General features: G+C 51.9%; 58 protein-coding genes, 1 rRNA gene and 4 pseudogenes (2 of these 63 only partly in view). 21 read left to right on the plus strand and 42 right to left on the minus strand.

Annotated elements, in window-relative coordinates:
• The 9 genes from ACHHV8_RS33830 to ACHHV8_RS33870 form a co-directional block, all read right to left on the minus strand.
• Positions 1-88, minus strand: a 16S ribosomal RNA gene (locus tag ACHHV8_RS33830) (it extends 1455 nt beyond the left edge of the window).
• Between the two features lie 392 nt (positions 89-480).
• Positions 481-1347, minus strand: a complete 867-nt coding sequence (locus ACHHV8_RS33835; RefSeq protein ID WP_395163850.1) for an inositol monophosphatase family protein — start codon at positions 1345-1347, stop codon at positions 481-483.
• Between the two features lie 145 nt (positions 1348-1492).
• Complete coding sequence (locus tag ACHHV8_RS33840) at positions 1493-2521, minus strand: glycosyltransferase (RefSeq protein ID WP_395163851.1); 1029 nt, start codon at positions 2519-2521, stop codon at positions 1493-1495.
• Positions 2494-2709, minus strand: coding sequence for a hypothetical protein (locus ACHHV8_RS33845; RefSeq protein WP_395163852.1), 216 nt, complete (start codon positions 2707-2709; stop codon positions 2494-2496). Before ACHHV8_RS33845 ends, ACHHV8_RS33840 begins: the two co-directional genes overlap by 28 nt.
• A gap of 321 nt (positions 2710-3030) precedes the next feature.
• Positions 3031-3801 (minus strand): enoyl-ACP reductase FabI, encoded by a 771-nt coding sequence (gene fabI, locus ACHHV8_RS33850; RefSeq protein ID WP_395163853.1) that lies wholly within the window; start codon positions 3799-3801, stop codon positions 3031-3033.
• A 109-nt stretch (positions 3802-3910) separates the two neighbouring features.
• Entirely contained in the window at positions 3911-4891 is a 981-nt protein-coding gene (gene uvsE, locus ACHHV8_RS33855) for a UV DNA damage repair endonuclease UvsE (RefSeq protein ID WP_395163854.1), read from the minus strand.
• Positions 4892-5043: 152 nt separating this feature from the next.
• Positions 5044-5361 carry a hypothetical protein gene (locus ACHHV8_RS33860; protein WP_395163855.1) on the minus strand — a complete coding sequence of 106 codons (318 nt, stop codon included), beginning with the start codon at positions 5359-5361 and terminating at the stop codon, positions 5044-5046.
• Between the two features lie 117 nt (positions 5362-5478).
• Positions 5479-6648 carry a D-alanine--D-alanine ligase gene (locus ACHHV8_RS33865; protein WP_395163856.1) on the minus strand — a complete coding sequence of 390 codons (1170 nt, stop codon included), beginning with the start codon at positions 6646-6648 and terminating at the stop codon, positions 5479-5481.
• Between the two features lie 145 nt (positions 6649-6793).
• Positions 6794-7819, minus strand: coding sequence for an amidase domain-containing protein (locus ACHHV8_RS33870; protein ID WP_395163857.1), 1026 nt, complete (start codon positions 7817-7819; stop codon positions 6794-6796).
• Between the two features lie 253 nt (positions 7820-8072).
• Between ACHHV8_RS33870 and acnA the strand changes: the two genes are divergently transcribed.
• Positions 8073-10778, plus strand: coding sequence for an aconitate hydratase AcnA (acnA, locus tag ACHHV8_RS33875; RefSeq protein WP_395163858.1), 2706 nt, complete (start codon positions 8073-8075; stop codon positions 10776-10778).
• A 229-nt stretch (positions 10779-11007) separates the two neighbouring features.
• Here acnA and ACHHV8_RS33880 read toward each other — a convergent pair whose 3' ends face one another.
• Positions 11008-11751, minus strand: coding sequence for an IclR family transcriptional regulator (locus tag ACHHV8_RS33880; RefSeq protein WP_395163859.1), 744 nt, complete (start codon positions 11749-11751; stop codon positions 11008-11010).
• 316 nt (positions 11752-12067) lie between these two features.
• Here ACHHV8_RS33880 and ACHHV8_RS33885 point away from each other — a divergent pair.
• Positions 12068-13115, plus strand: a pseudogene (locus tag ACHHV8_RS33885) (alpha/beta hydrolase).
• A gap of 134 nt (positions 13116-13249) precedes the next feature.
• Here the strand turns inward: ACHHV8_RS33885 and folE are convergent.
• The 9 genes and pseudogenes from folE to ACHHV8_RS33930 form a co-directional block, all read right to left on the minus strand.
• Positions 13250-13839, minus strand: a pseudogene (gene folE, locus ACHHV8_RS33890) (GTP cyclohydrolase I FolE).
• Positions 13840-14065: 226 nt separating this feature from the next.
• Entirely contained in the window at positions 14066-14278 is a 213-nt protein-coding gene (locus ACHHV8_RS33895; protein ID WP_395163860.1) for a YneF family protein, read from the minus strand.
• A 110-nt stretch (positions 14279-14388) separates the two neighbouring features.
• Positions 14389-15423: an HD-GYP domain-containing protein gene (locus tag ACHHV8_RS33900; protein WP_395163861.1), complete on the minus strand. Its 1035-nt coding sequence runs from the start codon at positions 15421-15423 to the stop codon at positions 14389-14391.
• Positions 15424-15504: 81 nt separating this feature from the next.
• Entirely contained in the window at positions 15505-16035 is a 531-nt protein-coding gene (locus tag ACHHV8_RS33905) for a methylated-DNA--[protein]-cysteine S-methyltransferase (RefSeq protein WP_395163862.1), read from the minus strand.
• Positions 16017-17183 (minus strand): tRNA epoxyqueuosine(34) reductase QueG, encoded by a 1167-nt coding sequence (gene queG / locus ACHHV8_RS33910; protein ID WP_395163863.1) that lies wholly within the window; start codon positions 17181-17183, stop codon positions 16017-16019. The genes ACHHV8_RS33905 and queG overlap by 19 nt, the downstream gene beginning before the upstream one ends.
• 77 nt (positions 17184-17260) lie before the next feature.
• Positions 17261-17857: a signal peptidase I gene (gene lepB, locus ACHHV8_RS33915; RefSeq protein ID WP_395163864.1), complete on the minus strand. Its 597-nt coding sequence runs from the start codon at positions 17855-17857 to the stop codon at positions 17261-17263.
• Positions 17858-17859: 2 nt separating this feature from the next.
• Positions 17860-18420 (minus strand): DUF402 domain-containing protein, encoded by a 561-nt coding sequence (locus ACHHV8_RS33920; RefSeq protein WP_395163865.1) that lies wholly within the window; start codon positions 18418-18420, stop codon positions 17860-17862.
• A 246-nt stretch (positions 18421-18666) separates the two neighbouring features.
• Positions 18667-19089, minus strand: coding sequence for a GNAT family N-acetyltransferase (locus tag ACHHV8_RS33925; RefSeq protein WP_395163866.1), 423 nt, complete (start codon positions 19087-19089; stop codon positions 18667-18669).
• A gap of 632 nt (positions 19090-19721) precedes the next feature.
• Complete coding sequence (locus tag ACHHV8_RS33930) at positions 19722-20186, minus strand: hypothetical protein (RefSeq protein ID WP_395163867.1); 465 nt, start codon at positions 20184-20186, stop codon at positions 19722-19724.
• 177 nt (positions 20187-20363) lie between these two features.
• On the opposite strand from ACHHV8_RS33930, the gene ACHHV8_RS33935 reads away from it, so the two are divergent.
• The 4 genes from ACHHV8_RS33935 (at position 20364) to ACHHV8_RS33950 (ending at position 23304) form a co-directional block, all read left to right on the plus strand.
• Positions 20364-20534 carry a hypothetical protein gene (locus tag ACHHV8_RS33935; RefSeq protein WP_395163868.1) on the plus strand — a complete coding sequence of 57 codons (171 nt, stop codon included), beginning with the start codon at positions 20364-20366 and terminating at the stop codon, positions 20532-20534.
• Between the two features lie 189 nt (positions 20535-20723).
• Complete coding sequence (locus ACHHV8_RS33940) at positions 20724-21335, plus strand: superoxide dismutase (protein WP_395163869.1); 612 nt, start codon at positions 20724-20726, stop codon at positions 21333-21335.
• A 139-nt stretch (positions 21336-21474) separates the two neighbouring features.
• Complete coding sequence (locus ACHHV8_RS33945; RefSeq protein ID WP_395163870.1) at positions 21475-22590, plus strand: HD-GYP domain-containing protein; 1116 nt, start codon at positions 21475-21477, stop codon at positions 22588-22590.
• 24 nt (positions 22591-22614) lie between these two features.
• On the plus strand, positions 22615-23304 hold the full coding sequence (locus tag ACHHV8_RS33950; RefSeq protein WP_395163871.1) for a Crp/Fnr family transcriptional regulator: 690 nt from the start codon (positions 22615-22617) through the stop codon (positions 23302-23304).
• Between the two features lie 133 nt (positions 23305-23437).
• Here the strand turns inward: ACHHV8_RS33950 and mutY are convergent.
• A pseudogene (mutY, locus tag ACHHV8_RS33955) lies at positions 23438-24581 on the minus strand (A/G-specific adenine glycosylase).
• A 68-nt stretch (positions 24582-24649) separates the two neighbouring features.
• Here mutY and ACHHV8_RS33960 point away from each other — a divergent pair.
• Positions 24650-25513 (plus strand): AraC family transcriptional regulator, encoded by an 864-nt coding sequence (locus ACHHV8_RS33960; RefSeq protein ID WP_395163872.1) that lies wholly within the window; start codon positions 24650-24652, stop codon positions 25511-25513.
• A 141-nt stretch (positions 25514-25654) separates the two neighbouring features.
• Positions 25655-26035 carry a c-type cytochrome gene (locus ACHHV8_RS33965; protein ID WP_395163873.1) on the plus strand — a complete coding sequence of 127 codons (381 nt, stop codon included), beginning with the start codon at positions 25655-25657 and terminating at the stop codon, positions 26033-26035.
• Positions 26036-26405: 370 nt separating this feature from the next.
• On the opposite strand, the gene acpS is transcribed toward ACHHV8_RS33965, so the two are convergent.
• From acpS to ACHHV8_RS33990, 5 genes are all read right to left on the minus strand, one after another.
• Positions 26406-26801, minus strand: a complete 396-nt coding sequence (acpS, locus tag ACHHV8_RS33970; protein WP_395163874.1) for a holo-ACP synthase — start codon at positions 26799-26801, stop codon at positions 26406-26408.
• 62 nt (positions 26802-26863) lie between these two features.
• Positions 26864-27673, minus strand: coding sequence for an ammonia-dependent NAD(+) synthetase (gene nadE, locus ACHHV8_RS33975; protein ID WP_395163875.1), 810 nt, complete (start codon positions 27671-27673; stop codon positions 26864-26866).
• Positions 27674-27930: 257 nt separating this feature from the next.
• On the minus strand, positions 27931-28365 hold the full coding sequence (locus tag ACHHV8_RS33980) for a BrxA/BrxB family bacilliredoxin (RefSeq protein WP_395163876.1): 435 nt from the start codon (positions 28363-28365) through the stop codon (positions 27931-27933).
• 107 nt (positions 28366-28472) lie between these two features.
• Positions 28473-28739, minus strand: a complete 267-nt coding sequence (locus tag ACHHV8_RS33985; protein ID WP_395163877.1) for a DUF3905 domain-containing protein — start codon at positions 28737-28739, stop codon at positions 28473-28475.
• 186 nt (positions 28740-28925) lie between these two features.
• Entirely contained in the window at positions 28926-29057 is a 132-nt protein-coding gene (locus ACHHV8_RS33990) for a hypothetical protein (RefSeq protein ID WP_395163878.1), read from the minus strand.
• Positions 29058-29255: 198 nt separating this feature from the next.
• On the opposite strand from ACHHV8_RS33990, the gene ACHHV8_RS33995 reads away from it, so the two are divergent.
• The 5 genes from ACHHV8_RS33995 to ACHHV8_RS34015 all read left to right on the plus strand — a co-directional run bounded on the left by ACHHV8_RS33995 (position 29256) and on the right by ACHHV8_RS34015 (position 33575).
• Positions 29256-29573: a LysM peptidoglycan-binding domain-containing protein gene (locus tag ACHHV8_RS33995; protein WP_395163879.1), complete on the plus strand. Its 318-nt coding sequence runs from the start codon at positions 29256-29258 to the stop codon at positions 29571-29573.
• Positions 29574-29877: 304 nt separating this feature from the next.
• Complete coding sequence (locus ACHHV8_RS34000) at positions 29878-30411, plus strand: DedA family protein (protein WP_395163880.1); 534 nt, start codon at positions 29878-29880, stop codon at positions 30409-30411.
• Between the two features lie 189 nt (positions 30412-30600).
• On the plus strand, positions 30601-30924 hold the full coding sequence (locus ACHHV8_RS34005; RefSeq protein ID WP_395163881.1) for an ArsR/SmtB family transcription factor: 324 nt from the start codon (positions 30601-30603) through the stop codon (positions 30922-30924).
• 93 nt (positions 30925-31017) lie between these two features.
• On the plus strand, positions 31018-32019 hold the full coding sequence (locus ACHHV8_RS34010; RefSeq protein ID WP_395163882.1) for an NADP-dependent oxidoreductase: 1002 nt from the start codon (positions 31018-31020) through the stop codon (positions 32017-32019).
• Positions 32020-32297: 278 nt separating this feature from the next.
• Complete coding sequence (locus ACHHV8_RS34015) at positions 32298-33575, plus strand: BaiN/RdsA family NAD(P)/FAD-dependent oxidoreductase (protein ID WP_395163883.1); 1278 nt, start codon at positions 32298-32300, stop codon at positions 33573-33575.
• Positions 33576-33837: 262 nt separating this feature from the next.
• Here the strand turns inward: ACHHV8_RS34015 and ACHHV8_RS34020 are convergent, their stop codons facing one another.
• Together ACHHV8_RS34020 and ACHHV8_RS34025 are read right to left on the minus strand one after the other, a co-directional pair.
• Positions 33838-34716 carry a cation diffusion facilitator family transporter gene (locus tag ACHHV8_RS34020; RefSeq protein ID WP_395163884.1) on the minus strand — a complete coding sequence of 293 codons (879 nt, stop codon included), beginning with the start codon at positions 34714-34716 and terminating at the stop codon, positions 33838-33840.
• 293 nt (positions 34717-35009) lie between these two features.
• Entirely contained in the window at positions 35010-35435 is a 426-nt protein-coding gene (locus ACHHV8_RS34025; protein ID WP_395163885.1) for a hypothetical protein, read from the minus strand.
• Between the two features lie 158 nt (positions 35436-35593).
• On the opposite strand from ACHHV8_RS34025, the gene ACHHV8_RS34030 reads away from it, so the two are divergent.
• The gene (locus tag ACHHV8_RS34030) at positions 35594-36001 is read left to right on the plus strand and encodes a DUF4870 domain-containing protein (RefSeq protein WP_395163886.1); all 408 of its coding nucleotides are present in this window, start codon (positions 35594-35596) and stop codon (positions 35999-36001) included.
• Positions 36002-36070: 69 nt separating this feature from the next.
• Here ACHHV8_RS34030 and ACHHV8_RS34035 read toward each other — a convergent pair whose 3' ends face one another.
• The gene (locus ACHHV8_RS34035; protein ID WP_395163887.1) at positions 36071-36580 is read right to left on the minus strand and encodes an NUDIX hydrolase; all 510 of its coding nucleotides are present in this window, start codon (positions 36578-36580) and stop codon (positions 36071-36073) included.
• Between the two features lie 308 nt (positions 36581-36888).
• Here ACHHV8_RS34035 and ACHHV8_RS34040 point away from each other — a divergent pair, with 308 nt between their 5' ends.
• The 3 genes from ACHHV8_RS34040 to ACHHV8_RS34050 all read left to right on the plus strand — a co-directional run bounded on the left by ACHHV8_RS34040 (position 36889) and on the right by ACHHV8_RS34050 (position 40209).
• The gene (locus ACHHV8_RS34040) at positions 36889-37857 is read left to right on the plus strand and encodes an aldolase catalytic domain-containing protein (RefSeq protein ID WP_395164301.1); all 969 of its coding nucleotides are present in this window, start codon (positions 36889-36891) and stop codon (positions 37855-37857) included.
• Between the two features lie 144 nt (positions 37858-38001).
• A complete protein-coding gene (locus ACHHV8_RS34045) occupies positions 38002-39300 on the plus strand; it encodes a helix-turn-helix domain-containing protein (protein ID WP_395163888.1) in 1299 nt (432 codons plus the stop codon).
• A 189-nt stretch (positions 39301-39489) separates the two neighbouring features.
• Positions 39490-40209 carry a type 1 glutamine amidotransferase gene (locus ACHHV8_RS34050; protein WP_395163889.1) on the plus strand — a complete coding sequence of 240 codons (720 nt, stop codon included), beginning with the start codon at positions 39490-39492 and terminating at the stop codon, positions 40207-40209.
• 246 nt (positions 40210-40455) lie between these two features.
• Here ACHHV8_RS34050 and ACHHV8_RS34055 read toward each other — a convergent pair whose 3' ends face one another.
• Positions 40456-41352, minus strand: a complete 897-nt coding sequence (locus ACHHV8_RS34055) for a helix-turn-helix domain-containing protein (RefSeq protein WP_395163890.1) — start codon at positions 41350-41352, stop codon at positions 40456-40458.
• A gap of 136 nt (positions 41353-41488) precedes the next feature.
• On the opposite strand from ACHHV8_RS34055, the gene melA reads away from it, so the two are divergent.
• Positions 41489-42871, plus strand: coding sequence for an alpha-glucosidase/alpha-galactosidase (melA, locus tag ACHHV8_RS34060; protein WP_395163891.1), 1383 nt, complete (start codon positions 41489-41491; stop codon positions 42869-42871).
• A 98-nt stretch (positions 42872-42969) separates the two neighbouring features.
• Here the strand turns inward: melA and ACHHV8_RS34065 are convergent, their stop codons facing one another.
• Positions 42970-43515 (minus strand): peroxiredoxin family protein, encoded by a 546-nt coding sequence (locus ACHHV8_RS34065; protein ID WP_395163892.1) that lies wholly within the window; start codon positions 43513-43515, stop codon positions 42970-42972.
• Positions 43516-43708: 193 nt separating this feature from the next.
• Positions 43709-43969, minus strand: coding sequence for a hypothetical protein (locus tag ACHHV8_RS34070; protein WP_395163893.1), 261 nt, complete (start codon positions 43967-43969; stop codon positions 43709-43711).
• 244 nt (positions 43970-44213) lie between these two features.
• Between ACHHV8_RS34070 and ACHHV8_RS34075 the strand changes: the two genes are divergently transcribed.
• The gene (locus ACHHV8_RS34075) at positions 44214-45263 is read left to right on the plus strand and encodes a C40 family peptidase (RefSeq protein WP_395163894.1); all 1050 of its coding nucleotides are present in this window, start codon (positions 44214-44216) and stop codon (positions 45261-45263) included.
• 65 nt (positions 45264-45328) lie between these two features.
• Here ACHHV8_RS34075 and ACHHV8_RS34080 read toward each other — a convergent pair whose 3' ends face one another.
• The 11 genes and pseudogenes from ACHHV8_RS34080 to coxB all read right to left on the minus strand — a co-directional run bounded on the left by ACHHV8_RS34080 (position 45329) and on the right by coxB (position 53704).
• A complete protein-coding gene (locus tag ACHHV8_RS34080; protein WP_395163895.1) occupies positions 45329-46303 on the minus strand; it encodes a sensor histidine kinase in 975 nt (324 codons plus the stop codon).
• 17 nt (positions 46304-46320) lie between these two features.
• Positions 46321-46674 (minus strand): hypothetical protein, encoded by a 354-nt coding sequence (locus ACHHV8_RS34085; RefSeq protein ID WP_395163896.1) that lies wholly within the window; start codon positions 46672-46674, stop codon positions 46321-46323.
• Positions 46674-47345, minus strand: coding sequence for a response regulator transcription factor (locus ACHHV8_RS34090; protein ID WP_395163897.1), 672 nt, complete (start codon positions 47343-47345; stop codon positions 46674-46676). Before ACHHV8_RS34090 ends, ACHHV8_RS34085 begins: the two co-directional genes overlap by 1 nt.
• A 171-nt stretch (positions 47346-47516) precedes the next feature.
• Positions 47517-47924, minus strand: a complete 408-nt coding sequence (locus tag ACHHV8_RS34095) for a VOC family protein (protein WP_395163898.1) — start codon at positions 47922-47924, stop codon at positions 47517-47519.
• Positions 47925-48062: 138 nt separating this feature from the next.
• Positions 48063-48284, minus strand: coding sequence for a hypothetical protein (locus ACHHV8_RS34100; protein ID WP_395163899.1), 222 nt, complete (start codon positions 48282-48284; stop codon positions 48063-48065).
• A 112-nt stretch (positions 48285-48396) separates the two neighbouring features.
• Positions 48397-48852: a DUF420 domain-containing protein gene (locus ACHHV8_RS34105; RefSeq protein ID WP_395163900.1), complete on the minus strand. Its 456-nt coding sequence runs from the start codon at positions 48850-48852 to the stop codon at positions 48397-48399.
• 27 nt (positions 48853-48879) lie between these two features.
• Complete coding sequence (locus tag ACHHV8_RS34110; RefSeq protein WP_395163901.1) at positions 48880-49770, minus strand: cytochrome c oxidase assembly protein; 891 nt, start codon at positions 49768-49770, stop codon at positions 48880-48882.
• Positions 49771-49886: 116 nt separating this feature from the next.
• Positions 49887-50202: pseudogene (locus ACHHV8_RS34115) on the minus strand (cytochrome C oxidase subunit IV family protein).
• The gene (locus ACHHV8_RS34120) at positions 50203-50823 is read right to left on the minus strand and encodes a cytochrome (ubi)quinol oxidase subunit III (protein ID WP_395163902.1); all 621 of its coding nucleotides are present in this window, start codon (positions 50821-50823) and stop codon (positions 50203-50205) included.
• Positions 50820-52631 (minus strand): cytochrome c oxidase subunit I, encoded by a 1812-nt coding sequence (gene ctaD, locus ACHHV8_RS34125; RefSeq protein WP_395164302.1) that lies wholly within the window; start codon positions 52629-52631, stop codon positions 50820-50822. The genes ACHHV8_RS34120 and ctaD overlap by 4 nt, the downstream gene beginning before the upstream one ends.
• 71 nt (positions 52632-52702) lie before the next feature.
• The gene (coxB, locus tag ACHHV8_RS34130; RefSeq protein ID WP_395163903.1) at positions 52703-53704 is read right to left on the minus strand and encodes a cytochrome c oxidase subunit II; all 1002 of its coding nucleotides are present in this window, start codon (positions 53702-53704) and stop codon (positions 52703-52705) included.
• Between the two features lie 305 nt (positions 53705-54009).
• On the opposite strand from coxB, the gene ACHHV8_RS34135 reads away from it, so the two are divergent.
• Complete coding sequence (locus ACHHV8_RS34135; protein ID WP_395163904.1) at positions 54010-54699, plus strand: YhcN/YlaJ family sporulation lipoprotein; 690 nt, start codon at positions 54010-54012, stop codon at positions 54697-54699.
• Between the two features lie 241 nt (positions 54700-54940).
• A protein-coding gene (locus ACHHV8_RS34140) for a DEAD/DEAH box helicase (RefSeq protein ID WP_395163905.1) crosses the window boundary here: on the plus strand, positions 54941-56060 show its 5' portion. 728 nt of this gene lie beyond the right edge of the window; only the first 1120 of its 1848 coding nucleotides appear in the window; the start codon lies at positions 54941-54943; the stop codon falls past the right edge of the window.

Raw genomic sequence — 56060 nt, forward strand, 5'->3', positions numbered from 1 at the left:
CTTCACCCGAAGGTGAAATCCGCTCGACTTGCATGTATTAGGCACGCCGCCAGCGTTCGTCCTGAGCCAGGATCAAACTCTCCATTAAAGTTGTATAACTTGTAACAGAGCTTGTCTTAAGCTCAAAATTTCTTGCTAGCGAGAATTTACATTCTCTTTATTTCACTCACTCGTTGTTCAGTTTTCAAAGGGCAATCTCTTCGTCGTTTTGAGTCATGTCTCAAAAGCGACTTTTTAAATATATCACACTTCCACACTCGATTGCAAGTACTTTTTTTGAATATCTGCTTTTTTTCTTGAAAAGCAGCTTCTTTCGTACTCTCTCGACCAGCCTCTTCTTGGCCGGAAGACCAATATAGCATGTCCAAAAAATAAATGCAAGCATTGATTTTATTTTTGTTTCCCCCGCTAAAAATAAAAAAAGCCCTGGATCATGGCATCGTTAAATGACCGTGACCAGGGCAGTATGAGGTCTAAATGTTAAATCACCGTACCGACCGCATCGGCGGCTGCCAGCTCACGCTGCAGCTCCCCGTGAATATGTCCATTGGTGGCCAACAGATTTCGCACCCCTAAGGTATAAGGGTTTCCGTTTGTATCTGTCACCGTACCTCCGGACTCCATAATTAGTAACGCTCCCGCCGCGATATCCCATGAGTTCAGGCCGATCTCCCAGAAGCCGCTTAATCTCCCGGCCGCAACATAAGCCATATGCAGAGCAGCAGAACCTCCCATGCGGAGATTGCGGACGCTAGGGGCCAAGGCTTGAATCCCCCTCAGGTTAGCAGGCAAAGCCTCATAGCGGTCAGCCGGGAACCCCGTGGCAACCAGACTTTCGGAAAGCTTTTGCTCTGACGAAACCTGCATTCGTTTCCCTTTTACATAAGCCCCCTTGCCCTTCTCAGCCACGAACAATTCATTGCTGATAGGGTTGTATATCACGCCTACGATCACTTCCCCTTTGTGAGCCAGTGCAATAGATACACTGAAGAAAGGGAAACCGTGAACAAAATTAGTCGTGCCGTCCAGCGGATCGACAATCCATAAATACTCTGCGTCCCCCATCGCTTCCAAGGCTTGCTTGGACGCAAGCGGGCCGGGCTCCACTCCTTCCTCGCCGAGGATAGAATGGTATGGAAAATGAGTCAGAATCAAGTTGCGTATCATCTTCTCAGCGCCCTTGTCCACTTCGGTTACAAGATCGTGAGAGGAATATTTCGTATCTAAGCTGTTGAAATCCCCGAGCTTACTTTGTATCCATTCCCCCGCCTTGGAGGCGGTATTGATCGCTACAGCAGTATAGCTCTTACTTCCTACGGTAAAGGATGGATTGCTATTTGCAGACATCTCAATCAGTCCTTTTCTTGTCCTCTTATAAAAACAGGGTTTAAATTTACACTCAGTATATTGAATATACGCTGCAAAAGCTACTGCGTTTCATCCAAAAAAGAGGACGGGATGTGACAAAAGCGTTACAGCTGATTTTTGCCGATTAATAATCGTACGGTTTGGACTCTACAAATTCTCTTCGACCATGCCTCGTCATAACTTTGTTGATAATGTAATCGAAAAACTCTTGCCTCTTAACATGCAGATGGCCTGCCGTATACGCGGATATCGTCTCCATGCTGCGCCCGGACATACGTCTCTGTTTCGTTATATCATTCAGCAGATCACATATAAGCATTGCCAGCCTGTTATCATCTTCGGGCTGCATCAGCTGTTCGGGAGCCAACAATTCCGTGATCCCTCCGACCTTGGAGCCGAATACAGGCAGCCCTCTGCTCATTGCTTTCATTAAAGCAGACGGAGAGCTTTCACGGCGGCTCGGTTGTACATATACATCCAGGCCATCCAGCCATTGATCCATAGAGGAGCCGGAAGGAACCGCTTCGTTAAAGGACACACAATCGTTTATTCCCAAATCCTCTGCCATCCTTCTCCACCGGGATGAATCCCCGCTCCCGATAATATCAAGCTGCACCTTTTTGATCGTCAGCTGCCGTACTTTATTTAACGCGTATAATGCGGTATCGATTCCTTTGGCCGGACCTAGCATACCTCCGTAAAGACCGATGCGGTAAACTTCCCTATCGAAGCAGGTAGAGATACGGTCAAGCCTCGCCATATCAACCTCGGCGCTAAGCATTGGAATATGAACAGGAGAGCAAGAGACCACCCGCCCCATGCAAGGATAACAGCTTTGTAAAAACCGGTTCGTCGCATACATAGCCGCAGGCGCGTGCCGGACAGCCTTCTGCATCCGATGCTTCACGATGGGGGAAAGGAGCTTGCCGAACGAATTGTCGCAATATTCCTCCGCCGTTCCGATAACCTCCACCGCCCATGGCTTATTCAACTCTCTAGCCGCTTGAATGGCAAGCAAGCCGGTCTCGCTCGGCAGACGGGCAATCAGCACATCGCGGTGCTGCAAGGTTTGCTTCAAAATACGCAGAGCTTCATAGCGAAAATGGAAGATGGACAGCGTTCCGTTCAAAGGAGGCAGAGGCTGAGATACCATCCGCCGATCCCGAATTTGAAGGGCTGAATCCGTCTCAACCGATGGTACGGGGGGACTGGAGAGCATAGGATCATCTGATCAAAGGCATCCAAGTAATGTCTGGCGATAAGGTTGAATTCTTCATTGTCGGGACTGCCGGCAGCCGGATCTTTGTCCAAAATGAAGTCCGAAGCAAGTACTAATTTCACGCGGAACGGCTCCTCCTCAGGTCGTCTATAGAAGACAGATACAAGTAGACGGTTGCTCGATCCATCAGAGAGAGGTTCTCCAACTTTTCAACATCATGGCGGTAGATGACAGGAAATATGCAGCAATTCTATTGACGGCAACACAATAACCAAATAATACCATAGGTTTTTTTATCTCGTAAATACAAAATATGGGACTTTCTTACTATAGGTTCATCAATTTTCTATTAAATAAGTCCTTAAAATAAAGAATAGTAGATGAAACTAAAAAAACGCCTGCATCTCCTTCAAGATACAGACGTTGGGCGATCTTTAACTCTATTAAACTCCTACGATGTGATAGCCGTTATCCACGTAAATAACCTCGCCGGTAATGCCGCGGGACAAGGAGCTCATCAGGAACATGGCGGTATCGCCTACTTCGCTGACTTCCGTTGTACGGCGCAGCGGGGCTTTCTCCTCGACGGTTTTGAGAATGGAGTTGAAATCCTTGATCCCCTTCGCCGCCAAAGTGCGGATCGGTCCTGCCGAGATAGCATTCACCCGGATGTTGAACTGCCCCAAATCCCCTGCCAAGTAACGTACGTTGGCTTCCAGTGCCGCCTTCGCCACACCCATGACATTATAATTCTTCATCACTCGCTCGGCACCCAAATAGGTCATTGTCATGATGCTGCCGCCTTCGGTCATGAGGGGATACATTCTTTGAGCTACTGCAACCAGAGAGTATGCGCTAATATCTTGAGCCAGGGCATGTCCCGCACGGGATGTATTCACGAACAGACCCTCCAGCTCTTCGGTTTTGGCAAAAGCGATACTATGTACAAGACCGTGAAGCACGCCGAAGTGCTCTCTAACTGCGTCGGCAAGGCTATCAATCTCTTCGTCTACCGTGACATTGCAAGGTAGAATTACGGAGTTGGGGATCGTATCCGCCAGCTTGCGGACGCGTTCCTCTACCCGCTCACTCTCGAATGTAAAGGCAAGGCGCGCGCCTTGAGCGGCAAGTGATTGAGCGATTGCCCAAGCGATGCTGCGTTCGTTGGCAACACCCATAACGAGTATATTTTTACCTGTAAGCAGTTGACTCATAGAATATACGTTCCCCTCTCCAAGCTTAAAATGAGGCCTGCAAATTACGCAATCTCCCTAATCAAAGTACCCCATTTTTCCGAATATTTCAAGAACAATGTCAAGAGAGTCAGAGCTCGAAGGAGGCTTGCGTCAGACGGGCGACTCCTGAAAGCCTGCAAATATCTTCCATCAGCTGAAACAGCGCCTCGTCCTTCATCTTCGCCTCGATCATAACATCCAGGTTCGGCGTATAGGAGGCGATCGATCGTAAGAAGTCGTATAGTGTCGATGCGTCAATAAAGTCGGCATGACTTCGTATATCTTTGTCGTTCTTGGGGCTCGAAACATGAATTTTGGGAGGGAGCGCCTCCGCCGAAGCCTGCTTCGTTTGTCCGTTCCATGTATGCAAAATGCGGGGCCACAGCTCCGCTGCCGATTCACCGTTATGGTTCACCTGGTGATGATGAATATCGAGCACCATCGGTGCGCCCACTTTCTCGCAGGCTTCGAGCGTTTCGAGAGCGGTGAACGTTTTGTCGTCATTCTCAAGCGTCATTCTAAGGCGGATCGGATCGGGCAGCTCCATAAAATGCTCGATAAACCGTTTCATAGCCGTTGCTTTATTTCCATACGTGCCGCCGATATGAATGTTGTTTTTGCCGGACAGGTCAAGCCCCATCGCTTCCAGCATAGCCGTATGATTGCTTAGATCCTGCTGGGAGTTACGCAGCACCTCCGCACGCGGTGTACTGAGCACTGTAAAATGATCCGGATGAAAGCTGAGCCGCATACCGTTTTCTTTGGCATAGGCGCCAAGCTCGGCAAAATCATCTTTCAGCACTGAAAGCGGGTCCCAGCCCTGCAGCATTTCATGGCTCCATAAGGGAATGAGCTTGGAAGAGCAGCGGTACAGCTCTATATCATGAGCCTTATTATGCTTAAGCAGCCGGAGCGTATTGTGAAGGTTCTCCGCAGCGATACGCTCCAGTTTGCGGATGGCGGCCGCCCGATCCTCCAGCTTGGCAAAATTCGTAGCCGTCATTGTTTTGGACGGTGAGGCATTGTGAACCCGCATGGACATAGCAACATAACCAAGACGTACAATCATCGTGATTACACCCCAAGCTCTAATGTAATAGTTAGAGGCTAGGTTGCCCACATTGGATCTCAGCTATCAAGATATTGAACAACCTGCAAAGAAAAAGCATCCTCCCGCTGCAAGCGAAAAGATGCTCTGCCTCATCTATGTAGTTAAGGCTATTAAGAATGAACGCCAAAAAACATTTCGTGCGCCAGCGCCGTCTGAACCCGCGCCTCCTCGTCGGTTAGCTTGCGGACCAGTTCCATCTCGACCTGCGTGACTTCTTCGCCCTGAAAATTAATTTCGGCGATGGACGCTGCGATTTTGACAATCGCAATAGCCTGGTTATCCGGCGAATATGCAATAACCATCTGACCGGTCGGAAATACGCGGAACCCGCTTTTCATCATTTTGCCCCGGCCGTACTCCAAAAGCTCATAAAGCTCCTGCTCGGATTTGAATTTGCACACAGAATTAAATTCCGTTTGAAATCCCATGCCTGCCCCTCCTTTCAGACCGCTCTTCATATTATAGCTTCTAATCCTATTCCGTTAGTCATAAGCATACGTGATGCAGACGCCGGAAGCAAGGAAACGGCTGAAAAGCTCCGCCTTCTATTCGATATCAAAAGAATACTGCAGCCGCTGCTTATCGGCGTGCCGCTGAAGGGCCAATGCGATCAGGTCATCCAGCAGTTCAGCGTATGATTTCCCCGTCTCCTTCCAAAGAAGCGGGTACATACTGTAAGGCGTAAAGCCCGGCATAGTATTAATCTCATTAATAAAAATCTGATTGTCTTCTTTTCTGAGGAAGAAATCAACGCGGGACAAGCCCGAACCGTCCACCGCCAGAAAAGCCCGGACCGCCAGCTCCCGGATCTGTTCGGAAATTTCTGCAGGAATATCTGCAGGAATCATCATAGACGATTTACCGTCGACATATTTGGCTTTGTAGTCGTAGAATTCATTGGAAGATACGATTTCACCCACGACGGAAGCCTGCGGATCATCGTTCCCCAGCACTGCCACCTCGACTTCGCGGGCGTTAATATTCTCTTCGACAATGACCTTGCGATCATATTGAAACGCAACCTGGATCGCCTTAAGCAGCTCGTCGCGGTTCGCGGCTTTGCTGATGCCAACGCTCGATCCCAAGTTAGCCGGTTTAACGAAGCAAGGGAATCCGATCGCAATTTCGATTTCCATTAAGAAGAACGCCTGATCCTTCTCCCACTGGGTTCTTGTAAAATGACGGAATACACATTGGGGCAGCCCCTCTTGTGCAAACACCTTTTTCATCATGACTTTGTCCATGCCGACAGACGATGCCAGCACTCCCGCGCCGACGTAAGGAATATTGGCCATTTCCAGCAGGCCTTGAATGGTCCCGTCTTCGCCGAACGTGCCATGCAGAAGCGGCAGGACTACATCCAACCGAGCCTCGGAGGCTCCCGACGCAGCATCGACGGCCGCAATATTGGCCTGGGAATTGGCTGGAGCCGCCGCTTCTTGCACAGCTTGTGCCGAGCTGAAAAAAGGCTTGAGCGCAAAAGCGGCCGCCTGCGAGGTTTCATCGCTGCCGAATGTAAGTTCTCCCGCATGCTTGACAGGACCCGTCAGCTGGGAGCCGGCTCTCCACTCGCCCTGCTTCGTTATGTAAAAAGGATGGATTTCATATTTATTCATATCTATGGCGCCAATGACAGCTAGTGCGGTTTGCAGAGAAACTTCATGCTCTCCCGATCTGCCGCCGTAAATTAAGCCGATGCGAATTTTGTCGTTCATAGTAACCTCCGAAATCGATGTTGTGGTGATTTTAATGAAGAAAATGATGAAATAGCTGCGCAGGCGCGCCTATCCTGATAAATGCTCGAGTTCAAGCATAAACTGGCTGTATTCGAAGAATACTTGCTTGGTAGGGCTGCAGCCGTCACATAAAATCGGCGATATGCAAAAAACGGTAACGCGTCTTCTCGGTCCATGCCACGGAGTCTCTATAGCTCCAATAGCGGTGATGACTCGGCGTTGTATGCGCGTCAACCAGCGGCATCCCGTTCCCGTCTTTGGCGGTAACGATAGTGCTGTGCTGAAAGCGTCCGTCGCCGTCCCAGTCGTAGCTGATGACATCCCCCAGCTCCAGCTGGTCTGCGCTCTGCACCTCTTCAGCCCGAAGACCGGTGCGGCTCGCCGTCAAAAACCATTGCAGCGCCTGGGCCACCGCCCAGCTGAAGCTCCAATGCTCCTGGCCGTTAAAGCGTCCCTTGTACCACCAGCCCGAAGCTCTTTTCCCAGTATAGTTCATTGGCGCCCCGCCTGCAAAGAGGCATTGCGATATAAAGTTGCTGCAATCCACATCGAATTCGATATAAGCGGGATTCGCCTTATCCCACCATAATTCGGCGTAATCCACCGCTTTCTGTCGGTCGTAATGCTGCTTTCTTCCGCTCGTCTCTAAATAAGGAAGCATCGTGTGGTTCAAGTAGGGCATCGACGGCGCCCGCATCAGCACATGTTCGGCATAGTGATCGTCGACTTCCAGCAGACCGCCCGCAGGAATGCCCTGCTTCAGCGGCAGCGCCTGTTCTATGCCTAGCGGTTCCACACGCGAGATATACCATTTGCCGTCTACCGCATCGAGCGTGATGCGCTCTTTCTCGACCCGGCGCTCTTCGTATTCCGTTCCGCCGACGATGCCGACCGTGCTCCGTCTGAGCTTCAGGTCGGCCTTTACCCGTGCCGGGTGCTCAGCAGCGCTTAATATGGAAAGGCGCGTTTCATTTTTCACCGTAAAAAAGCCGCGGTCTTGATCCGTATGGGAGGTGCGGGCCAGTCTTTTCACCTGATCTTGCAAAAAAGAGGTATCAGTAACAAGCGTCAGCAGCGGTTCGACAGAGTAATCCATATCCATCTGATTTTTGTGATGAACATAATCGTAGAGCGTTCTTTTCCATGACATGGCGGCTACCTCCACAGTCGGTTTCAGATTTTCGAAATCGGCAATATACGGGCATTTACCGGACTTACAATCATTCCAAATATATGTAGCGTTGCTGGTAAAAATGATTGAATTTGACCTTTACGAAGCATCCTTGAGCATGTATACTTAAGTTATCACAAATATGAAATCGCGTTTCAACAGGTGAAACAACATAGATTTCAAAGTTGAATTTTCATTTTGCTGATTTTATTTATGAAGGAGGAACACAGAAATGGCTAAAAAAGACCATTACTCGGTCCGTAAAGCTTTGGATGTAAACGGTAAAACGTTCCATTACTACAGCTTGCCAGGACTCGAAGAGCAAGGCCACGGAACCATCTCGAATTTGCCTTTCTCCATTAAAGTGCTGCTCGAGGCGGCTGTTCGTCAGTTCGACGGCAGAGCGATTACTGCAGATCACGTTAAACAACTGACCCATTGGGCTCAAGAGCGTGACGACAAGGAGATTCCTTTCATCCCCGCGCGTATCGTGCTGCAAGACTTCACCGGCGTACCGGTTGTTGTTGACTTGGCCGCAATGAGAGACACAATGAAAAAATCCGGCGGAGACCCTAAACGGATCAACCCGCTCGTTCCTGTAGATTTGGTTATTGACCACTCGGTTATGGTTGATGCTTTCGGTACTAAAGATGCACTGGAAACAAACATCAACATCGAATTCGAGCGTAACGAGGAGCGCTACCGTTTCCTTCGCTGGGCACAAACCGCATTCGATAACTTCCGCGCGGTTCCTCCATCAACAGGTATCGTTCACCAAGTAAACCTGGAGTACCTGGCCAGCGTAGCTGCAACGAAAGTTGTCGACGGCGAAACGGAAGTTTATCCGGATTCCCTCGTAGGTACGGACTCCCACACCACAATGATCAACGGTCTTGGTATCGTAGGCTGGGGCGTTGGCGGTATCGAGGCGGAAGCGGGCATGCTCGGTCAACCTCTGTACTTCGTTACACCTGAAGTTATCGGCTTCAAGCTGACAGGCACTTTGCCGGAAGGCGCAACGGCTACAGACTTGGCTCTTACCGTCACTCAAATGCTTCGCAAAAAAGGCGTTGTCGGTAAATTCGTCGAGTTCTACGGCCCTGGTTTGAGCAACATTTCCCTGGCTGACCGCGCAACGGTTGCGAACATGGCTCCTGAGTATGGCGCAACAGTCGGTTTCTTCCCAGTTGACTCCGAGTCCTTGAACTACTTGAGAGGCACTGGCCGCGAAGAAGATCAAATCGCATTGGTAGAAGCTTACTATAAAGCACAAGGCATGTTCCGTACGGACGATACACCGGATCCGGCATTCACCGACAAAATCGAGCTTGACCTTTCTTCCGTTGTTCCTAGCTTGGCAGGTCCTAAGCGTCCTCAAGACCGCGTAGAGCTGACAGCTATGAAGGAAGAGTTCAACTCCATTATCCGTACTCCGATCGATAAAGGCGGATACGGCTTGAGCGACGATAAAATCGCTGAAATGGTTGAAGTGAAGCATGCGAACGGCGAAGTGAGCAAAATGGGTACAGGCGCTGTCGTTATCGCAGCGATCACAAGCTGTACGAACACTTCCAACCCAAGCGTTATGCTGGGTGCAGGCTTGGTGGCGAAAAAAGCGGTGGCACGCGGCTTGAGAAAGCCTGCTTATGTAAAAAGCAGCTTGACTCCAGGTTCCCTCGTTGTTACCGAGTACCTGAAAAACGCAAACCTTCTGGAATCCCTCGAAGCTCTCGGCTTCCACGTAGCGGGCTACGGTTGTGCAACCTGTATCGGTAACTCCGGTCCGCTTCCTGACGAAGTCAGCCAAGCTATCGCTGACAACGACATGACGGTTGCGGCTGTACTGTCGGGTAACCGTAACTTTGAAGGCCGCGTTCACGCGCAGGTTAAAGCTAACTACCTGGCATCTCCTCCACTGGTTGTCGCTTACGCTTTGGCAGGAACCGTGAATATCGACCTGGCGAAAGATCCGATCGGTTACGATCAAGCGAATCAGCCGGTTTATCTGAAAGATATTTGGCCTTCCAAAGAAGAGATTCAAGAAGCAATCAGCACAGCAATGGGACCGGAAATTTACCGCGCCAAATATTCGAACGTATTCCGCGCCAACGAGCGTTGGAACGCGATCGACGTACCGGAAGGCGAGCTGTACGAGTGGGATGAGAAATCTACTTACATCGCGAACCCTCCGTTCTTCGAAAACCTGGGCGCAGGCATTTCCGATATCGCCGATATCCATGCCTCCAAAACATTGGCTCTGCTGGGCGATTCCGTTACGACGGACGACATCTCGCCAGCCGGTAACATTAAAGCCGACAGCCCTGCAGGTAAATTCCTGATCGAGCACGGCGTGAAGAAAGAAGATTTCAACTCCTACGGCTCCCGCCGCGGAAACCACGACGTTATGATGCGCGGTACGTTCGCGAACATCCGTATTCGTAACCAAGTGGCGCCAGGCACAGAGGGCGGCGTAACGACTTACCTGCCAACCGGCGAAGTGGAATCGATCTACGATGCTTCGATGAAATATCAAGCTCAAGGTACGAACCTGGTTGTTATTGCAGGTAAAGAATACGGTACAGGCAGCTCCCGTGACTGGGCGGCTAAAGGTACGTTCCTGTTGGGCGTAAAAGCCGTTATTGCCGAAAGCTTCGAACGGATTCACCGTTCCAACCTTGTAGGTATGGGCGTCCTGCCGCTTCAATTCGTTGAAGGCCAAAGCTGGAAAACACTCGGTATCACAGGTACCGAAACGTTTGACATCACAGGCTTGAGCAACGATGTACAGCCAGGCCAACGCGTCAACGTAACAGCTACACGCGAAGACGGAACCAGCTTCTCCTTCGAAGCCGCTGTTCGTCTGGACAGCATGGTGGACGTGGATTACTACCGTAACGGCGGTATTCTGCAAACCGTATTGCGTCAAATCATGGCTTAAGTTTAAGCCGTTAAAAAGAAAGCTCCTGCAACCCGGATAGCCTCCGGTGCTGCAAGGAGCTTTTGCTTATAGTGCAGGCCCCTCTCCTGTTGTTCTGAGGAGAGGGGCCTGCGATACGCGCCGCCGGATCCTTCGCGGCAGCGCAAAATAGAAGCCTGTCCATCCACTGTAACAAGCGGATGGACAGGCTTCTTGCTGTTAAACCGGACAGCCGCTGCGGCCCGTCCGGTTACTTGATCATCTTGCCCATGCGCCGGGCGGCTTCCATCAGCACCGGCGCATGCTCCATCATCTTCTCCAACGTGAGACGGTTGGAGGGGCCGCTTACCGCGAGCGCCGCTACCAGCCGATGCGCGCGGTTCAAGATCGGCACCGCCACGGCAGCGGCGCCGGGCTCGCGCTCCTCGACGCTTGTCGCGAAGCCAAGCGCTCTCGCCTCAGCGAGCTTCTGCAGGAACGCGCTGCGGTTCAGACCGGACGGCCAGCCCGGGCCCTCCATCAGCGCCTCCTGCACCTCCGGCTCGGCGAAGGCCACCAGGATCTTGCTTGAGGCGCCGACATACAGCGGCAGCCTCGCGCCGATCGGAGCCACGCGGCGGATCGCCTGGTTGCTCTGTACAGCTTGGACGCGTACGCGCTCCATCCGATCGCGTACGTACAGGCTGATCGTTTCGTCCAGCTGGTCGCGCAGCCGCTCCATATCCGGCAGCAGAATGAGCGCCGGATCATCGCTGTGGTTCAAGTTTGCAGACAGCTCCCAAATACGGAAGCCCAGCCGGTATTTGTCCGAAGCGGGATCACGCAGCACAAAGCCCTTCCCCTCCAGCGAGGCGAGCAGTCTATGCACGGTACTCTTGTGCAGCGAGACACGGGCGGCAATTTCCGTCAAGCTCAAATCCTCGGCCTCTGTAAAGCAAAGCAATATATCCAAAGCGCGTTCCACCGCGCGTACGGTCAGCTTCCCATCTTCCATCCGGCTACTCCCCTGACATATACAGTTTCACTTGATGAAACCTAGTTACATATAGTATAACCCAAGTCCATGAAAACTTAAAGTCCCATCTTTCAAATTCAGCTCCCATATCCGCCCAAGTATTACACGCATATTACAGTAAGCTTACAATTTCCGGGAACGATTGACGCCGTGTCCTTATGCGAATTACTATAATAATAAGACTAAACGATCGGCAGTAAATGGACTCTCTCCATTTCCATCGATGTATCGTTAATCATAACGAACCGTCTGCGCACATTATCCAAAGTCATCTTAGTTATTAGGAGGGATTCCGATGGAAACCAACCCGATTACCTCTTCCGTCCCTATGAACCCGACCGATCTTGAAACCGCTATCAATCAGCCGGCCATTGCTGTCAAGCGCCGGTTTCGCGGACTATGGATCTCCTTATTATCGCTGCTGCTGCTGTTCCTCAGTCTCGTCTTGGCTTTCCATGCGTACGTGGCGTGGAAGCTGGCACGGCCCAGCATCGATCCGCTTCATTCCAATCCTTCGATCGCCTTCGGCGCAGCTTATCAGGATATCGAATTTCCCAGCTTGAATAACAAGACGACCTTATCCGGCTGGTACATCCCTGCTGAGCATCCTGTCGCTTCGAACAATAAAACAGTCGTTTTCTCGCACGGCTACGGCGGCAACCGCGAAGAGATCTGGGTCCCCTTGTACGATTTGGCTGCCGAGCTGCATAAGCAGAACTATAACGTCCTCATGTTCGATTACGGCTTTGTACAGCCCAAAGAAATTGTGACAGGCGGCATCCGGGAGTCTCAAGAGCTGCTAGGCGCCGTGAAATACGCCAAGCAGCAGGGCGCACAGCAGGTCTACGTCTGGGGCTTCTCGATGGGAGCAGGAACCGCGCTGCAGGCCGCGCTGCAAACCCAGGACATAGACGGCATGATTCTGGACAGCACCTTCATTCTGGAGCCCGACACGCTTTACCATAACATGAAGCAGGAAGCGAATTTGCCGAAGTTCCCTTCGGAGCCGCTGGTTCGATCTCTTCTTCCCGCTGCTGAACGGAGTCAGCCTCAACCAAATTCCTTATACGAAGGTGAAGGAAACCAAATACACGATTCCGATCTTCTTTATCCATGGCAAGCAGGATTCGAAGGCGCCTTATGAAATGGTTCAGAGCATTTTCAGAAACCAGCCCAACAACTCGGATGCCCAGCTCTGGCTTCTGCCTAACGATACTCACGAGCTGATTTACCGGGCGCATCCTAAGCAGTATTTATCCTTGGCTATGGGCTTTTTGAACCATATCCCGGCCCGCTCAAGCGTGCCTACGAACCAAGGGCACTTGGAGCTGAAAGCTTCCTAAGCCCATATGAGCTGCACTGCCGCCTAAACTAAACGCCTTGAACGCAAAAAAATCCCCATTCTCACAAAGCAGCCGGATCAATTGTCCAGCCACCCAGGTGAGATGGGGATTTTATCTTCTTCACTCTGCCTCAATTAATCCTTAATTAAGGACAAGAATTCCGCCCGTGATGCCGCATCCTTACGGAACAAGCCCCGACCGCGGAGGTGACCGTTTTGCTGCCCGGTTTCTTCACGCCGCGGGCGCACATGCACAAGTGCTCACCCTCTACGACGACCATGCAGCCGTGAGGCGTCAGCTCGGTTTCAATAATATCGGCAATTTCCGATGTAATGCGTTCCTGAACTTGAAGCCTGCGCGTAACCGCTTCGACCAGACGCGCAAATTTGCTCAGACCCGCGATCTTGCCGCTCGGCACGTAACCGATATGAATTTTGCCGAAAAACGGCGCCATATGGTGTTCGCACTGGCTGTAATAAACGATGTCTTTAACAATAACGAGCTCTTCGTGCTTCTCATCAAAAGCGACACCGAGAATATCCTTGTAATCGGCTTCGTAGCCTGCAAAAATCTCCTCATACATACGCGTCACTCTTGCTGGCGTATCGAGCAGACCTTCACGGTCGACATCTTCGCCGATTAACCGCAGAATCGAGCGGATATGGCCTTCAATGGCTTCCCGGTTTTCGACGACACGGTTGTTTTTATATTCTTTTGCCGGCATTGTATTCTTCCCTCCTATGGGCTTCGCTCAAGACTTTCGCCTGCAAGCGGAAGCATAGCTTGGACTTCATTGAAGGTGAAGTCTGCTGCAAAAATGACTGCCTGTTTCCTCGTAACGACAAAAAGCCCGCTGTCCTCAAGGGATGGCCCGGAGCTTCAAAAAAAACCGGGCTACAGCAAGCATTTCCCTCCTATTCAAGAGCCTCGAAGGAAGCCCCGGCTCTCGCCTAAGGACGGAACTTTTGTTTCTTCATCATTTGCTGCGCCCGCTGCATTTGCTGCTTATTCAAATTATAGCCCATCTTCTTGGCCATTTCCTGAAGCATCTCAGGATTGTTCTGCATATTCTCCAGCTGCTTTCGCAAGTAATATACGCCTACGAAAAAGCCTCCTACCCCGCCAATCAATAAAGTGACAATAGGAATAATGTAGCTCCACATGGTAATTATCCACCTCATCCGGAAGTTATCAATGTACATCATAGCAAATCCCCGGCTTGCATACAAATAAATCTTCTTTTGCGATTGTATCGAGTCCGGCGGCCCTCGCTCTAAAGCATGACACTATCGATAAAAACCGTTGTCTGCTTGGCCAGATCAACTTCTTTAATCTCGAGTGCATGGTCGTTTAAATCCGATTTAACAACGCGTACAACCGGTCTTCCCGGCAGGCCCCGATGCTGCCCTACCACAACGCCGGTTTCCTTCGTGGACAGCTTCACGGAAGCCCCTGTCGGGTACACCGAAATCGTCCGTAAAAAATGAATGACAATCTCTCTATCGAGCTGCGTGCCGGCCAGCGCGGTCATATGCTCGCAGGCCTCATGCGGAAGCATCCGGCGGCCCAAAGACAGATCGTAGAGCAGGTTGTCATAAGTGTTCGCGACAGCCACAATCTTGGCATACACATGAATCTGATCTCCGGGCATACGCCTCGGCATTCCCTCCCCATCGATCCTCTCGTGATGCTGAAAGGCGACATGGGCGATCAGCAGGCTGAACTCCCGTTTGTTTTTCAGCATTTCAAACCCGCGCCATGTATGATGCACACGCCGGTCCTCGGCGTCATCATTCGTGATGCGCTCCATTTTTCCGACATCGTGCAGCAGCGCTCCGATAGCCAGCTCCCGCAGCTGATTCATCGGCAGCTCCATCTGGATGCCTATCATTACGGACATCATGCATACGTTCAGAGCATGCACGTACATCGCGTTATCCTGGGTCCGGATATCCGACAGCTGGACGAGCACCTCTTTATTTTTGAACAGCTCTTCCAGCAAATTATCAATACTGCCGTTAATATGGCGCGTATTGAAATCTTTGCCCGAGCGAATCGATTCGAACGTTTCGCCCATCCGCTGCATGACGGCACGCTTCGCTTCATCGGACGCTACGTCGACAATCTCGACATCTTCAAACAGCGGATCTTTAATGTAAACCATTGTTACCCCGATCCGTTTCAGCGTAGTAATCATATAAACGGTCAGCTGTACCCCTTCGGATAGAAGGACGGTTCCATTCGCCGCAAATATCGTTCTGCCCAAAAATTGTCCAGGCTCCACATTGTCCACATGCATATATTTCATCTGATTGGTCTCCTAAGCGTTTCGTAGGCCTCTACTTCATTTTTCGGCAGGAGAGCCTTGTATCTTAAGCTTTCTTTGCGATTAGTTGCTTTTCAACGCTGCTCCTTCATGCCGGAGCAGGTAGGTTTTGATATGCAGACCGCCGCCATAGCCTACCATCGTCCCATCGGCGCCGATCACCCGGTGGCACGGCACGATAATCGGGACCGGATTGCGGTTATTCGCTCCACCGATGGCCCGGACCGCTTTCACCGAATCAATCATCCGGCCTATATCTTTATAAGAACATACGCTGCCATACGGAATATCCCGCAGCGCCTGCCAGACCTTCAGCTGAAACGGAGTGCCCTGCATATCCAACTGCAGGTCGAACCCGGTTCGCTCCCCGCGGAAATAAGCCTGCAGCTGGTTTGCCTCCTCCTCCAGCACGGCCGGGTCCGCGGCCCATACCGACTCCCCGTACCACCTATCGGACCAGCGCTGCAATCTCGAAGCCGTCTCCTCCGTGAACCGGCCGAACTCGATATGACATAGTCCTCTGCCGGCGTCAGCCAATACCAGCGTTCCGATAGGAGATTCCATCTCCCTGTATTTTATGATCCGGATGGACATAGGCTTTTCTCCAACTCCTTCATGACGATAGGATCCTGCTCGCGCTCCTTCGCATTCTGCAGCGCCAAGACCGCCTCTTCCCCGCCGATTTGGCCCAGAGACCAGGCCGCTGCGGACCGGATCTCCGGTCGCTCATCGCGAAGGAGCAGGTCGCTCAAGACCGAAACGGCCGATGTATCCTTGAAATGCCCCAGTGCCAGAATCGCGTTGCGCTGTATCGGCTTTCTGCCGCGCCATGCGGCCGAGCTTGTCCCGAACCGCTCCTTGAACTCGCGGTTCGTCATGTGCAGCAGCGGAAGCAGCAGCGGCTTCGCCTGCTCAGGATCAGGCTGCAGCTCCGGATGCTGGGTCCAATGCTTTCCTTTATTTTTCGGGCATACGATCTGACAGGTATCGCAGCCGTACAACCGGTTGCCGATCTTTTTCTTCATTTCATCATCTTCGATATGGCCCTTGGTCTGCGTGATGAAGGAAATACAGCGCTGGGCATTCAGCTGTCCCGGACCTACGAGCGCCCCGGTCGGACAAGCGTCGATACATAAAGTGCAGTCTCCGCAGCTTTCCGTGACCGGTTGATCCGACGGCAGCGGCAGGTTCGTGATCATCTCTCCCAAATAGACCCAGGAGCCGAACTCCGGGGTAATAATGGAGCAGTTTTTGCCTGTCCAGCCGATGCCCGCCCTCTCGGCAACCGCCCGGTTCACCAGCGCGCCTGTATCTACCATGCTCTCCAGAAGAGCGTCCGGCACCCGTTCGCGAATCCACGTCTCCAGCCGCTGCAGACGATTGCGCAGCACCTGATGATAATCCAAGCCCCAGGCGGAACGGGATAGCATGCCCCGGTATGCGCCTTTTTCCGAACGGGGGGCATCGGTAAGCTTCGACGGGTAAGCTACCGCAATGGAAATAATCGACCGCGGCTCGGCATGACTGAGCGACGGGTCGGTACGCTTGTCCAGATCCTTTTCCTCAAAACCCGATTCGAACCCCTTCTCCCGATGCCGGATAAGGATATCCTTCAATTCAACGAAAGGGTCTGCGGAGGAAATCCTTATTTTATCGATACCCAGCGATTCGGCCGCGGCCTGCATATCCAGCTTCAGCTGCTGCCAATCCATCGTGTCCATCTGTGCCTTTGTCTCTGACATGCAGGTCACCTCCTTGGGCCCGTCCTTCGGGACGATGCCGCCGAATAGTACTGTAGAGCTTTCCGGCAGGAGAAGCTCTACAAAGTTCTTATTTTATGAAACGGCCATACGATCCATTCCGCGCGCCCTTCCACTTTGGATAAAGGCACCGCACCGAACGTGCGGCTGTCCAGGCTCGCATAACGGTGACGGTTGTCTCCCATGATGAATACCTCGCCCGGCTTCACCTTGTAAGGCTCAATGCGTCCGTCTTCAATCAAGGAATCCGTGTAATCCTCCTGAACCGCTTCCCCGTTAATATACAGCTTCCCTTTCCGGATATGCACCTCGTCCCCGGCTATGGCCACAACCCGCTTGACCAAAAACGGATGATCCGAGTCCTCGCTTTCAGGGTCTTTCACCACGATGACATCCCCGCGCTCGGGCGTGCCGAAATACCGGATCGTTTTATTGATAAAAAGCCACTCCCCATCCTCCAAGGTCGGCTTCATCGAAGCTCCTTTCACCATGGAGAGATGGAAGACGAACTGATGCACAAGCACAACAATGCAAAGCGCAACAACAAGCGATTTCATCCATTCCCATACTTCCCTCAGGAAGCTGGTCGAATGCTCCTCGGCCGGGCCTTCTCCCATACGCTCACTATCCGGCTCTCTCGGCACAGAAGAACTCATGGCTATGCCTCCGTCCCTTCGCCTCTCGACTGAACCCAATGCCGGTAGTAGTCCAATACCCACTCATCGCAAAAGGGCGCCTTCCCCTCCGATATTCTATCCTGGAGATCCTTAAGCCCCTGCGCGACTTTCTTTTCCACGATCTCCGAATAGCGGTAGCTGATTTTGTGGCGCTCATACTCCTCCTGGTTCACAACGTGAACGGACCCCCCGGGCATACGGATGACATCAAGATCGTAATCGATATAAGTTATGACATTGCCGTTTACATAGGGAGGCGAGGCTACATTACAATAGTAACGCACGCCGGTTTCCTCAAGCAGCGCCACGACGTTAAACCATTGGTTCGGTATAAAAAAGGAAACGCCGGGAATTCGGCTTACCCACTGCTTCCCATCCGCTTCAATAATTTTGGTTTGACAGTTGATGAGCACAAGCATCGATTCCGCTTTGTGCGGCTCATATAAAAGGGATTCCGGCACCAGTCCGTTCTCCAGCCACATCCGGTGCAAATGCCCGTCATGCTTGAAGCTCTTTATAATATAGGAAGTAAATGTCGCCATGCCGTCCAAACCCTTCTATTTTAACGTACGCCGAACGATTGATGCAGCTCTAACCTGCTCGGATGGTTATTAGGGATGTGAGAAACGTTCCCTATCTTCAGTATAGTCTCGTTTTCTTCTTAGCATAAACTTATGTCAAGCGGCTTTCAAGAGCCGTAACGCAAAAAAGCACAGCCTCGACTTATGCTCGCGGGCTATGCTTGGCCAAAGGAACTGGTTATTACCTTCTCCGCACTTAGACGGCAGTTAACCGTTCACGATGCTTAACCGGTGGGTTGTCCGGGAGAAATCCGCAGCTTTGTAGCCAGCCGACTCATAGACCGGTAAAACCATCTCGTTATGAACATCCACCGTAATAAGAATGCGCCGAACCTTTCTTTGTACAAAACGCTGTCTCATCGCTTCAATCAGCTTCGTGCCAATGCCTCGGCGCTGGAATTCCTGACTGACAGCAATGCGATAATAATAGCCGTCCTGGTTATCGATCGTGCCGATGATCACGCCTACCAGCTGATCATTCGCTATGGCAACCAGCACCAATTCGCTATCCCAGGAAAGTTGTCTTGCAAAAGCTTCCATCGTCTCTTCGTAGCAAGCTTCAGTTAACACATGTTTGAACAACTCGGTACAGGCAACGTAATCGGACAGTTGAAAGGAACGAACGAGCATATTAAACTCTCCCCGCATCTTGGTTTAGATAATATAAAATACGACAAAAGTCGCAAATTTCCTGCTAAATATTCGAAAAAACCTTAAAAATCTTAATAAATATTTAAATCTCTCGTGTAAGCGCTGTATATTAAGCGTTTACATAAACTTTTTCTAGTTTTCCTCCCTATCATTACCATTTTCGTCCAAACGCATCTAATAAGCTTTTTCCTCTCGGCCGCTGTTTTTTATACCCATTCTTTGTTTTTATCATGTAAAATGGTAACAAATGGGCGACGCGTCCGTATAACCTAATACGACTATTTCCGACAGGAGTGAACCGATATGTCCAGCACCTCATCCTCTGAACCGGCTTCCGGTAAATCGAAGGCGCTTGTCGGCCTTTTTCTTGCAACGGCGTTGGCTGCCGCTCCCGGGTGTTCCCCCAGCTCACCCAAGCCGATGGTACAAAATAACGTGCCGCCGCAAAACAACGCGGTAGCGTCTGCACAAAACCAGACAACACCGTTGACCCAGGCGCCGGCGGCAGCGGATTATTGCCAAGACGTAAATAATGACGACTACTGTGATGACGATAACACCGTTATCAACAGACCCCAATCGCACTCCTATTTCTATAACGGGGCTACCTATTACCACAGAAACAGCGGAATTTCTTCCTCCGCGCCTTCGCAAACAGCGCCGCGTTCAAGCAGTACGACGACGATTGTGACGCCTCCGGCAGTCAGCGGCGGCACCTCCGGAGCCGTCTCTGGAAACGGCACGGCTGCCGGCGGATCAACGAGCTCAAGCCCGGCCAATACGCCAACGACAAGCTCGAGGACGGGGACTTTTACGACCAACGGAGGCAGCGGAACGGGCGGTGAAAAGGATTCATCAGCCGCTTCGGCAGGCGGATCCGCGAGCAAGAGCACCGCCAGTACGGGAGCTTCGTCGGCCGCTAAATCAAGCTCCTCGACCGACCATGCCGCCAGCACTTCCAAAAGCTCCACCACTTCAAGCTCCGGCAGCAGTTCGTCCAAAAGCGGCTCCGCCTCAAGCTCCTCCTCTTCCAAAAGCAGCGGGATCTCCTCGGGAAGCTCGTCGCACGGAGGCATCGGGAGCTCCAGCTCCAGTTCCAGCAGCTAATTCAAACCGCCCGAAAGCGGGTAATAGCTTTTAATAGGCGAGGCAGCGGCTTTTTCATGAAGTCTATTTCCATACAAGCATAATCTCGCGGCTGGGGAGACATGATATAGCTGCAAATCATCCCCTGTTGAGAGGAGGTCCGCCTAATGCAGGACATACGCCGGATTCACGAGCTTAACGACGTAGCGACGTCATCCTGGACGGAAGAGGAGCTTCATTACCATCAGCGAGTCATGAGCGACTTATCCCCCTGGCTGAACGCGCAAGGCACGGCCATGCTCGGCCAAATCATCCACGAGATCGAAGAGCGCGGGTAAAATCACACTTTTTATACATACGTGTTGATTTTATATCAAATATAAGGGATAATAAGTTTAACCGCTGCCAGGCTGAAATGCACAGGGAGCGGCACGCTGGCGCGATCTACGTTGGAATCGCCGTACCAGGTTCTATGCCAACGCTCTTCGTACCGGACACTACATATCATTTGGGAGGTTTTTACGAAAATGGCACATCAATTACCAGCTCTTCCTTACGCTAACAACGCACTTGAACCGCACATCGACGAAACAACGATGATGATCCACCATGATCGTCACCACAACACATACGTAACAAACCTGAACGCTGCTTTGGAAGCTCATCCTGAGCTGCAATCCAAAAGCATCGAAGAGTTGATCTCCAACATCGATGCTCTGCCTGAAGGTATTCGTACTGCTGTTCGCAACAACGGCGGCGGCCATGCTAACCACTCCCTGTTCTGGGAAGTGATCGGACCTAACGGCGGCGGCGCACCAAGCGGCAAGCTGGCTGATGCTATCAACAACGAGCTTGGCGGCTTCGACAAGTTCAAAGAAGATTTCGCTAAAGCGGGCGCAACTCGCTTCGGCAGCGGCTGGGCTTGGCTCTCCGTAACTCCGCAAGGCAAATTGGTTGTAAGCAGCACGCCTAACCAAGACAGCCCTATCATGGAAGGCAACACGCCGATCCTGGGTATGGACGTTTGGGAGCATGCTTACTACTTGAAATATCAAAACAAACGCCCTGACTACATCGCTGCGTTCTGGAACGTTGTGAACTGGGCTGAAGTTGGCAAACGCTACGAAGCGGCTCTGTAATAAGGCCGTTCTACCCGGGGGAGAGAACATCCTTGTTCTCTTCCCTTATTTTTTGTTCGGTTATACATTTCACAGAATTTTACGTTCCGATATGAAATAATATACACAATGTCTATGAACATAAAGGTGGTATAAGCCCATGCGACTACTTCCTATATCGATGGTTCAGCCCGGCATGCGACTTGGCAAAGCGATCATGTCCGAGGAGGGTCAGACTCTGCTTGCCGTTGAAGCCGAGCTCTCCCGCTCCTCCATCCGCAAATTGATTCACATGGGGTACCAGCAGCTCTATATCGTAGACAAACGAACGGAAGATATCCAGATTAAGGACGCGCTTCGCGAAGAAACGCGCGCGGCGGTGAGACTTCACCTGCTTCGGGCTTACCAGCGCCTGCATCAAACGGGCGATTGGACAAGCGGCGACAGGAAATCTTTGTCCTATGCGGCAATGCAGTCGATGAGGATGATCTATGAAGATCTGCGGCAGATGCATCAGGAGAGCGAGGATATCTCCCTGATGCTGATGAACCGAAGCAGCTTCTCCATCCTTGAGCACCTGTGCCAGAACGCTTTGAATGTATGCGTCTACGCCACGCGCATAGGCATGATTGAGAACCTGGACGAGGAACAGCTGTTTGCTCTCGGTCTCGGCGCCATGCTTCATGACATAGGCAACACCCAGGTTCCCCCCAAGTTTCTGCTTAAAACGACCCCGCTTACACCGCTGGAGTATGAGCAAATTCAAAAGCATACGGAATACGGCTTCCGCATCATTAAAGAGATGCCCGGCATCCCGCTGCTGTCGGCGCATTGCGCGCTTCAGCACCATGAGAAAATCGACGGTTCAGGGTACCCTGCAGGCCTGACCGAGGCAGGTATCCATCCCTTCGCCCAATGGGTCGGTCTGCTCGACGCCTATGATGCGATGACCAATCCAAGACCGTACCGCCCGGCTATTCCGCCGGATCATGCGCTGGAAAATCTTTGCACAAGAGCCGGAACATTGTATGATAGAGAGAAGGTCGATATGTTTCGAAGCAGAGTCGCTGTCTACCCTGTCGGTTTAACCGTAAGGCTGAATACGGGGCAGATCGGCATTGTGTCCAAGTCCAATCCTGTGTTCAAGCTGCGCCCCGTCATCCGGGCGCTGACCGATGAACGCGGTGAAAGCTTGAAGCAGCCTGTGGAGATCGATTTATCGCGCCATCTGCACATCATGATTAACCGGATCGGTGAAGATGCAATGGTTCACTAAGTTTGGAAAGAGATGAGCCCGGCTATGAGTATCATGCTTCGTTTATTAAAAAACGTACCTTTGTTTCAAGATTTATCGGACGACGAGCTGGAAGGCATCGCGCCTTTATTCGTGGAACGCAAATTTAAGAAGAACACCGTTTTATTTTTTGAAGGCGATATGGGGGATGAATTATTTATTATTGAGACCGGTCTGGTTAAGGTATACCGGATTGATCATGTGAAGGAAATTATTTTATCGCTGTTCGATGAGGGCGATTTCTTCGGGGAAATGTCCTTGATTCAAAAAGGGCTTACCCGGTCGGCAACGGCCGAAACGCTGGAGGCCACCACGCTGCACAGCTTGTCGCGGCAGGCCTTCACCCAGTTTCTGGAGCGGACGCCGAAGCTGAGCCTGAAGCTATTGGAAATGACGATGGACCGGCTGCGCAAAGCCAATGAACAGATTTACGATCTTACCTTTCTTGACGTGCGGTCGCGTACGATCAAAGTGCTTTGCCGGCTGGCGGAAGAGCATGGCATCGACTATAAAGGGCAGCTGCTGATCAATATGAAGCTGACTCATCAGCAGCTGGCGAATATGGCGGGGACGGTCAGGGAATCCGTGACGAAGGTACTGCAGGAGCTGCAGGAGGAACAGATCATCGCTGTTGAGAAAAAGATGGTCTTCATCCGCAATCTGGAGAAGCTGAAGCACAAAACGGCCTCCGTATAACCCGCATTCTTCTCTGCTGAGACCAGAAACGGGTGACAGAGGCAGTTGAACCCGCATCTCCCCTTCATCCCAGGCGGCACGTTCGCATCTTGCCGGGAGGGCTGCCGCGAAAAACGGTTAAATAGTTAAACAGTTAATCCAGCGAATCAAAATACCGGTTCAAAATACGGAGAAACACGTTCGGAAACGCATACTGCCCCATGCTCTCCCTATCCAGCCATTGATAATGCGAGGGGAGCGGGAATTCCGAACCGGAAGGCAGGAGCGAAGAGGCAAGCCTGCATACCACCACCTGCATCTCCCAGTGAATATGACTGAACGTATGCTCCGTCTTCATAAACCAGCGCTCCGGCTCTATCGCAACCGTCTCTTCCGCCAGCCGATCGGCCAGAGCCGATACGGACGGCTGCAGCTCGACAATCGTCGGCTCGGCACTCGCCGCTGCGTAAGCAAACGGAACCTCCGCATGCGGCAGCTCCCACATGCGGGCCAGCAGCCCTTCCTGCGGCCGCTGGCGTATAAGCACTCGTCCGGCCTGTGCGCCGGTGCCTTCGATCAGGGCGGCCATCCGGTGCTCGGGACGAGGCGGCTTGGCCTTCTTTTTCACAGGCAGCGCCTCTTCCATCCCCGCTTCCCTTGCGGCGCAATGCGCCATGACCGGACAGGTCAGACAGTGCGGCGAACGCGGAGTGCATACGAGCGCGCCCAGCTCCATCAGTCCCTGGTTGAAATCGCCCGCCGCTCCATCGGGAATCAGCTCCTTCGCGAGCTTTTCCATCAATACCCGCGTGCTGCCTTTCATAATGTCTTCCTCGATCAGAAAATATCTCGACAGCACCCGCATAACATTGCCGTCCACCGCCGGCTCCGGAATATTGTAGGCAATGCTCAGCACGGCACCTGACGTATATGGACCTACGCCTTTCAGCGAGGAGATTTCTTCCTTCGTGTTCGGCACGATCCCTCCGTACCGCTCATGAACCTCCCTCACGGCTCCCTGCAGATTTCGGGCGCGAGAGTAGTAGCCAAGGCCTTCCCACAGCTTCAGCACATCCTCTTCCGGCGCTTCGGCCAGCGACTCTACCGTCGGAAACCGTTCGATAAACCGGTGGAAGTACGGGATGACCGTGTCGACTCGCGTCTGCTGCAGCATGACTTCAGAAATCCAGATATAATACGGATTCCGGCTCCGGCGCCAGGGCAGGTGCCCTGCGATGCTTCCGGTACCAGGCAAGCAGCTCTGTTGAAAAGTACGTTTTCTTCTGTTCTGTATCCATGAGGTCTCCTTCTATATGCAAACGATTATGGTATAATAATGGAAATATCCATCGGAGGATTGAGGCGTATGTTAACTCCCGGTGAGCTGGCGGCCCGACTGAACAAGCTGGTCATATCGATCCTGCTGGTCGGACATCAGAAATGCAATCCGGAATGGCATCAGCTGCCCCGGACCATTCAGCACCACTCCATCTGGCTGGTTATTAAAGGCAAAGGCACCTTTACGATCAACGGCACGCTCTATCCTGCGGAGCCGGGAAAGTTTTTCGCTTTCAGTCCCGGCATGGTCGTCGAACGACAGACAGACCCCGAGCAGCCTCTTGAATATTACTTTCTCCGTTTTCATTATACGGAAACTTACGAGGAGAAGGAACAGTGGATTTACCGAAGCTCCACAGAGTCGGCTTTTCCGCTCGAGGGCATGTATACCGTAACCAACACGCCGCAGCTGATTTATTTGTTCGAGCAGTTGGATACGTCGTGGAAACGCAGAGGACATATGACGGCGATGCGGAGAAAAATATTGCTGCTGGAGTTTTTCCTCACCTTGATTCAAGACTTCCGCGCCCAAAAGATTGCCGGCGACACCACCGCGGCGATCGAGCTGACGCAGGATTATATGGTCGGTCATTACCAGGAGCCTCTAACGCTGGAGGGCCTGGCCCAGATGGCGGGCTTAAGCGTAAGCCATTATTCCCGGTTATTCAAGAAATTTATCGGCTACAGCCCCATCGATTACTTGACGCATCTGCGCGTCGACCGCGCCAAGGAACTGCTCGTTCTCTACGATTACAGACTGAAATCGATTGCGAACAGCGTCGGGTACACAGACGAATTTTATTTCAGCCGTATCTTTAAAAAGGTAACCGGCGTCTCGCCGCGCGATTACGCCAAAAAGCACCGCTTTGCCCCCGTCGTGAACCGGAGCTAGTCTCTTCGGCTAAAAACGATCTGGGAAGGCATTTGGGCAGCGTTTGACTTCCCGCCGCTACTCTTGTACGCTAACCATTGACCGATCCGCGCAGGAGTAGCGGCGGATCATGAAATGACGATTCTCGGAGGGATAGGACACATGAAAGCATACAAGCTGGGCATGCTGAGCGCATGCTCCCTTCTGTTGGCTGCAGCGCTGAGCGGCTGCGGCGCGGCCCCGAGCGGCCAAGAGCCGTTCGGCGGCGCCAAAACCCCCGCCGCCAGCTCGAACGCAGAGCTGACTTCGGCTCCCGAGCAGGTGCAGGCGGTGTACAAGCAGACCTGCTTGTCCTGCCACGGCGGCAACCTGGAGGGAAAGGTCGGCCCGGAGACGAACCTGCAAAAGATCGGCTCCAAGCTCAGCAAGGAGCAGATCGCCCATCAAATTACGAACGGCGGAAATGGCATGCCCGCCTTCGGTTCCAAGCTGAAGCCGGACGAGGTCGATGCCTTAGCCGGATGGCTTGCAGCTAAAAAGTAAGCAGGGCCCGGCGCAGAAGGCGTTGCTCTTTGTATCTGCCCCAGCCCGGCAATCCCTGCTTAGCTCAGCCCAGCGGGGATTGCCGGGCTTTTTTGCCGTCCGGGCGTCCAGTGGCCGAACCCAAAGGAACGGGCGCTAGCGGCCACGATACCACTATGCGCTCCATCATGGCCATAAGCTGCCCAAAACGAATGCGGCCGCCCTGCCCAGGATGAACGAATACTGCGGCTCCTCTCTCCGGCATACGCTTAGCTAGACGGCCCTCGAACCCTCGGACGCGCCAAACACCCCGGAACTTGTTTTACATGTTCCGGGGTGGGGCTGTCCTGTGTACCGCAGCGGCCAATCCGCAAGCTAAGTGCGGCCCGTGCTATACCCGCTCCACGACCGCATAGGCCATGGCCGTCGTATCCGTATGCGTAATGCTGAGATGCACCTTCACCGCTCCCGCATCTGAGTCAAGCTGCAGACGGGCCAGCGCGGCCTCGGAAATGCGGCAGACGGGCTTGCCGAGCGCATCCGGCAGCACCTCCATATCCTGCAGCGACAGCTGCTTGCCGATCCCGCAGCCAAACGCTTTGCTTACGGCCTCCTTGGCCGCGAAACGGCCGGAGACAAACTCGGCAAGCCTGCCTTGGCGGCGGGCGGCAAGCTCCCTTTCCCCGGGCGTCAGCACCCGCTCCAGGAAGCGGTCCGCCGACGACTGGGACAAAATCGAGCGAATGCGCTCAATTGCCAGCAGGTCGGTTCCTATTCCAATAATCATCGTGCAGGGCTACCCCATTTCGGTTCCATTCATACAATTAACGAATTTCATTACAGCTTTCATTAAATTCCCGGGATTCCCGCGCGCTTATGCTCGGTCTTCAGGTACTGCTTCTCCAGCTTCTCTTGGGCAGCGGCATCAATGTCTTTGCCTTCGAGGTAGGCACTGTTCGCATCGTATGAAATGCCAAGCTCCGACTCGTCCGTCTGCCCTTCCCATAAGCCCGCCGTAGGCGCCTTATCCAGTATGCTTTGCGGAACGCCCAGCTTCGCGGCGAGCAAACGCACCTGCCGCTTGTTCAAGGTGCTCAGCGGAGTAATATCGACCGCTCCGTCCCCGTATTTGGTAAAAAAGCCCGTAATAGCTTCCGATGCATGATCCGTTCCGACGACAAGTAAATTAAGCTCGAAAGCCAACGCATATTGCAGCACCATGCGCGTTCTTGCTTTTACGTTGCCTTTGCCTCCGCGGCTCAGATGACGATGCTCTCCGATCGATTTCAGTCCGTATTCGGCCTCCAGCGCGATTTCATTGACCGCTTCTTCGATGTTCGTTTCGATTTTATATTTCAGCTTGAACGCTTCCGCCACTGCATAGCTGTCCGCGATGTCCACCTGCTCGCCATAGGGCTGGAAGACACCGACGGTTTTGTATTCTCTGCCCTTCTCTTCCGTCAGCTCATTGGTGGCTTGAACACACAGCCCTGTCGCTACCGCGCTGTCAATCCCGCCGCTGATGGCAATCAGCAGCCCGTCCACTCCGGCTTTAAGCGTGTACTCTTTCAAAAAATCGACGCGCTTGCGGATTTCCTCATCTACATTGATATCCGGCTTCACGCCAAGCTTCGCAATAATCTCCTGCTGTAAGCTCATGTTTGGGCCACCTTTCCCATCGTTTTCCTTTAAGTATAGAGAACTCCGCTATGCCATTGCAAGACCTTTGAACAAAGTCTCCCAAAAGTGAAAATAAGCCCCCAAGGCTTGTTCCGGTTCCTTTCCGGAGGTCCCCGTTTCGTTTCCATGGATTTACCATGCACATCGTTTCGCGCATCACTTCTTAAACAACAAAAAACTCCCGCTCTCATCCAAGCAGCAAGCCAGGACGAGCGGGAGTCGATCTTGTAAGCTTATTATTTACAATGAGCTTCGAAAGCGGCGATCAGATCGCCGGCAATCATTTCCGCGGAGCGGTCTTCGATCTGATGGCGCTGAATGAAATGCACCAGTTGACCGTCCTTGAACAGTGCGATCGAAGGCGAAGACGGAGGATAAGGCGCCAGGTACTCACGCGCTTTAGCCGTTGCTTCTTTATCCTGCCCCGCAAACACAGTGTACAGGTGGTCCGGCTTCACTTCATGCTGCAGTGCTTTGGCCACGCCTGGACGGCATTGACCGGCTGCACAGCCGCACACGGAATTGATAACGAGCAGCGCCGTTCCTTTGGAGTCCTCCAGATTCTCAACGACTTCCTCCGGGGTACGAAGCTCTGTAATGCCGATACGGGTCAAATCATCGCGCATCGGTTGAACCATATCTCTCATGTATGAATCAAATTGAAATTGCATAACTGTCTTTCACTCCTTTACCTACATAAGGGTATACAAACTATCATATGTTCCATTATACATCGGCTTGGAATGAAAGCAAAGCATGTAGCACGAAAAAGACACTCCTATTTTTTTGGAGATTTCATCTTCTTTTTCGTAGCCTCGTTCGGAGCATTGTAGGCCGGGTACGCAGCATCCTTATCCGGGTGCGTGAACATACCGCCCTGCGGCGCTATCCCTTTCTCGAACAGATCCAGGTTTTCGCTTGTATGAAATCCGATATCCTTGTAAGGATGAACCCACTCATCTCCTGCCATCACGACCGGATCGACATCCTTGGACCAATTCTCCAGCGGAGACTGCGGCGATCCATATACATGATCCCCAATCACAACACCTTGGGAATTAACGAAGGGCTCCTTAGGCTCCGGCTCCTTCCTTAAACTGCGGCAAAAAATTAATTTCGAACGGATCCAGCTCGCTGTTATCTTTACTACCGGCTACGGGCTGCACCGGTTTCCCCTGTTCATGACGGTCCATGCTTGACTTCCTCCTTCCATTCCTTAGTGCCCAAAGGCTTAGACGGACGGACGGTTCGGTTCGCGCAGCTTCTTGTCGGTGCCTGCCGTTTCGGCGGCCTGGCTTGATTTTTGTTTATTTTGCTGAGCTTGCTGTTGTTGTTCCTTGGATGCCGAAATGTTATTTTCCATAAGTAAGCTCCTTTCTTCTTTTAACACGTAGTATGCTTCTAACGTTCATTTCCAACCGCAGCTTCAAAAATTGGCAGCAGGAAAGCACGGCTTCCCTCTATTTATTATGACCTGCCGCTTTCTAGGCATTCGCCGTGCCCCGGAGATAGGCATTCACATAGACTAAAGGATAAATGCCTATCCGAAGAGGTGATTTCCATGCGAATTGCAGTCAATAGAAACCTGCTCAAGCTGCATGGCCGCTTTTACGTCGTTCAGTTCAGCGACTCCCTATACTTAATTTCACAAAGATTCGGCGTCAGCGTATCCGATCTGCTCACTTACAATGATCAATTGTCGGGATCGAGCACCATCTTTCCCGGCGAGGTGTTGTATATTCCTGAGCCCATGTCCAAGACGCTGAATCAAGAGGCCGACAAACAGCGGAGCAGACAAAGAAGCAGGCGTCAGCGGGCCCAAGCGGGTCATCTGACAAGCAAGCACCAAAGCGCCAAGAAACGTCCTCCAAGATCTTGAACAGGGCGATGAAGCCGACTATGTAAAAAATGCTCTCGCCCGGCAGACAGCTGCCGGGTTCTTTGACTTTGTCTGCGTCTCAGAGCAAACAATCTTCAGAATGAATTAAGAATTTCCCCCGCTTGTTCCTAAGAGTTTTCCGGTACGATAAAAATCGTTGCAAGCAGGAGCTTCTGCTTCCAACAAGCTGTACCACGTCAAGAAGGGGGACTCTACAGGATGAATTATGAAACACTGCTGTCCATGATCGGCACCTTTCGGATATGCCGCACTTTTCTTCTCGCTGTGGCTGGGGATCGTTGGTATGCCGATTCCCGATGAGGTCATTGTTATGACCGGAGGAGGAGTTACGACGAGCGGCCTGCTGCAGCCGCTGCCCGCTTTTATAATGACGTACCTGGGTGTCGTGACCGGTTTGTCGCTCGGTTACGTGCTGGGACGGTGGATCGGAGCACCTGTCCTCGGCCGGCTCCGCCGCAAGAAGAATCTGGGCCGCTATATCCAAATTTCAGAGCGGCTCGTACACACATACGGGAGCTTCGCCCTCTGCCTCAGCTACTTTTTCCCGGTAGTCCGTCATGTCATGCCTTATCTCGTCGGAGTGAATCGGATGACCTTTCGCCGCTACGCGCTGATCTCTTACAGCACCGGCTTTGTGTGGACGCTAATATTTTTCACCGTGGGACGTTATGTCGGCGATCACGCCGTGGCTATGGGCACGCTCCTGTATACTTACGGCTTGAAGCTTCTCTGGCTTCCCAGCGTTTTAGCCGCCGTCTTCTTCATCTTAAAGCATACGAGGAAAAACCGGTCCGCCGATACGGGTTCTGTGAACTAGGCCCCTATCCTTATCAACGGTACGTTTTCTCGTAAAAAGCACGCACGTATACTTGCGGAGATGTGCTGGCTGGTGCAGACTTGAGAGGTTCGAGATTTGGGGACCCATTCTTTCTCTGCTTGATTTTATTAAAAAAACGGCTATAATTACGTTTAAGAGATTAAACGAATGAACTAAGAGGTGGAACGTATGAGCCGGCAAACCGAGGATATTTTACAGCAATTTAAAGATTGTATCCCACTACTGGAAGTGCTGACCGATGAAAACCGTCAAGCTGTTATTATGCTGCTGGCACAGAACAAACCGGGGCTTAACGTTAATACAATAGCAGGCCATATAAATTTGTCCAGACCGGCTGTCTCTCATCACTTAAAGGTGTTGAAACAGTCCGGTTTTATTAAATCCGAAAAAAAAGGCGTAGAAAACTATTACGTACTGACTGTCCGTAAACCACTTGAACAACTCAAATCATTAATTACTGCCGTTGAAGACGAATGCAACCGGGCTCAGTGATTACCAAGAGACTTAAGCGAATACTGCAGTCAAATTTTTTTCGCCATTTGGTTCATACGTTTAAACTAATAATCAAATATGGAGTGATATTAAATGGAGGCTATGATCATTGAGAAATACGGAAAAAATGTCCCCTTAGTGATGGCAGAACGACCCCTGCCGAATATTGGAGAACATGATGTGCTGGTGGAAATTCACGCAGCCAGCTTAAATCCTATTGACTATAAAATTAAGGAAGGAAAAATGAAATTCCTATTGAATTACAAGTTTCCTCTAATTTTGGGCAATGATTTCTCCGGAGTTGTAGTCAAGGTTGGCGATCGGGTGAATACATTTAAACCTGGAGATGAAGTGTACGGAAGACCCCGCAAAAACCGGATCGGAACATTGGCAGAATTTATTGCTGTTCATGAGGAAGATATCGGGCTGAAGCCGCACAATCTCACCTTTGAAGAGGCGGCATCGATACCGCTGATTGGCCTTACGACTTACCAAGCCTTTGTTGATCTATTAAATCTTCGCAAGGGCCAAAAAATTCTGATTCACGCAGGTTCGGGAGGCGTAGGAACTTTTGCCATCCAATTGGCTAAGCTGATGGGTGCTTATGTTGCCGCCACAGCAAGCGAAAAAGGCTACGAATTAGTCAAATCGCTGGGGGCCGATCTCGTTATTAATTATAAAACAGAAAATTTTGAAGACATGCTTACCGGATATGACGCAGTTTTCGATACTTTGGGCGGAGAAGCCTTGGAAAAATCATTCCGCATACTGAAACCGGGCGGACAAATCGTATCCATCTCCGGCATACCGAACGCCAGATTCGGAAAAGAAGCGCAGTTGGGTTGGATGAAGACAGCCATCTTGTCCCTCGCGAGCCGTAAGATCAAAGCCCTGGAGGAGAAGAGCCAAACGAAGTATCACTTCCTTTTTATGAAACCGAGCGGAGAGCAACTGAAGGTTTTAAAGGAATTTATGGAAGGTGGTCTCATTAAACCTATTGTGGATAAGGTGTATCCTTTGCAAGAAGCCGGGCAAGCATTTAATTACCTGGAAAGTGGCAGAGCCAAGGGAAAGGTCGTCATTAGAATAAAGTAATGCCAGGAAAAAATCCATCCGTTCCGCAGATCATTGAACTCCTGCGAAATGATTCAGTTTCCTAACGTGGAACCGAAAAGCTATGCAGAACCAGCAAAATCAAGTCTAAAGCTTTAATTCTCTATAGATACTAGCGGAGTCACGAGTTACTGCGTCTGACAGCTTCTGCGGTCTCTCGTTTGCTTCCCCTGAGCCAAAAAGAGTAAGATGGGAGAAGCTGAACCTGCCCAAGCGGGGCGGGCAGCTGCAAGCATACAGCCTATAAGGAGTTATCCAATATGTCTTACGATGTTATCGTTATCGGCGGCGGGCCCTCCGGCCTAATGTCCTGTATTGCCGCCGCATCGCACGGCGCGAGTGTCCTGCTGATCGACAAGGGGGACAAGCTCGGACGCAAGCTGGGCATCTCCGGAGGCGGCCGCTGTAACGTTACGAATGCCAAGGAAATCGACGAGCTGATCCGGCATATTCCCGGCAACGGGCGTTTTCTGCACAGCGCTTTCGCCAACTTCAGCAACAAGGACATTATCGCGTTTTTTGAAGGGCTCGGCATTGCCCTCAAGGAAGAAGACCGGGGCCGCATGTTTCCCGTCAGCGATAAGGCCAAAACCGTGGTTGACGCCCTGATCGGGAAGGTGAAAAGTCTAGGCGTGGAAATCCGGATCAACCAGCCGGTTCGCCGGGTGCTGTACGGGGAGGAACAAGTGCTGGGCATCGAGCTTCATAACGGCCGGCGGATCGAATCGCGCACCGTTATTATCGCCACCGGCGGCAAATCGGTGCCGCATACGGGCTCTACCGGCGACGGATACCCTTGGGCCGAAAAGGCCGGCCACACCATCACGGAGCTGTACCCGACCGAGGTGCCGATCACCTCGAAGGAGCCTTTTATCCGCAGCAAAGAGCTGCAAGGGCTCGCCCTGCGCAGCATTACGCTCGCCGTCTGGAACGGCAAAGGGAAGAAGCTGATTGAGCATGAAGGCGATATGCTCTTTACGCACTTCGGCATCTCCGGTCCCGCCGTCCTCCGCTGCAGCCAGTTTGTCGTTAAGGCGCTGAAGCAGCAAGGAGGAGGAACCGTGCGTATGACTGTGGGCCTGTTCCCTGAACAGTCTGCGGACGAGCTGTATCAGTCCACCCTCCGTCTGGCCCAGGAGGATCCGCGCAAGCAGATTAAAAACGTGCTGAAATCGGCAGTGTCCGAAAGGCTCGTTCCCCTGCTTCTGGAGAAAGCCGGCCTGCCCGGCGACATCACGTTCGATCATATTCCGAAGCAGCCGTGGATGGATTTCGCCAAGCTGCTGAAGGCGTTTCCGATCGAGGTCAACGGGACGCTGTCCATAGAAGAAGCGTTCGTCACCGGCGGCGGCATTAATCTGAAGGAAATCGATCCGAAGACCATGATGTCCAAGCGGAAGCATGGGTTATTCTTCTGCGGCGAAATTCTTGATATTCACGGCTATACAGGCGGATACAACATTACGGCCGCCTTTACGACGGGCTATACCGCAGGCATGAGTGCGGCTGCAGCAGCCTCCGGCGATTTGCAGGGTTAACCTTTCACCTGATGAACCAAAAGTCTCTTGCTCTTAGCTGGCAGCAGCACATTTATGGTGCATAACGTCCCGGGAGCCAGGAGGGATTCGAACCTCCGGCCGATGGACGGACGGGGCGGCGGTTCAGAAGGCCGCTGCTCTATTCAGCTGCCATGTGTTGGCGCTCATTAACATTACAAAAGCCGCAATAGCTAATTCCAGCTATTGCGGCTTTCTGCGCTTTTGATTATACTCCCTAGGGCTTGCCTGCTGCCAGACTCCTCTATCCCCGTTCGTGCAAATAAGGCTCGATATGGACATGAACGTTATCGATGCTGTGCTTCGTATGCATCCGGCGTTCGATATCGTCGCTGATATTGTGGCTCTGCTCTACGCTAAGCTCTGCGCTCACTTCCACGACAACATCGAGCAGCACGCTGCTGCCGTGCACGCGGGCCCGGATGTCCTTAATTCCTTTGACGCCGGGAGTCTGCCGGACCGTCTCTTGAAACACCTGCAGCTTCTGCTCGTCGAAGCCGTCGGTCAGCGCATGTGTCGCATCCGAGAAGATGTCCCAAGCCGTCTTACAAATGACTACGCCGACAGCAAACGCTGCGATCGAATCAAGCATCGGAAAACCGAAGCGGGAACCGAAAATACCGACGGCGGCCCCGATACTGACCAAGGCGTCCGAACGGTTGTCATAGGCCGCTGCCATCAGCGACTGGTTGTTAATCCGCTCTGCCAGGCGCCGGTTATATATGTACACGCCCCACATGCATACCGCGGCGATGAGCGCGACCCAGCCAGCAAGCATGTCCGGCGCCTGACGATCCGGCGACAGAAAGCTTTTGCCTGCCTGCACCAGCACTTGAATGCCTGCCGCGAACATAATGAACGACGCGACCAGCGAAGCGATCGTCTCCGCCCGCAGATGGCCGTAGGGATGATCCTCATCCGGCGGCTTCCGGGAAATACGGAGGCCGATCAGGACGGCCAGGGAAACGATAATGTCCGTCGTATTGTTTACACCATCCGCAGTTAATGCCTCGGAGCCCGTAAAATAGCCCATGCTAATTTTGAACGCAGAAAGGACGATATACGCTACAATACTAACCCAAGCGCCTCTCTCTCCCTGCTTCAGATTATCATATGTGTCCACGTGCGGCACTCCTCCAACTCCATGTTTCGAACAAGCTGTCTGTAAAGCCGACCTCATCATAACAAATGAATCCGTTGTGGGTCTAGAGAAACAGTTTTACCTTTGCAACGAAGTTTAGGCAGGGGGAAACTTTGTTTTCCGCGGTCAATCCTTTGGCTGCAGCGCTACATTCAGGCAGGGGTTCAAAAGCAGCTTTGCGGCTGAACTTTCTTCTGCAGGCCGCAAACCCCTCCAGGGAAAAAAGAATCAGCGGTCCGCCCTCGGCATTCCGCTGATTCTGCTTTCGTCTGCCTTTATAGATGCACACCGGCATCAAAATAGTCGTAATCTTCACCTGATGGGTCAAAAGCTTGTCCGGCTGCGCCATCCGCCGAGCTGGCCGTCTCCGTTCCGGCGACCGCTGTACCTGCAGCGTAGCTCTCCTCCCAATCCTCGTTCACCACATGCGCGGGAATCCGGATGTAGTCGGCTTCTTCGTATGCCATAGCATACGTGTCGGACTCGTTTACTCCATAGGTCTGCTCCACAAGCGTCCCTCCATGCGCCTGGGCGATTTCAAGCGCTGACGTCAAATCGCTGTGGTCGACCTGGATATGAAGCGTCGGATGCCGCATCTCCGTATGCATACCTGCCTGATAGCCGAGCTCCTCCAACGTTTCTCTCGCCAAAGCGGCCGATTGTTCATTCTCGAATTCAAAAAATATCGGTGCCGAGCTCATACGGATTCGTCCTTTCGTATCCTTGTACAGGAATTGTCTGGATTAGAATACCCGGTTACGGCTGATTTATTCGAGGACGAGCCTAGAACCCGCGGCCTCTTATTCCTTCCTATCTGACATACGGCACCGGACCTGAGCATAGGATGATACCAAGAGATATGATTCAGGTGGTTCCCCACTCTGCAGAAAAAGAGGTGAACGCTGTGGCCCCTTACGGTGAAGAACCGAATGACGGCACCCAAGCCCTTCCAGCCGCCGATCCGTCGGACGTATCCGAGAACAAATGGATCGCGGTGATTGCTTACATCTTGTTCTTTCTCCCGCTGCTTGCAGCCAGACAGTCCCGATTCGCCATGTATCATGCCAACCAGGGATTGGTGCTGCTTATCTTCTCCATAGCAGCCAACATCGTACTCGGACTGATTCCTCTCATAGGCTGGATCCTGCTTCCGATTGCCAATTTGGCTACGCTGGTGCTGGCGATCATCGGCATCATTCAAGCGGCGAACGGCCAATTGAAACCGCTGCCGGTTCTCGGTACGATCTCCATTATCAAGACGCCGTAGACGCGGACAAAAAGAATAAGCCGTTCCTTCGCTTGCTGGAAGGACGGCTTATTTTATTGAGGACCCGGCTTAGCCGAACCTTGCCTCGCCAAAGACGGGGTCCAAAGGAAGCGGCTCGCAGCTTAGCAGCCTTCCCTCGTGGAAAAGGCAGCGGTAATCCCAGCATTCAGAAGAGCCCAGCATAGGAGTCAGAAAATGTCGCACATGCGCAGGAACTCCCTGGTTATCGGCCCGGGTAACCCATTCGACGGCCTTCCAGGCGAGCAGTCCTTCCGCTGTTTCGACCGGGGCGGGGAACGCCGAACGGTCAGCCTCCGGGAGCTCGGCTATGTAGACATACATGCCTCCCAAACCGCCGCCGTCAGCCTCCCATGTCACGACACCCGCAAAGCGCGCTTCCGCCAACGCAATGCCCGTTTCCTCACGGACTTCTCTCAGCACGCTGGCGTAAGGCGTTTCTCCGGGCTCCAGCTTGCCTCCGACCCCATGCCATAAGCCTACCAGAGGAGGCTTGGCCCGGTTCAGCATCAGCAACCGGTTCCCCTGGCGGATAAAGCACAAATTATATTTCAGCCGCATGGTTCCATCTCCTATCCAACCGTTTCCTGTCTGAGCACATGTGACTCCTTGCACAGGTTCATTTTTTCGAATCGTTAACCTATATAATTATTTATCTCATTGATAACTCCGGGTTGTCAATGAAGATTCCATTTGTTATCATTGACAAAGTACTTAATGATGTGTAAAGATATATACATACAAAGTTACTTTATCGCTTAAAAGCTAAAAAGCTAAAAAGCCACAAAGTCCTAAAGAGCGGAACCGGCAGCGGCCGTCCTGCTTCAGTCAAACAAAGACGGTCATAGATTGAGAGGAGAAAAGATATGATGACAAGAGACAACAATCACAAAATTTTGGATTGCACGATTCGTGACGGGGGCCTCGTCAATAACTGGGATTTCAGCGTAAAAATGGTGCAGGATATGTACGCAGGCTTAAGTGAAGCCGGTGTTGAATATATGGAAGTCGGTTATAAAAACTCCGCCAAGCTGCTGAAAGGCGCGGATGCGGGACCATGGCGCTTTTTGAACGAGGATTTCCTGAAGGAAGTTATCAAAACGAAAACCGACACGAAGCTGTCCGCACTTGTTGATATCGGCCGCGTCGATGAAAACGACATTTTGCCGCGCGAGCAGAGCTTCCTGGATATGATCCGTGTGGCTACCTATATCAAAGATGTGGACAAGGCTCTGGAGCTGGTGGATAAATTCCACGGCTACGGCTACGAAACAAGCATCAACATTATGGCGCTTTCTCATGTTATGGAGAATGAGCTGGCCGAAGCTTTGGAAGAGATCGCTAAAAGCCCGGTAGACGTAGTATACGTTGTCGATTCGTACGGCAGCATGGACTACAGCGACATCGATTACCTGGTAGCGAAATTCCAGCGTCTCCTCCCTGAGAAAAGACTGGGCGTGCATATGCACAACAATATGCAGCTTGCTTTCGCCAATACGCTGATGGCTGCAAGAAAAGGCGTAGAATTCCTTGACGCTTCCGTATACGGCATGGGCCGCGCTGCCGGCAACTGCACTACCGAGCTGCTGCTCAGCAACTTGAAAAACCCGAAATATGACGTTCGTCCGGTGCTCGACCTGATCGAGAGACACCTGGTGCCTACCCGCGAGAAAGTGGAATGGGGCTACAATATTCCTTACATGATCGCAGGTGCCTTGAACGAGCATCCGCGTGCCGCGATGGCTCTTCGTGCCAGCCAGGACAAGGACAAATACGTAGAGTTCTACGATAAATTGACTTCGCCGGAAGCGATGCCGACGAATCATCATTCCGACTAATCTATTGACATCAATCCCTTAACGGACGGAGATCCTCATATACAGAAAAATCCGTCAGGCCTGTTGAGCCCTCTCAACAGGCTCTTTTATTATGGGCAGCTTCTTATGGTAAAGAGCTGCTTGTCAGAAAGGAGTCGACTGCACTTGAAGCTAAGACTCGGCTATGTCGGCGTAGAAGACACGATGGAACAGGTGCTCTCCGTCATTCGCAGCTTTCCCGAGCTCCACTGCCTTCCCCTGATCCATACAAGCTTCGAGGAAATCCCGGGGCTGCTGGAGCTGCATAAGGACCGGGTGGATGCCTGGCTGTTCTCCGGCCCTCTTCCCTACCAAAAAGCGCTGCAAGCCCAGGATGCGGGCACGCCCATGTACTATATCCCCTACTCCGGGATCGGTTTGTACCGGACTCTATGTCGTATATTTTACGATAAACAGCTCGGCTGCGGAGAGCTCAGCTTCGATTTGTTTGAACCCCGTGAGCTGAAGCAAATCTTCAAGGAGCTGGGCATGGAGCAGGCGCCCCTGCATCTGATAGCCTATACGGGCTCCGATGCCGAGCTTGTCGAGTTCCATCATCGGCTATGGAAGGAAGGGCATACGCAAGCGGCGGTTACCTGTGTATGGCTCGTACAGCAAAAGCTGGAGGCGCTCGGCGTTCCGGTTTACCGCGTCACCCCTACCGACGCTTCCATTGAGGGCGTGCTCCATGCCGCGCTGCGCAATCAAGAGACGCTTCGTTTCAAGGAAGCGCAAGTGGCCGTTCAATTGATGGAAGCCGATCCATTCGCCGGGCTGACCAAGGAAATGTTTTCGACAGACGAGCTGTACCGGAAGGAGCTCGATATGACCCGGGAGCTGCTAAGCTATGCGAAGCTGGTGCAGGGCTCGCTCAAACCGGCCGGGTCGGGCAGGTTCGCCGTTTTTACAACCCGCGGCGCCATCAGCGAGGCGACACGCCGTTTTACCGCGCTGCCGGAGCAGCTGACCGGGCAGGATTCCGGTGCGAAGCCGTTCCGCAGCGGCATCGGTATCGGACGGAGCGTGTACGAGGCGGAAATTTTGGCGGGAAAAGCGCTGCTCCATGCGAGAGAACAGGAAGATGGCGCCTGGATGGTTCTGCTGGAAGATAAGACGATCCTCGGTTCCCTCGGGAAGGCGGAGCAATTGTCTTATTCGTCCGTTTCACAGGACCTCCAAGCCGCCAGCGACCAATCCTCCCTCAGCGTAGCCACCTTAAGCAAAATCGAATCTGTGCTGGGCAAGCTCGGTTCGGACGAGCTGAGCGCCCATGAGCTTGCCCAGCACCTGCAGATCATGCCGAGAAGCGCGCGAAGAATCCTCATTCAGCTGGAAGCCGCCGGCTTTGCGGAGATTATTGGAGAGGATACCCCTCATCCCCGAGGGCGTCCCCGCAAAAGATACCGGCTCCGTCTTGAGCCGTGAACGGACAAAATAGCTTGCAAAAGACAGGACGCGGCCCGCATCCTGTCTTTTTTATAAACCTCAATCGGCCCAACGCTTTATCCGTTGACAGCTCGACACCTATCCCCTACAATACGGTCATAGCCATAAATAGACCGTATTTAGAAAAACGGCTCTTCCGCAGCCGGATGACGATAGGGTGGGGACTCCTTGCGAATACTTTTATTCAAGCATTTCGATTTCGATGATGAATCGGTTATTACCCGCTGGGCGGCAAGGAAAGGTCATACTACGCAAACGCTGCTGATTCCTCAGCATGACGGCGTCTCCTTCCCTCCCGTTGCCATGGAGGCATTCGATATGCTCGTGGTTCTCGGCGGCCCGATGAGCGCATACCAGGAGGACACATACTCTTGGCTTAAGCTCGAGAAGCAGTTCCTCTGCTCCGCGGTGAGCCGTCTTAAGCCCGTCCTCGGGATCTGCCTAGGCGCTCAACTGCTGGCAGAGGCGCTAGGCGGCAGCGTCTACCGCAACGAGTTCAAGGAGATCGGCTGGCATCCGGTCAGACGGACCTCGGGATCTCATCCTTTATTCGAAGGCATTCCCGAGCAGTTCTACTCGTTTCATTGGCATGGCGACCGCTTCGATCCTCCAGCCGATGCCGTCCCGCTCGCCTATTCCGAAGCTTGCGGAGCGCAAGCCTTCGCTTACGGAGAGCATGTGCTCGGCCTGCAGTTCCATCTGGAGACGACATCCTCCTGCATGGGAATGATGCTCGAACGATGGGAAAATGAACTGGTTGAGGCCCCCTGTATTCAGAAGGCCGAACACATCCGGAAAGAAATGCACCGATGCGCAGATTCAGCGGCATTGCTTCAGCATTTGCTGGAACGGCTGGAGCAGGCAGCCCTGAAGCCGAGGGCCTGCTAAACTGCGGCAGCGGCTATCATAAATAGGCGCTGCCCTTCTTATGAGTTCCGCGGCCTGACGCGCGTTACGCCGGGTAGCTGCTGCTGCCCGGCCTTCCACTCTGCTCTTATTCCTCGTGTCCCCGCTCCCCGGAAATTCTTTCTTCGACACTGCTGCGGACCGCGGCATGTGTCTGTATGGCCTTCAAGTTCTTCAAGATCTGCAGCCAAACGCCGCAACCTATGCGCTGCGCACCTGTTCGGCAGGCTAGTGCTCGATTCTAAGGAAGTAGACGGGATCCACCTTTTTCCCGAGCCGGTACTCATTCGGAGACGCTCCCACAAAGGAACGGAACACTTTGCTGAAATAATTCGCATAGCCGAATCCGGTCTCCTGGGCGATCGCATCGATCGTCTTCCCTGTATGTCTCAACAGCCATGCCGCCTGCTCTACACGAATCTTGCGCAAATATTGATTCGGCTTAAGTCCCGTCTTCTTGAGAAACTGCCTGCAAAAATGATACTTCGTCAAGCCGGCCGCTTCCGCCATATCGTCTACCGACAAGTCCTGCGCAAATCTCGCCTTCATCAGCTTGACCGCCGCACGGATCGACTCGGGCAAATCCTTGGCCGCCCGTACAATATCTCGTCCTTCCCCCAACCGGTGCAGTTCCATCAGTATGGCATACAAACGGGACGAAATCGCATATTTATCAAGCTGAGGATCATGAAATATGTCCGCATACAAGCTGCTGAGGGCCGCTACGGGTTCCATATGATCTTTAAACGAAACAACCGGGCCCAGCTTCTGGATCAGATCGGAGAAATGGTTCATCGCATCCATACCGTTCACCACTACATACAAAAACTCCCACTCCCCGCTATCCTCGGGCAAATAATACTCGTGGTCGCTCGGCACAACGACCAGAAATCCGCTGTCCTTCGGCAGCGTATAGACGGTATCCCCATATCTCAGCACGCCCCTGCCGGCTAAAGTGTACTGGAAAATAGCGTAGCCTCCGCCCCGCTCTTGACCGTTCCATCGGTAAGCGGGTGAAATGACCCGATCCCAGCCAATATTAATCAATCGGATGGGAAGCGCAGCCTCGCTCAAATATTTAAAGCCGTAGCTGGACCTCTCGCATTGCTCATGAGCAAACAGCAATATAGTTTCCTCCTTCCGAAAATATGTTATCCTTGTAACCCCTTACCATTTATTTTATGATAAAACTGTTCAAACCGAAAGCCCGCAAAATGAAATAAAAAGCATTGATACATATAGGCGAAAGGCAGGAGGATCTATGTTAAAGATTGCTATGATCGGCGCAGGCAGTATCGGCTTTACCCGCAGGCTGATGATGGATATATTAGCCGTTGAGGAATTCCGGGATGCGCAATTTCGTTTCATGGATATTCATGAAGAGAACCTGGAAATGGTCACGCAGCTGTGCCGGCTAATGATAGCCAAGCATCAGCTGCCCGCCACGATTACAGCAACAACGAACCAACGGGAAGCGATTGCTGGCGCCGATTACGTCTTCTGCACCGCCCGTGTCGGCGGGCTGGAAGCCTTCAAGCACGACATCGAAATCCCGCTGCGCTACGGCGTCGATCAATGCGTTGGCGATACGCTCGGACCGGGCGGCATCTTCTTTGCGCTGCGCACGATTCCGGTGCTTCTCGATATCGCCCGGGATATGCGGGAGCTGGCGCCGAACGCGCTGCTGCTCAACTACAGCAACCCGATGGCGATGAATACCTGGGCCGTCCGCCGGGCCGGCGGCGTGCGGGTTGTAGGGCTGTGCCACGGCGTGCAGCACAGCCATTCCCTGATTGCCAAGGCGCTTGGCCTGCCTAAGCAGGAGGTCGACTTTACGGCAGCCGGCATCAACCACCAAACCTGGTTCGTACAGGTTTCTCATCAAGGCCGCAATCTGCTGCCCGATATTTTGCAGGCGATGGAGAAGGATCCCGACATTTCGCGCAGAGAGCCCTGCCGTATCGATGTGCTGCGGCGGTTCGGGTACTTCTCTACCGAATCCAACGGTCACTTAAGCGAATACCTGCCTTGGTACCGTAAACGGGCAGGAGAGACGGAGCAGTGGATCAGCCGAGACTCCTGGATCGGCGGAGAAACCGGAGGTTATTTGAACCATTGTCTAAGCCGCGGGGACGAATACAAGGAGAACTATCCGAAATGGCTGAACGGCGAGCTGGAATTCATCAAGCTGGGGGAACGATCGGAGGAGCACGGCTCTTACATTCTGGAAGCGCTGGAAACCGGCCGCGTCTACCGCGGACATTTCAACATCGCCAACGACGGTCTGATTACCAATCTGCCTGATGGCAGTACGATCGAAATCCCTTGCTATGTAGACCGAAACGGTATCCAGCCTACGTTTATCGGCGATCTGCCGCTGGCCTGCGCAGCCACCTGCCGCACGAGCATCTCCGTCCAAGAGATGACGGTTGAGGCTGCCTTGACCGGAGACCGGCAGCTCGTGAAGCAGGCAGTGCTCCATGACCCGCTGACGGCGGCCGTCTGCACAACGGACGAGGTTTGGCGCATGTGCGACGAGATGTTCGAGGCGCTGGGCCCTTGGCTTCCGCAGTTTAACGGCGGGCAGCGCCGCTGGAACGACATTCCGCAGCCGAACGGCGGCAAGCTTGCTTTTATTCGATAGCTCCATTCCTGCGATAAGCATACAGCAAGAGACCGCCTCCCCGGTATGGGAAGGCGGCCTCTTCTTTTTTATATTGCACGATAAGAGCATCTCCGGTTCTAAAAGGAGCCGACTGCCTTTTCCAGCATCGTCTGGTCCATAGCGCCGGGGTGCTTTTTGCGTATGATCCCCTGTTCATCCAGTATGTAGGTGGCCGGGTAAGCCGATACCTGATACATTTTGCCTATGTCGCCCGTCGTATCCAGCACGACCGGAAACGTGAGCCCCCAGTAATCCACGAAGGCCTGCACCGGGATTTTGCTGGCTTCCGTATGGGTCGCGTCGACCGATAAAATGACGACATTCCGATCCTTGTAGTCACTGTAGAACCGCTGCATATGAGGCATTTCCACACGGCATGGCGGGCACCAGGTTGCCCAGAAATTCAATACGACTTTTTTTCCGCGAAAATCGGACAGCTTCACCGGTTCTCCCTGCAGCGTGGTGAGCTCAAAATCCGGGGCCAGCTGCCCCAAGCCGATTCCGTTCTTCTGGCCTTCGGCAAAGACCGCTCCCGTTCCCCAGCCCGATTTCTCCCATGTGTTGGACGCCACCGAGCTGATCAAGGCATGAAGAACAATGAAGACGATAAATAACGTCGGCATCCTTTTTCCCGCAGCCTGAGGAGGCTTTCTTAGAGCAACGGCCGCCAAAACCGTCCCCGCTAGCAGAACCAGTCCATTTGTGGGTATATTTACCTCTAAAAACAAAATTTCTAAAAACCGATAACTAAGGTACCCCACCAAAATCGAGACAAGCCACGAATCTATATTTATAGGAAAACTTGGCGTTTTTTGGTCACCGGATCCATACATAAGCAATAACGGCAAATCCAGCTAACCAGGCTCCTTGACTGCCGCCGCTAAGGTAAAGCAGGGACCACGGGGTATCTATAACGCTCTGCATCTGAAATACAAGGATGCTTAGCTTCCATACGACCAGCCACAGCAGCAGCGCTTCAAAAAAACGCGCCTTCATTTGGTCCTTCGTCTCTGTCCGCGCTTTATGCAAACGGACTCTCATTGCCGCATAGCCTGCAGCTACTGCAGCCGCAATCAAGAGCAGCTGCTCTTGTATGACCAGCGGTGCCTATTGTCCATAGTCCCAATGTTCCGTGCCTCCTTACAGCTTACTTATTTCATTGTGGCCGGAACTCAGGTACATGTCAACTCAATCGAATGTCCGTCACCTCACTCCATTCCAGCAGCCGATCAGGCAAGCCTTGGCCAAGCTGTATTCCAGCTGCGCCGTTTACATAAAGGTTTGAATCACATCATAGAACAACTGGAGGTAATCTACTAGGATGAAGAAACAACTTGCCGCACTACTACTCGCTACGACTCTTACTGCCGGAATCGGAATTGCCGTTCCCACCTCGGCCCAAGCCGCATCAACCGCTGAAATTGTCAGCAGTGTCAACTTCAGAGAAGGGGCTTCCACCTCGGCCAAATCGATTCGTTTTCTGAAGAAAGGCGAAACCGTTGATCTGATCTCCAAAGTGAACGATTATTGGTACAAAGTTCGTGATAGCAAAGGACAAACCGGTTATGTATCCACCAGCTCCCAATATATCAAGGTCAACGCCTCCAGCTCGGGCGGCAGCAGCAGCGGTGGCAGCTCCAACAGCTCCTCCAAAGCTGAGATTATTAGCGGCGTGAACTTCCGGGAAGGCGCTTCTACGTCATCCAAGTCAATCCGCTTATTAAAGAAAGGCGAAATCGTCGATCTGATCTCCAAGGTGAACGACTATTGGTACAAGGTCCGTGACAGCAAAGGGCAGACCGGCTACGTATCCACCGATTCCAAATATATTAAGGTCAGCTCCTCCGGTTCAGGCTCAGGCGGAAGCAGCAGCGGTGGCAGCTCAAATAACAACTCAGGCGGCAGCTCGAACAGCGGTTCTTCCAACACTTCAGCGCTCGTCAATAAAATCATCAGCGCCGGCAAAAAGTATCTGGGCACGCCCTATGAGTACGGCTCCGACCGTTCCAATACGAAAACCTTCGACTGCTCCGATTTCGTCCGTCAAGCCTTTAAGGACGGCGCCGGCATTACGCTGCCAAGCGACTCGCGCAGTCAAGGCGACTATGTCAAAGATATCGGTAAGACATCAACCGATTGGCACAACCTGAAGCCGGGCGACCTGATGTTCTTTATGGATTATAAAGGCACCAGCAAGTCCGCTTATCCGAAGGATAAGTCCAATCAGCGTATTTCCCATGTAGCCATCTACCTTGGCGACGGTAAGATTCTCAGCACGTACTCGAAAGAATCGGGCGGCGTCCGCATCGACGATTTCGCAGGAAAGCACTGGGAATACCGGTTTATCTTCGGCGGCAGCGCATTAAAATAACAGCAATAACCCGGGACCATCGAGTCCCGGGCTTCTTTTTATCCTCAGACCCAGCGGGTCCTGTGTTAAGCAATGCTCGGTAAAATAACGCTCATCCGCGTGCCTTCCCCCGCCTGACTCTCAACTACGATGGTCCCTTTGTGAAGGGACACAATTTTTTTGACAATCGCAAGCCCCAAGCCGCTTCCTCCGGTGCTGTCCGAACGGGAAGGATCGCCCTTGTAAAATTGATGGAAAATCATCGCATGCTCATGCTCCGGAATCCCTGCCCCGGTATCGCTGATGCTCACTTTCACACTGCTGAGTTCCGCTTCGATCCGAAGACCGATTCTTCCGCCCTCCGGCGTAAACTTGATGCTGTTTCCCAGCAGATTCATCCAGACCTGACTCAGCAGATCGGGGTCTCCCGCTATCGTCGTTTTAGGCAAATCCAGCTCGATCTGCAGCTCCTTCTGGCTCCAAACCGGCTCGCACACGACAACGATGCGCCGAATCTGCTCGTCCAGCCTGAAGGTCGATTTATGAAAAGGGTGATGCTCCGACTCCAGGGAGGCCAGCCGCAGCAGATTATCGCTGAGCCTTGAAATGCGTTCGCTCTCCGACTGAATGATGTGCAGATAATAGAGCCTTTCCTCTTCCGGCATCTCCGCGCTTCGCAGCGCCTTCGTGAATCCGATGATCGACGTTAAAGGAGTTTGGATCTCGTGAGAAACATTCGAGACGAAATCCTGCCGCATCTGCTCCAGCCGCCGAAGCTCAAAGGTCATTTCATTGAAGCTGGCGGACAGCACGCCAATCTCGTCCGTACGGTTCAACTCCATTTGGACGTCGAAATCCCCTTTGGCCAATCTGCGGGTTGCCTTCGTCAGCATATTCAGCGGCTTCACCAGATAGCTGGCTACCAGCAGCATGAACAAGCCGCCCACCACGAGCACGGTAATCACGTGCAGCTGCAGCGCTTTTCGGAAATCCACTGCCTTCAAGGGATACGTCGGCCGTATAAACACGGCGTAGCGCTCTCCGCTCTGCTGTACCGGCATGCCGTAGATCCAGGAAGTTAAATTCCGGGACCTACCGTAATTTTGCCGCCATCCAAAACCTGTCTCACATCGTTCGCTGCAATCCGGTCCGAGAAATCGGTCCCTGCGATCAAATGACCCGGGCGGTCGTACACACTGATCGAGCAAGACTTCATATGCTCCACCAGCGCCACCGTCTCCTTCCAACGGTTCGGCTCCGTCCGCTCCAGCAATACTGCGATATCCCCGGCTGAGCTGCTCGTATCCTGCTCCATCCACTGTTGAAATTGCTGCTCAAAAAAACGGCTTGTTAAAATAAACGCCGCTATTAAACCGATGACCACGGCCGCAATAAATGCAAGGACCACCCGGATATACAGCGATTTGAACATCAAGTCACCTCAATCCGGTAGCCTAATCCGCGGATCGTGCTGATTTTAAAGCCGGAGCGTTCTTCCTGGAACCGCTCCCTCAGTCTCTTGATATGCACGTCTACGGTTCGTTCGTCCCCCTCATAGCCGATACCCCATATTTGATCGATCAACTGCTCCCTCGTAAAAATCTGGCCCGGATAGTTCGCCAGCTTGAACAGCAGCTCGAACTCTTTAAGCGGCAGATTGATCGTTTCCTCGCCGATTTTGGTTTCATGCGAGGACTGGTCGATCTGCACGGCACCGATATGAACGACGTGAGACGAAGAAATTTTGTACCGCTTCAATAGAGCCCGGACCCGCACGACCAGCTCAATCGGATCGAACGGCTTGACCAGGTAATCGTCCGTTCCCAATTGAAAGCCCTTGACCTTCTGGCCGGTTTCACCCTTGGCCGTTACCATCAGGACCGGTATATCGTATTGACTCTTCACCTCGTGGCATAGATCCCATCCGTCCATCTCAGGCATCATAATATCCAGCACGACCAAATCTATTTTATGAGCTTCCAGACGCACCAGCGCTTCTCTTCCATTCGCAGCCTCAATGGTATCGAACCCTTCTCTTTTCAAGAACAGTGTGATCAATTCAACGATATGCCGATCGTCATCCACAACCAAAATGCTAGCCATCCCCTGCTACACTCCTTGCATTGTACGGTTTATTCCCTAGTATAACCAGTTAAGATGAACACAATATGAACATATGCCGCTGCCCTATCCCCGAGCCGATTAAGCAAAAAAGCCTTCGTTTGCTCCTTGCGGATAAACTAAGGCCCCTCTTTATAACGATAACGTGAATCTCTAACTATATTGATAATTTAAATCCCACTGCACTCCATAGGCATCGACCAGCTTACCGTACTTCGCGCCCCAGAACGTTTTTTGCAGCGGCATGCGCACCTCTCCGCCAGCCTGCAGCTTCGCATACGCTTGATCCGTCTTTTCTTCCGAATCGAATTCGACCGTCAGACTCACCTGATCGCCTGTCGTAACGCGCTGTCCCGGAAAAGCATCGGACACGTACAGCACTACTTCCCCGGCTCTCAGCCTTCCATGCAGCACTTTATTCGCATAATGCTCGGGCACCTGCATGCCTTGACCGTCAGAGTACCTCTGGATCATTTCAATTTCACCGTTCAAAACCTCTGCATAGAAATTCAGCGCTTCTTCCGCATTCCCTTCAAACATCAGATAAGGTGTCAGTTTCAAAGCAGGTCCCCCTCGTATCATACTGTGCTATCAGCCGGCTTCCTTAGATGCTTGTACCGGCTTACAGCATCATTATAGCAAAGGAGAGTATTGGAACCAAAGGGCTTCGAGCTTCGATAACAATTGCCGTGACCGTCTTTAGCCCTTAATGCCTGGGAACAGCTTCTCAACGCACTGCACCATCTCCGCGTAATAATCGCGCAAATCCTTGATCGTGGTCAGCTCCGGCGTACTGCGGATTTCCTCTTCCGTATGCTGGCTCAGAACGCCGCTTAAGCCGCTATAATTGAATTGCAGTTCCTTGTAGGTTTGGTTCAGCTTCTCCAGCACGACGCCAATTAGCGTTTGATATTGCTCCATAGCAGCAGCTCCTTTGTGTATTGAGACATGAAACGATTTCTCGTTTTATTAATGGAGGCCCAAATAAAAACAGACCCCGCCGTCCGGCGAGACCTGTCTCCATATCTGCAGTTTATAAGCCTAGAATCGCATCGATCATCGGCTTCGTATCGCCGCCCGGGTACATCACATACAGCAGAATGTATACGATAACCCCGGTCGGAGCCGTCAGCAGCCAAATGACAGCTGTCCAGCGCCCGATTTTCTTATGCTTGGCAAACCGCTTATTAAAAGCATGCAAAAGCGTAATGATCCCGAAAACCCCGCCGACGGTAGCCAAGGCGATATGGAAGAACAAGAAGAGATGATAAGGAAGCTTCAAGTTTTCCGGACCGCCAAAGGTAGTATTCCCGACAAAGATTGTACGGGATACGTAAATCAGGAAGAAGGCCAGCGCAAACACAGCCCCCCACAGCATCAGCTTCTGATGCGTCTCGCGGTTTCCTTTCAAAATATAATACCAGCCGAAGGCTACAAAGATGGCACTAATCACTATGAAGCTCGTGCTGATCGTAGGCAGTATATGCATTCTTCGTCTCACCTCATTGATAATAAATTACGCTTGGTTCGGATTTGCCTGATTGCTTCTGTAGCTTTCATGAAGCAAATCCTCTTCTTCATCCTTCTTGCGTTCCATCCGGTACCAACGGAAGAAGGTGTAGGCCAGCGCAATTCCGTAAACAATTTCCTGTACAATCTTCATGATGACCCCGCCCAGCTGCTGGTCGTTGAGCACCGACATAAATAGAAACTGCTCCGATACATGCTCATAGGACGCATACATAGGCTCTCCTGCAAAGATGATGAGCGCACAGGCAGGCGTAAGCAATATCCCGTTCACAAAAATATAAGCCATCTTCCACAGCTCGGACATCCGGTTATACTCCGGAAGCGGAGTAAAGACAGGAAACCACATCTGAAAAGCCGCCAGCAGGAAGAGGGTGTTATAAATGTTATGCAGCAGCTCGTTAGCCATCAGTGTATCCATAATGATCGGAATATGATAAAAGGAGAATATCATATTGAACGTGAACAAGGAAACCAAAGGAGACGTCACAAACCGCATCAGCTTATCCATCACTTTATGTTTAAGCAGCGGACGCAGCATCCAGCCCGGCGTCCCCAGCAAAATAAACGAAGGCATAATCAAATACAGGATCGATTGCTGCAGCATGTGGGCACTGAAGCTGAAGTGATGGCCGTAGTAGCTTAACGGACTCCCCTCTGCAATGTAATAAAGAAGTAGTCCCGTATAAAAATAAAGCTCCTGCTTTCGTTTTACCGGCTCCGACTCTGGAAACTGCAACCGCCACTTGCGAATAGCCATCGCATACAGCCACCCGATGATAACGATCACCAATAAAACCGCAGGACCCCACAGCTCGGCAAAGCTTGCTGCCCCCGGCGCCGCTCCGTGCCCCAAATGCCCCAATGGTTCCGAATTCATATGATAACGCTCCTTTCTCCATATCCATCCACAGCGTGACTAAGGCAAAAATTTCTCTGAAACAATAAACAAAAAGAGGGGCTTTCATTGCTAAAAGCCGCCTCCCCTTTTATTATTTACCACCAAACCCAATAAACAGCCATAATTACCGCAGTTAATGCAACGAATGCTCCAAAAAGCAAACCCACAATCGGAAACAGATGACCTTTATCCTTCATATGCATCCAGAAGGTTAATTGGAATAATGCTTGAGCGATACCGAGTGCTACAAGAAAGATAACCAGGAACGATTTGTCCAAACCGCCGTACAACACCGCTGCAAATGCAAGGATGGTTAGAATGATCGAAACGATGTAAGACAGATAATGGTTCCTAGGTCACTTCAAGCCTGTGCCGTTCTCCGGCGGAAGAAGTGTGATGTTGACTGCTCATTTACGGTCCCACCTTCCCCAACAAGTAAACTACGGTGAAGATAAATACCCAGACAACGTCGATAAAGTGCCAATACAATCCGGCTACGTAAAACTTGGGCGCCGTCACGACCGTTAGTCCTTTTTTGAACGATGACACGATCAGCAGGCCGATCCACAATACCCCGAACGCTACGTGAGCTCCGTGAAAGCCGACCAGCGTATAGAATGAAGTTGCAAATGCACTCTTCGAGAATACATGACCTTCATGAACATACTCTTTAAACTCATAAATCTCGAGACCCAAGAAAGCAAGGCCCAGCAAGATCGTAATGGTCATCCACAGCAGCAGCTGGTTCAGCTTGCCGCGATGCAGAGCCATCGTACCGAATACACTCGTCAAGGAGCTCGTCAACAGGATGAATGTCGACAAGGCTACTGTACCCAATTGGAAAATCTCTTGTCCTGTAGGGCCGTCCGGCACCTGATTGCGAAGCGCAATAAACGATGCAAACAAGGTACCGAACAATACGCACTCTCCGCCAAGGAAGAGCCAGAAACCCATTACTTTATTCTTACCTTCTAATGTTGCGGTTTCCGCGTGAGGTGGCAGGGCACCGCCTACTTCATGATGTGCACTCATGCCTTTACCCCCTTATCGTTAAGCTCTTCAGGCTCAATATGATATCCATGATCGTCAAATACGGATCTGAGGAACATGGAAAGCAGCATAATGAGCAATCCGATGATAGCTACACTATACGTGTGATACATGAAGCCAAAGCCTGCGATGAAAAATCCGATGGAGAAGATCAGCGGCAAAATCGATGGCGACGGCATATGAATCGAACCGATCGGTTCCGCAGGCGTCATCTCTTTGTTACCGGCCATTTTCTCTTTCCACAATGGATCCAAACCGCGAACCAGCGGAGTTTGCTTGAAGTTATACTCCGGCGGAGGCGAAGGAATCGCCCACTCCAATGTACGTCCGTCCCATGGATCGGCTGGAGCATTTTGCGGCAAGCGGGATGTTGCAATCACGTTGATCAAGAATACAATCGTACCAATACCCATCAAGAAAGCACCGATGGTCGAGATAAAGTTTCCTTCTTCCAATCCGACGCCAGGCTGGTATGTAAATACGCGGCGCGGCATCCCCATCAGACCCAAGAAATGCTGCGGGAAGAACGTCAAGTGGAAACCGATAAAGAAAGTCCAGAAATGGATTTTACCTAAAGTTTCGTTCAGCATGCGGCCGAACATTTTTGGCCACCAGTAGTACATACCGGCGAACAAGCCGAGCACCAAGCCCCCTACGATAACGTAGTGGAAATGCGCTACAACGAAGTAAGTATCGTGATACTGGAAGTCAGCTGCAGGTACCGCCAGCATAACCCCTGTCGTACCACCCATAACGAATGTCGGAATAAACGCCGTTGCAAAAATATTTGCTGTCGAGAACGTAATTTGTCCTCCCCACAGCGTGAACAGCCAGTTAAAGATCTTCACACCTGTCGGAATGGCAATCGCCATCGTCGCAACCGCGAAGATCGCATTACCCACAGGACCGATACCTGTTGTAAACATATGGTGAACCCAAACCATGAAACCAAGGAAACCGATCAGCGCTGTAGCGAATACCATCGAGCTGTATCCGAACAAACGCTTTTTGGAGAACGTACTGACGATTTCGGAAATGATACCGAAAGCCGGCAAAATCAGGATATAAACTTCGGGGTGCCCGAAGATCCAGAAGAGATGTTCCCACAATACCGGGTTACCGCCCTTGGAGACTTCGAAGAAGGCTCCTCCGAACAGACGGTCGAACATCAACTCAACCAAACCTACCGTAATGGCAGGGAAAGCAAACAAGATCAAAGCGGAAGTAATGAACGCTGTCCAAGTAAACAGCGGCATTCTCATGTAAGTCATACCTGGAGCACGCATGTTAATAATCGTAACGAGGAAGTTAATCCCCCCGATTAGTGTACCCAGACCGGCAATCTGCAAGCCGACTACATAGAAGTCAACCCCGTGGTACTTAATTGTAGAGTCTACAATACCGGAAAGCGGTGCATAAGCCGTCCAGCCTGCCGCCGGAGCGCCGCCCAAGAACCAGCTTACGTTCAGCATGACCCCACCTAAGAAAAACAGCCAAAACCCGAGCGCGTTCACGAAAGGGAACGCAACGTCGCGCGCGCCAATCTGAAGCGGTACAACCGCATTCATAAAGGCAAAGATCATCGGCATCGCTGCAAAGAAGATCATCGTTGTACCGTGCATGGTTGTTAACGCATTGAAGGTGTCGCCGATAAAAATGTGATTGTCCGGGTACATCAGCTGAATCCGAATCAGGATCGCTTCGATACCGCCCATCAGGAAGAACAATCCCCCGGCTACTAAGTACAGAATACCGATTTTTTTATGGTCAACCGTTGTGAGCCAATCCATCAAACCGGTGTAATGCTTTGCTTTATGTGAGTGAGCCAACGCTTTTTACCTCCTTTGTTCCAAGATGTTCATTATTTCAATGAATTCAAGTATTTGATTACATCGTTAATTTGATCGTCCTTCAACGGAATTTGGGGCATTTTGTTGCCCGGTTTTACCGATTGAGGATCTTTAACCCATTGTCTGATGCTTTCATCGTTGTGAGGCAAAATACCAGCTACAAGCTCACGAGAAGCAAATCCGTTCAAGTTAGGTCCAAAGCCAAGGCCTTGCGCATTGACTGCATGACAGGACAAGCAGTTTTCTTTGAAGATCTGTTCGCCGTTCTTAGCATCTGCAGGAACAACTGCAGGGGCTTTCATTTTTTCTACCCATTTGTTGAAATCGGCTTCGGATTTCGATACGACTTTGAAGTCCATCAACGCATGGGACGCTCCACAGAGCTCGGCGCACTTCCCTTTAAACGTATCAACTTCGTCAGCTTCAAGATAGAATGTGTTGGTCATGCCCACGTTCGTATCCTGCTTACCGCCAAGCGATGGAATCCAGAAGGAGTGAACTACGTCGGCCGATGTCAGTTCAAAAGCAATCTTTTTGTTCGTAGGAATAACCAAATCTTGCGCCGTCGCAATGCCCAGATCCGGATACTCAAACTGCCACCAGAATTGATGGGCCGTTACTTTAACATGAATGGCATCCTTGTCCTGCGAGTGGTTCTCCGCAAGCTTCACGGTATAGCTCACTGTAGGCACAGCCAAAATGAGCAGCAGGATAATCGGAACAACCGTCCAAATAATTTCCAGTGTGTGGCTGCCTTCGACTTGCTTCGGAATGATGTCTTTGTCGCCCTTTTTCTTACGGAAGCGCACCAAAACATAAATGTAGATAGCGAATACAACGATTACAACCAAGATCATGATCCCTAAAGAGAGCTTCATCAGAAACAATTGGTCTCTGGCTACCGGTCCTCTAGGCTTCAAGGCGGAAATCGTATCGTCTCCACACCCCGTCAGAAGCAGCATCATCAGCCCAAAAAGAGGGATGTAACGCCACAAATTTTGCCATCGATTCATCTTATCAATCCCACCTCTAAAGCAAATATTTTTCGAACAAAAGGTCATATATTGTCAATGAACCTAATCACCATATTAACTATAAATTCGCTCCCTACAATTGTCAATGAATCTTAACAAGTTCACAAATTGTTCTCAATTGTTTGATTTCATGGGCTTTTTCTCCTTTGTCTCTCTGTTTTATTTCCATAAATACGGGCTTTTATGCACCAAACATGTTCGGTTCGGCGTATGCATATTTTCATCCTTTTGATGAATCCTATTATTGAAATTACGTATGGGGATCCATAAAAAAGGAGGCTTATATGAGCTATTTTCGACTTATAACGACAATCTTATGTACATGCTCTTTCATTCTTCTCGGGGGCTGCTACAGCTGGTACGATTACAACAGCGCCAATAACTACGGAAGCCGCCGCGACGCTTCGAAAGACGATACATCCCGCGCCTACCAAACTCAACAGCAGTATGCGGCGGTATCTCACAAACATACCAATCTGGAAATGAGTCAATTTCTGTCCGATCAGATTGCCGCGATGGACGGAGTCAACAGCGCGATCGTCATGCTTGCCGATAATATTGCCTACGTCGCCATTACAATAGACAAATCGGCCTCCGGCACCCACAGCGCCCCGAGCGAAACGAACAATGCCGGAACGGTGCGCGGCTTGTACAATCCGTATCAGCCCTTCAACGACTCGGCCGACCCGAATAAGCTCGCGACGGGAACGAACTCGTACGATACCGTTATGAATCACGAGCAGATCACTCATTTGTTCAAACAGAAAATCGCCGAGAAAATCCGCTCGCTGCAGCCAACGGTTCAGGATGTCTATATTTCGGCCAACCGCATCTATTTGAATGTGATGAATAAATTGGCGCAGGAAGCATGGTCGGGCCATGATCTGAAACCGTTCCTGCCGGAATTCGATTCCATCTCGGAGAGCATATTCGGCACGCAGCCTACTATCCCCTCGCAGTCGGAAAGCCACTGATTCTTTCCCTGCCGGTTTGAAACTTCCTTCGCCCCTGAGTATCGCTTCATATATAATATGAAGAAACTCAGGGCATTTTCATGCCGGTTTCTTTTTCTCCTGCCTTCCTGTAGAATGCAGAAGAGAAGAAATGAGTGCAAAGAGGCGGCGCGCAAGCTGCCTTCATGCCGAAAGAACCGGTCCGATCCTTTAATAAGCTGGCCGATCATGAATGAACCCATAGATAAGGAGACAATCTATAATGAAATCAAAACCATTTGCCGACCTCGGCATCAGCGACTTGCTCGCAGAGGCTTTGCAGCAGCAGGGCTATACGGAGCCTACTCCCATCCAGCAGGAGGCCATCCCTGTCGTGCTGTCCGGACGCGATGTCATCGCCCAAGCTCAGACAGGTACGGGCAAAACGCTGGCATTCGTACTGCCGATTCTCGAAAATATCGATCCGTTGCGTCCTTCCACGCAAGCGCTAATCGTCACGCCGACCCGCGAGCTGGCCATTCAGATTGCCGGTGAAGTGGAAAAATGGGCTCCGCTCAAAGGAGTCCGCGTACTTGCAGCCTACGGCGGCCAGGACGTCGAGCGTCAAATGAAAAAGCTCGAGGGCACCGTACATATGATTATCGCAACGCCCGGAAGGCTGCTGGATCATCTGCGCAGAGGAACCGTGCAGCTGCACAAGCTTTCCACCCTTGTCCTGGATGAAGCCGATCAAATGCTGCATATGGGTTTTCTGAAGGAAGTCGAAGAAATTATTATTCAGACCTCCCCGAAACGACAAACGCTGCTCTTTTCCGCCACCATGCCCGGCCCGATCCGTAATCTGGCGAAAAGCTATATGCGCACGCCGGAAGAAATCAAGGTGAAGTCGAAGCAGGTGACGTTGAAGGAAATCGAGCAAGTAGCGATAAAAACGACCGATCGCGGGAAGCAGGAAGCGCTGATCCGCTTAATTGAAGAATATCGCCCGTATTTGGCGATGATCTTCTGCCGGACGAAGCTGCGCGCAGCGAAGCTGAATGAGGCGCTGCAGGAGTACGGTTTTGCCTCGGATGAGCTGCACGGCGATTTGACGCAGGCCAAACGCGAGCAGGTCATGAAGCGATTCCGCGAGGCTAAAATCCAGCTCCTGGTCGCCACCGACATTGCCGCAAGAGGCTTGGACGTCGAAGGCATCACACATGTATTCAATTACGACATGCCGCTGGACGTGGAAAGCTATATCCACCGGATCGGCCGCACCGGCCGGGCGGGACAAAGAGGCATGGCCGTTACGATGGTGGCGCAGCGGGATCAGGACAAGCTGACGGCCATAGAACGGGGCATTAACGAGCAGCTGCCTCGGCGAACCGTGAAAGCCGACG

This window comes from Paenibacillus sp. TAB_01, assembly GCF_043945595.1.
Taxonomy (GTDB): Bacteria; Bacillota; Bacilli; order Paenibacillales; family NBRC-103111; genus Paenibacillus_S.

Excerpts from the sequence above, each read along its gene's own strand:
- ACHHV8_RS34090 (WP_395163897.1), bottom strand. The coding sequence starts at position 47,345 with ATGGCTAGCATTTTGGTTGTGGATGACGATCGGCATATCGTTGAATTG.
- ACHHV8_RS33925 (WP_395163866.1), bottom strand. The coding sequence starts at position 19,089 with ATGCTCGTTCGTTCCTTTCAACTGTCCGATTACGTTGCCTGTACCGAG.
- melA (WP_395163891.1), top strand. The coding sequence starts at position 41,489 with ATGTTAAAGATTGCTATGATCGGCGCAGGCAGTATCGGCTTTACCCGC.
- ACHHV8_RS34015 (WP_395163883.1), top strand. The coding sequence starts at position 32,298 with ATGTCTTACGATGTTATCGTTATCGGCGGCGGGCCCTCCGGCCTAATG.
- ACHHV8_RS33990 (WP_395163878.1), bottom strand. The coding sequence starts at position 29,057 with ATGGAAAATAACATTTCGGCATCCAAGGAACAACAACAGCAAGCTCAG.
- ACHHV8_RS34110 (WP_395163901.1), bottom strand. The coding sequence starts at position 49,770 with ATGAATTCGGAACCATTGGGGCATTTGGGGCACGGAGCGGCGCCGGGG.
- ACHHV8_RS33835 (WP_395163850.1), bottom strand. The coding sequence starts at position 1,347 with ATGTCTGCAAATAGCAATCCATCCTTTACCGTAGGAAGTAAGAGCTAT.
- ACHHV8_RS33965 (WP_395163873.1), top strand. The coding sequence starts at position 25,655 with ATGAAAGCATACAAGCTGGGCATGCTGAGCGCATGCTCCCTTCTGTTG.
- ACHHV8_RS34025 (WP_395163885.1), bottom strand. The coding sequence starts at position 35,435 with ATGAGCTCGGCACCGATATTTTTTGAATTCGAGAATGAACAATCGGCC.
- ACHHV8_RS34135 (WP_395163904.1), top strand. The coding sequence starts at position 54,010 with ATGAGCTATTTTCGACTTATAACGACAATCTTATGTACATGCTCTTTC.
- ACHHV8_RS33935 (WP_395163868.1), top strand. The coding sequence starts at position 20,364 with ATGCAGGACATACGCCGGATTCACGAGCTTAACGACGTAGCGACGTCA.
- ACHHV8_RS33870 (WP_395163857.1), bottom strand. The coding sequence starts at position 7,819 with ATGTCATGGAAAAGAACGCTCTACGATTATGTTCATCACAAAAATCAG.
- ACHHV8_RS34040 (WP_395164301.1), top strand. The coding sequence starts at position 36,889 with ATGACAAGAGACAACAATCACAAAATTTTGGATTGCACGATTCGTGAC.
- ACHHV8_RS33895 (WP_395163860.1), bottom strand. The coding sequence starts at position 14,278 with ATGTGGAGCTACATTATTCCTATTGTCACTTTATTGATTGGCGGGGTA.
- ACHHV8_RS34085 (WP_395163896.1), bottom strand. The coding sequence starts at position 46,674 with ATGTTCAAATCGCTGTATATCCGGGTGGTCCTTGCATTTATTGCGGCC.
- lepB (WP_395163864.1), bottom strand. The coding sequence starts at position 17,857 with ATGAGTTCTTCTGTGCCGAGAGAGCCGGATAGTGAGCGTATGGGAGAA.
- ACHHV8_RS33940 (WP_395163869.1), top strand. The coding sequence starts at position 20,724 with ATGGCACATCAATTACCAGCTCTTCCTTACGCTAACAACGCACTTGAA.
- coxB (WP_395163903.1), bottom strand. The coding sequence starts at position 53,704 with ATGAATCGATGGCAAAATTTGTGGCGTTACATCCCTCTTTTTGGGCTG.
- ACHHV8_RS33950 (WP_395163871.1), top strand. The coding sequence starts at position 22,615 with ATGAGTATCATGCTTCGTTTATTAAAAAACGTACCTTTGTTTCAAGAT.
- nadE (WP_395163875.1), bottom strand. The coding sequence starts at position 27,673 with ATGAGCTTACAGCAGGAGATTATTGCGAAGCTTGGCGTGAAGCCGGAT.
- ctaD (WP_395164302.1), bottom strand. The coding sequence starts at position 52,631 with ATGGATTGGCTCACAACGGTTGACCATAAAAAAATCGGTATTCTGTAC.
- ACHHV8_RS34030 (WP_395163886.1), top strand. The coding sequence starts at position 35,594 with ATGATTCAGGTGGTTCCCCACTCTGCAGAAAAAGAGGTGAACGCTGTG.
- ACHHV8_RS34065 (WP_395163892.1), bottom strand. The coding sequence starts at position 43,515 with ATGCCGACGTTATTTATCGTCTTCATTGTTCTTCATGCCTTGATCAGC.
- ACHHV8_RS33865 (WP_395163856.1), bottom strand. The coding sequence starts at position 6,648 with ATGAACGACAAAATTCGCATCGGCTTAATTTACGGCGGCAGATCGGGA.
- ACHHV8_RS34010 (WP_395163882.1), top strand. The coding sequence starts at position 31,018 with ATGGAGGCTATGATCATTGAGAAATACGGAAAAAATGTCCCCTTAGTG.
- ACHHV8_RS34105 (WP_395163900.1), bottom strand. The coding sequence starts at position 48,852 with ATGCATATACTGCCTACGATCAGCACGAGCTTCATAGTGATTAGTGCC.
- acpS (WP_395163874.1), bottom strand. The coding sequence starts at position 26,801 with ATGATTATTGGAATAGGAACCGACCTGCTGGCAATTGAGCGCATTCGC.
- ACHHV8_RS33920 (WP_395163865.1), bottom strand. The coding sequence starts at position 18,420 with ATGGCGACATTTACTTCCTATATTATAAAGAGCTTCAAGCATGACGGG.
- ACHHV8_RS33945 (WP_395163870.1), top strand. The coding sequence starts at position 21,475 with ATGCGACTACTTCCTATATCGATGGTTCAGCCCGGCATGCGACTTGGC.
- ACHHV8_RS34005 (WP_395163881.1), top strand. The coding sequence starts at position 30,601 with ATGAGCCGGCAAACCGAGGATATTTTACAGCAATTTAAAGATTGTATC.
- ACHHV8_RS33930 (WP_395163867.1), bottom strand. The coding sequence starts at position 20,186 with ATGCCTCCGTGCGACGAGCTTCCCGAGGAGATCCCGCTGCTTTTGGAA.
- ACHHV8_RS34075 (WP_395163894.1), top strand. The coding sequence starts at position 44,214 with ATGAAGAAACAACTTGCCGCACTACTACTCGCTACGACTCTTACTGCC.
- ACHHV8_RS33980 (WP_395163876.1), bottom strand. The coding sequence starts at position 28,365 with ATGCAATTTCAATTTGATTCATACATGAGAGATATGGTTCAACCGATG.
- ACHHV8_RS34080 (WP_395163895.1), bottom strand. The coding sequence starts at position 46,303 with ATGCCGGTACAGCAGAGCGGAGAGCGCTACGCCGTGTTTATACGGCCG.
- queG (WP_395163863.1), bottom strand. The coding sequence starts at position 17,183 with ATGTCAGAGACAAAGGCACAGATGGACACGATGGATTGGCAGCAGCTG.
- ACHHV8_RS33995 (WP_395163879.1), top strand. The coding sequence starts at position 29,256 with ATGCGAATTGCAGTCAATAGAAACCTGCTCAAGCTGCATGGCCGCTTT.
- ACHHV8_RS33905 (WP_395163862.1), bottom strand. The coding sequence starts at position 16,035 with ATGTCCATCCGGATCATAAAATACAGGGAGATGGAATCTCCTATCGGA.
- fabI (WP_395163853.1), bottom strand. The coding sequence starts at position 3,801 with ATGAGTCAACTGCTTACAGGTAAAAATATACTCGTTATGGGTGTTGCC.
- acnA (WP_395163858.1), top strand. The coding sequence starts at position 8,073 with ATGGCTAAAAAAGACCATTACTCGGTCCGTAAAGCTTTGGATGTAAAC.
- ACHHV8_RS33860 (WP_395163855.1), bottom strand. The coding sequence starts at position 5,361 with ATGGGATTTCAAACGGAATTTAATTCTGTGTGCAAATTCAAATCCGAG.
- ACHHV8_RS34000 (WP_395163880.1), top strand. The coding sequence starts at position 29,878 with ATGCCGATTCCCGATGAGGTCATTGTTATGACCGGAGGAGGAGTTACG.
- ACHHV8_RS34035 (WP_395163887.1), bottom strand. The coding sequence starts at position 36,580 with ATGCGGCTGAAATATAATTTGTGCTTTATCCGCCAGGGGAACCGGTTG.
- ACHHV8_RS33960 (WP_395163872.1), top strand. The coding sequence starts at position 24,650 with ATGTTAACTCCCGGTGAGCTGGCGGCCCGACTGAACAAGCTGGTCATA.
- uvsE (WP_395163854.1), bottom strand. The coding sequence starts at position 4,891 with ATGATTGTACGTCTTGGTTATGTTGCTATGTCCATGCGGGTTCACAAT.
- ACHHV8_RS34120 (WP_395163902.1), bottom strand. The coding sequence starts at position 50,823 with ATGAGTGCACATCATGAAGTAGGCGGTGCCCTGCCACCTCACGCGGAA.
- ACHHV8_RS33900 (WP_395163861.1), bottom strand. The coding sequence starts at position 15,423 with ATGAAATATATGCATGTGGACAATGTGGAGCCTGGACAATTTTTGGGC.
- ACHHV8_RS33840 (WP_395163851.1), bottom strand. The coding sequence starts at position 2,521 with ATGGTATCTCAGCCTCTGCCTCCTTTGAACGGAACGCTGTCCATCTTC.
- ACHHV8_RS34100 (WP_395163899.1), bottom strand. The coding sequence starts at position 48,284 with ATGGAGCAATATCAAACGCTAATTGGCGTCGTGCTGGAGAAGCTGAAC.
- ACHHV8_RS33880 (WP_395163859.1), bottom strand. The coding sequence starts at position 11,751 with ATGGAAGATGGGAAGCTGACCGTACGCGCGGTGGAACGCGCTTTGGAT.